At 34.3% G+C, this 57671-nt stretch carries 58 protein-coding genes and 2 pseudogenes (1 of these 60 running past the window's edge); 10 read left to right on the top strand and 50 right to left on the bottom strand.

The features are described 5' to 3' along the window. From BUB90_RS18965 to BUB90_RS18925, 9 genes are all read right to left on the bottom strand, one after another. Window positions 1-307, bottom strand: the 5' end (the start) of a protein-coding gene (locus BUB90_RS18965; RefSeq protein WP_073290355.1) for a class I SAM-dependent methyltransferase. It extends 530 nt beyond the left edge of the window; 307 of the gene's 837 nt are visible here — the first part of the coding sequence; it begins with the start codon at window positions 305-307; its stop codon lies off the left edge, out of view. Window positions 308-639: 332 nt separating this feature from the next. Continuing rightward, window positions 640-1389 (bottom strand): ABC transporter permease, encoded by a 750-nt coding sequence (locus BUB90_RS18960; RefSeq protein ID WP_084139378.1) that lies wholly within the window; start codon window positions 1387-1389, stop codon window positions 640-642. Continuing rightward, complete coding sequence (locus BUB90_RS18955) at window positions 1382-2161, bottom strand: ABC transporter ATP-binding protein (protein WP_073290353.1); 780 nt, start codon at window positions 2159-2161, stop codon at window positions 1382-1384. The genes BUB90_RS18960 and BUB90_RS18955 overlap by 8 nt, the downstream gene beginning before the upstream one ends. A 163-nt stretch (window positions 2162-2324) precedes the next feature. Beyond that, window positions 2325-3308: an ABC transporter substrate-binding protein gene (locus BUB90_RS18950; protein WP_073290351.1), complete on the bottom strand. Its 984-nt coding sequence runs from the start codon at window positions 3306-3308 to the stop codon at window positions 2325-2327. A 1-nt stretch (window position 3309) separates the two neighbouring features. Then, window positions 3310-3897, bottom strand: coding sequence for a UbiX family flavin prenyltransferase (locus BUB90_RS18945; protein ID WP_073290349.1), 588 nt, complete (start codon window positions 3895-3897; stop codon window positions 3310-3312). Between the two features lie 15 nt (window positions 3898-3912). Next, window positions 3913-4782, bottom strand: a complete 870-nt coding sequence (locus BUB90_RS18940; RefSeq protein WP_139241813.1) for a UbiA-like polyprenyltransferase — start codon at window positions 4780-4782, stop codon at window positions 3913-3915. Next, window positions 4760-6469 carry a menaquinone biosynthesis decarboxylase gene (locus BUB90_RS18935; RefSeq protein WP_073290345.1) on the bottom strand — a complete coding sequence of 570 codons (1710 nt, stop codon included), beginning with the start codon at window positions 6467-6469 and terminating at the stop codon, window positions 4760-4762. The genes BUB90_RS18940 and BUB90_RS18935 overlap by 23 nt, the downstream gene beginning before the upstream one ends. A 313-nt stretch (window positions 6470-6782) precedes the next feature. Continuing rightward, complete coding sequence (locus BUB90_RS18930; RefSeq protein ID WP_073290343.1) at window positions 6783-7559, bottom strand: class I SAM-dependent methyltransferase; 777 nt, start codon at window positions 7557-7559, stop codon at window positions 6783-6785. A gap of 135 nt (window positions 7560-7694) precedes the next feature. Continuing rightward, a complete protein-coding gene (locus BUB90_RS18925; protein ID WP_073290341.1) occupies window positions 7695-8159 on the bottom strand; it encodes an isopentenyl-diphosphate Delta-isomerase in 465 nt (154 codons plus the stop codon). A 186-nt stretch (window positions 8160-8345) separates the two neighbouring features. Here BUB90_RS18925 and BUB90_RS23630 point away from each other — a divergent pair, with 186 nt between their 5' ends. Then, window positions 8346-8507, top strand: a complete 162-nt coding sequence (locus BUB90_RS23630) for a hypothetical protein (RefSeq protein ID WP_170865535.1) — start codon at window positions 8346-8348, stop codon at window positions 8505-8507. On the opposite strand, the gene BUB90_RS18920 is transcribed toward BUB90_RS23630, so the two are convergent. From BUB90_RS18920 to BUB90_RS18850, 15 genes are all read right to left on the bottom strand, one after another. Continuing rightward, a complete protein-coding gene (locus BUB90_RS18920) occupies window positions 8489-10387 on the bottom strand; it encodes a helix-turn-helix domain-containing protein (RefSeq protein WP_073290339.1) in 1899 nt (632 codons plus the stop codon). The genes BUB90_RS23630 and BUB90_RS18920 overlap by 19 nt on opposite strands. Window positions 10388-10592: 205 nt before the next feature. Next, the gene (locus BUB90_RS18915) at window positions 10593-11927 is read right to left on the bottom strand and encodes a cytochrome P450 (protein ID WP_073290337.1); all 1335 of its coding nucleotides are present in this window, start codon (window positions 11925-11927) and stop codon (window positions 10593-10595) included. Between the two features lie 167 nt (window positions 11928-12094). After that, window positions 12095-12568, bottom strand: a complete 474-nt coding sequence (locus BUB90_RS18910; RefSeq protein ID WP_073290481.1) for a MarR family winged helix-turn-helix transcriptional regulator — start codon at window positions 12566-12568, stop codon at window positions 12095-12097. 103 nt (window positions 12569-12671) lie between these two features. Next, a complete protein-coding gene (locus BUB90_RS18905; RefSeq protein WP_073290335.1) occupies window positions 12672-14045 on the bottom strand; it encodes an MATE family efflux transporter in 1374 nt (457 codons plus the stop codon). A 205-nt stretch (window positions 14046-14250) separates the two neighbouring features. After that, entirely contained in the window at window positions 14251-15177 is a 927-nt protein-coding gene (locus BUB90_RS18900) for a diacylglycerol/lipid kinase family protein (protein WP_073290333.1), read from the bottom strand. 142 nt (window positions 15178-15319) lie between these two features. Next, window positions 15320-16483 carry an alanyl-tRNA editing protein gene (locus BUB90_RS18895; protein ID WP_073290331.1) on the bottom strand — a complete coding sequence of 388 codons (1164 nt, stop codon included), beginning with the start codon at window positions 16481-16483 and terminating at the stop codon, window positions 15320-15322. Between the two features lie 96 nt (window positions 16484-16579). Next, window positions 16580-17185 (bottom strand): FMN-dependent NADH-azoreductase, encoded by a 606-nt coding sequence (locus BUB90_RS18890; RefSeq protein ID WP_073290329.1) that lies wholly within the window; start codon window positions 17183-17185, stop codon window positions 16580-16582. A gap of 552 nt (window positions 17186-17737) precedes the next feature. Continuing rightward, the gene (locus BUB90_RS18885; protein ID WP_073290327.1) at window positions 17738-18877 is read right to left on the bottom strand and encodes a glycoside hydrolase family 18 protein; all 1140 of its coding nucleotides are present in this window, start codon (window positions 18875-18877) and stop codon (window positions 17738-17740) included. Window positions 18878-18889: 12 nt separating this feature from the next. After that, the gene (locus BUB90_RS18880; RefSeq protein ID WP_073290325.1) at window positions 18890-20572 is read right to left on the bottom strand and encodes a polysaccharide deacetylase family protein; all 1683 of its coding nucleotides are present in this window, start codon (window positions 20570-20572) and stop codon (window positions 18890-18892) included. Between the two features lie 5 nt (window positions 20573-20577). Continuing rightward, window positions 20578-22374 carry a glycosyltransferase family 2 protein gene (locus tag BUB90_RS18875; RefSeq protein ID WP_073290323.1) on the bottom strand — a complete coding sequence of 599 codons (1797 nt, stop codon included), beginning with the start codon at window positions 22372-22374 and terminating at the stop codon, window positions 20578-20580. After that, window positions 22371-25727, bottom strand: a complete 3357-nt coding sequence (locus tag BUB90_RS18870; RefSeq protein WP_084139376.1) for a polysaccharide deacetylase family protein — start codon at window positions 25725-25727, stop codon at window positions 22371-22373. The genes BUB90_RS18875 and BUB90_RS18870 overlap by 4 nt, the downstream gene beginning before the upstream one ends. 9 nt (window positions 25728-25736) lie before the next feature. Beyond that, window positions 25737-27056: a nucleotide sugar dehydrogenase gene (locus BUB90_RS18865; protein ID WP_073290317.1), complete on the bottom strand. Its 1320-nt coding sequence runs from the start codon at window positions 27054-27056 to the stop codon at window positions 25737-25739. A 304-nt stretch (window positions 27057-27360) separates the two neighbouring features. After that, window positions 27361-28206, bottom strand: a complete 846-nt coding sequence (locus BUB90_RS18860; protein ID WP_073290315.1) for a hypothetical protein — start codon at window positions 28204-28206, stop codon at window positions 27361-27363. A 145-nt stretch (window positions 28207-28351) separates the two neighbouring features. After that, window positions 28352-28543 (bottom strand): helix-turn-helix domain-containing protein, encoded by a 192-nt coding sequence (locus tag BUB90_RS18855; RefSeq protein WP_073290313.1) that lies wholly within the window; start codon window positions 28541-28543, stop codon window positions 28352-28354. A gap of 47 nt (window positions 28544-28590) precedes the next feature. Beyond that, a complete protein-coding gene (locus tag BUB90_RS18850; protein ID WP_073290311.1) occupies window positions 28591-29952 on the bottom strand; it encodes an MATE family efflux transporter in 1362 nt (453 codons plus the stop codon). A gap of 232 nt (window positions 29953-30184) precedes the next feature. Here BUB90_RS18850 and BUB90_RS18845 point away from each other — a divergent pair. After that, window positions 30185-31654 (top strand): annotated as a pseudogene (locus tag BUB90_RS18845) (SPFH domain-containing protein); the annotation flags it as partial. A gap of 435 nt (window positions 31655-32089) precedes the next feature. Here the strand turns inward: BUB90_RS18845 and BUB90_RS24470 are convergent. Both BUB90_RS24470 and BUB90_RS18840 read right to left on the bottom strand, forming a co-directional pair. Further along, window positions 32090-32209 (bottom strand): pentapeptide repeat-containing protein, encoded by a 120-nt coding sequence (locus BUB90_RS24470; RefSeq protein ID WP_408605963.1) that lies wholly within the window; start codon window positions 32207-32209, stop codon window positions 32090-32092. 86 nt (window positions 32210-32295) lie between these two features. Then, entirely contained in the window at window positions 32296-33138 is an 843-nt protein-coding gene (locus BUB90_RS18840) for a formate/nitrite transporter family protein (protein WP_073290309.1), read from the bottom strand. Between the two features lie 341 nt (window positions 33139-33479). On the opposite strand from BUB90_RS18840, the gene BUB90_RS18835 reads away from it, so the two are divergent. Both BUB90_RS18835 and BUB90_RS18830 read left to right on the top strand, forming a co-directional pair. Next, window positions 33480-34313 (top strand): MerR family transcriptional regulator, encoded by an 834-nt coding sequence (locus BUB90_RS18835; protein ID WP_073290307.1) that lies wholly within the window; start codon window positions 33480-33482, stop codon window positions 34311-34313. An 84-nt stretch (window positions 34314-34397) separates the two neighbouring features. Further along, window positions 34398-35396 (top strand): serine hydrolase domain-containing protein, encoded by a 999-nt coding sequence (locus BUB90_RS18830; protein WP_073290304.1) that lies wholly within the window; start codon window positions 34398-34400, stop codon window positions 35394-35396. A gap of 158 nt (window positions 35397-35554) precedes the next feature. Here BUB90_RS18830 and BUB90_RS18825 read toward each other — a convergent pair whose 3' ends face one another. From BUB90_RS18825 to BUB90_RS18770, 12 genes are all read right to left on the bottom strand, one after another. Beyond that, window positions 35555-36547, bottom strand: coding sequence for a MerR family transcriptional regulator (locus BUB90_RS18825; RefSeq protein ID WP_073290302.1), 993 nt, complete (start codon window positions 36545-36547; stop codon window positions 35555-35557). 63 nt (window positions 36548-36610) lie between these two features. Next, a complete protein-coding gene (locus BUB90_RS18820; RefSeq protein ID WP_073290300.1) occupies window positions 36611-36796 on the bottom strand; it encodes a hypothetical protein in 186 nt (61 codons plus the stop codon). 202 nt (window positions 36797-36998) lie between these two features. Then, a complete protein-coding gene (locus BUB90_RS18815; protein ID WP_073290298.1) occupies window positions 36999-37295 on the bottom strand; it encodes a YciI family protein in 297 nt (98 codons plus the stop codon). A gap of 273 nt (window positions 37296-37568) precedes the next feature. Next, window positions 37569-38318, bottom strand: coding sequence for an amino acid ABC transporter ATP-binding protein (locus BUB90_RS18810; RefSeq protein ID WP_073290296.1), 750 nt, complete (start codon window positions 38316-38318; stop codon window positions 37569-37571). Continuing rightward, window positions 38305-38994, bottom strand: coding sequence for an amino acid ABC transporter permease (locus BUB90_RS18805; RefSeq protein WP_073290294.1), 690 nt, complete (start codon window positions 38992-38994; stop codon window positions 38305-38307). Before BUB90_RS18805 ends, BUB90_RS18810 begins: the two co-directional genes overlap by 14 nt. A gap of 122 nt (window positions 38995-39116) precedes the next feature. Continuing rightward, window positions 39117-39848 (bottom strand): basic amino acid ABC transporter substrate-binding protein, encoded by a 732-nt coding sequence (locus tag BUB90_RS18800; protein ID WP_073290292.1) that lies wholly within the window; start codon window positions 39846-39848, stop codon window positions 39117-39119. Between the two features lie 555 nt (window positions 39849-40403). Beyond that, window positions 40404-40739 (bottom strand): rubredoxin-like domain-containing protein, encoded by a 336-nt coding sequence (locus BUB90_RS18795; protein WP_073290290.1) that lies wholly within the window; start codon window positions 40737-40739, stop codon window positions 40404-40406. Between the two features lie 77 nt (window positions 40740-40816). Next, window positions 40817-41413, bottom strand: coding sequence for an FMN-dependent NADH-azoreductase (locus tag BUB90_RS18790; protein WP_073290288.1), 597 nt, complete (start codon window positions 41411-41413; stop codon window positions 40817-40819). 45 nt (window positions 41414-41458) lie between these two features. Continuing rightward, a complete protein-coding gene (locus BUB90_RS18785) occupies window positions 41459-42340 on the bottom strand; it encodes a pirin family protein (protein WP_073290285.1) in 882 nt (293 codons plus the stop codon). Window positions 42341-42453: 113 nt separating this feature from the next. Continuing rightward, complete coding sequence (locus BUB90_RS18780; RefSeq protein ID WP_073290283.1) at window positions 42454-42897, bottom strand: MarR family winged helix-turn-helix transcriptional regulator; 444 nt, start codon at window positions 42895-42897, stop codon at window positions 42454-42456. Window positions 42898-42969: 72 nt separating this feature from the next. Continuing rightward, a complete protein-coding gene (locus BUB90_RS18775) occupies window positions 42970-43617 on the bottom strand; it encodes a YoaK family protein (RefSeq protein WP_084139381.1) in 648 nt (215 codons plus the stop codon). A gap of 101 nt (window positions 43618-43718) precedes the next feature. Next, on the bottom strand, window positions 43719-44612 hold the full coding sequence (locus BUB90_RS18770) for a LysR family transcriptional regulator (RefSeq protein WP_073290278.1): 894 nt from the start codon (window positions 44610-44612) through the stop codon (window positions 43719-43721). Between the two features lie 237 nt (window positions 44613-44849). Here BUB90_RS18770 and BUB90_RS24340 point away from each other — a divergent pair. Then, window positions 44850-45002 (top strand): annotated as a pseudogene (locus tag BUB90_RS24340) (4Fe-4S binding protein); the annotation flags it as partial. A 30-nt stretch (window positions 45003-45032) separates the two neighbouring features. Further along, window positions 45033-45677, top strand: coding sequence for a nitroreductase family protein (locus BUB90_RS18765; RefSeq protein ID WP_330393810.1), 645 nt, complete (start codon window positions 45033-45035; stop codon window positions 45675-45677). A gap of 70 nt (window positions 45678-45747) precedes the next feature. Here BUB90_RS18765 and BUB90_RS18760 read toward each other — a convergent pair whose 3' ends face one another. The 7 genes from BUB90_RS18760 to BUB90_RS18730 all read right to left on the bottom strand — a co-directional run bounded on the left by BUB90_RS18760 (window position 45748) and on the right by BUB90_RS18730 (window position 52541). After that, the gene (locus BUB90_RS18760) at window positions 45748-47238 is read right to left on the bottom strand and encodes an aldehyde dehydrogenase family protein (protein WP_073290274.1); all 1491 of its coding nucleotides are present in this window, start codon (window positions 47236-47238) and stop codon (window positions 45748-45750) included. A gap of 277 nt (window positions 47239-47515) precedes the next feature. Continuing rightward, on the bottom strand, window positions 47516-47890 hold the full coding sequence (locus BUB90_RS18755) for a desulfoferrodoxin family protein (protein WP_073290272.1): 375 nt from the start codon (window positions 47888-47890) through the stop codon (window positions 47516-47518). A gap of 98 nt (window positions 47891-47988) precedes the next feature. Next, on the bottom strand, window positions 47989-49083 hold the full coding sequence (locus tag BUB90_RS18750; RefSeq protein WP_073290270.1) for a sensor histidine kinase: 1095 nt from the start codon (window positions 49081-49083) through the stop codon (window positions 47989-47991). Beyond that, window positions 49080-49754: a response regulator transcription factor gene (locus BUB90_RS18745; protein WP_073290479.1), complete on the bottom strand. Its 675-nt coding sequence runs from the start codon at window positions 49752-49754 to the stop codon at window positions 49080-49082. The genes BUB90_RS18750 and BUB90_RS18745 overlap by 4 nt, the downstream gene beginning before the upstream one ends. 234 nt (window positions 49755-49988) lie before the next feature. Beyond that, window positions 49989-50681 carry an ABC transporter ATP-binding protein gene (locus BUB90_RS18740; RefSeq protein ID WP_073290268.1) on the bottom strand — a complete coding sequence of 231 codons (693 nt, stop codon included), beginning with the start codon at window positions 50679-50681 and terminating at the stop codon, window positions 49989-49991. Continuing rightward, window positions 50681-51766, bottom strand: coding sequence for an ABC transporter permease (locus tag BUB90_RS18735; RefSeq protein WP_073290266.1), 1086 nt, complete (start codon window positions 51764-51766; stop codon window positions 50681-50683). Before BUB90_RS18735 ends, BUB90_RS18740 begins: the two co-directional genes overlap by 1 nt. Window positions 51767-51851: 85 nt before the next feature. Then, window positions 51852-52541, bottom strand: a complete 690-nt coding sequence (locus BUB90_RS18730; RefSeq protein ID WP_073290263.1) for a helix-turn-helix domain-containing protein — start codon at window positions 52539-52541, stop codon at window positions 51852-51854. Window positions 52542-52723: 182 nt separating this feature from the next. Between BUB90_RS18730 and BUB90_RS18725 the strand changes: the two genes are divergently transcribed. Continuing rightward, entirely contained in the window at window positions 52724-53431 is a 708-nt protein-coding gene (locus tag BUB90_RS18725; RefSeq protein WP_073290261.1) for a YjjG family noncanonical pyrimidine nucleotidase, read from the top strand. 419 nt (window positions 53432-53850) lie between these two features. Here the strand turns inward: BUB90_RS18725 and BUB90_RS18720 are convergent, their stop codons facing one another. From BUB90_RS18720 to BUB90_RS18705, 4 genes are all read right to left on the bottom strand, one after another. Then, window positions 53851-54333: a GNAT family N-acetyltransferase gene (locus tag BUB90_RS18720; protein WP_073290259.1), complete on the bottom strand. Its 483-nt coding sequence runs from the start codon at window positions 54331-54333 to the stop codon at window positions 53851-53853. A gap of 28 nt (window positions 54334-54361) precedes the next feature. After that, window positions 54362-54802 (bottom strand): hypothetical protein, encoded by a 441-nt coding sequence (locus tag BUB90_RS18715; protein ID WP_073290256.1) that lies wholly within the window; start codon window positions 54800-54802, stop codon window positions 54362-54364. Between the two features lie 275 nt (window positions 54803-55077). After that, the gene (locus tag BUB90_RS18710; protein ID WP_073290253.1) at window positions 55078-55524 is read right to left on the bottom strand and encodes a cupin domain-containing protein; all 447 of its coding nucleotides are present in this window, start codon (window positions 55522-55524) and stop codon (window positions 55078-55080) included. Between the two features lie 212 nt (window positions 55525-55736). Next, on the bottom strand, window positions 55737-56240 hold the full coding sequence (locus BUB90_RS18705) for an Rrf2 family transcriptional regulator (RefSeq protein ID WP_073290251.1): 504 nt from the start codon (window positions 56238-56240) through the stop codon (window positions 55737-55739). 185 nt (window positions 56241-56425) lie between these two features. Here BUB90_RS18705 and BUB90_RS18700 point away from each other — a divergent pair, with 185 nt between their 5' ends. Next, the gene (locus tag BUB90_RS18700) at window positions 56426-56797 is read left to right on the top strand and encodes a pyridoxamine 5'-phosphate oxidase family protein (protein ID WP_073290248.1); all 372 of its coding nucleotides are present in this window, start codon (window positions 56426-56428) and stop codon (window positions 56795-56797) included. 12 nt (window positions 56798-56809) lie between these two features. Further along, the gene (locus tag BUB90_RS24335; RefSeq protein ID WP_073290245.1) at window positions 56810-56986 is read left to right on the top strand and encodes an ATP-binding protein; all 177 of its coding nucleotides are present in this window, start codon (window positions 56810-56812) and stop codon (window positions 56984-56986) included. 131 nt (window positions 56987-57117) lie between these two features. Here BUB90_RS24335 and BUB90_RS18690 read toward each other — a convergent pair whose 3' ends face one another. Next, window positions 57118-57324 carry a DUF3955 domain-containing protein gene (locus BUB90_RS18690; RefSeq protein ID WP_073290243.1) on the bottom strand — a complete coding sequence of 69 codons (207 nt, stop codon included), beginning with the start codon at window positions 57322-57324 and terminating at the stop codon, window positions 57118-57120. 228 nt (window positions 57325-57552) lie between these two features. On the opposite strand from BUB90_RS18690, the gene BUB90_RS24330 reads away from it, so the two are divergent. After that, window positions 57553-57671: helix-turn-helix domain-containing protein (locus tag BUB90_RS24330; RefSeq protein ID WP_073290240.1), on the top strand; the 119-nt coding region annotated here is incomplete at its 3' end.

Raw genomic sequence — 57671 nt, 5'->3', positions numbered from 1 at the left:
TATTCTCTGAGAAATCTATTCCTGTAATACTATGTCCAAGTTGAAACAATCTTTCTGCATATAACCCTGGTCCACATCCTAAATCAAGTATGGTGCTATTCTTTTTTATTGCCTTGTTGATAAAATCTACTGTTTTCTCAATTGCCTCTATATTTCTCGATGCTCCGTCTGATGTTTTATCTAGGTGAGCTTTGAGCATCTGCTTTGCAATATACTCTTCTGTCCAGATATTTCCCGTCCCTCTTTCAAAAACATATGGCTTATTACTAAGTGCTACAATCTGTTTCATAACATTGTTTGTTATCATACTGCCATCTCCTTATTAATTCTGTAATCCAGTTATAAATATCAAAAAAAGCTGTAGATTTTACTCTACAGCTTCATCATAAAATGATAATATATCACCGAATAGTAAAATAAAATTACATATTAATAAACCGGTAACCAAACTAAACTATTAATAAAAATAGTCTTTACCAAGTATATTAATTTATTAATTCTATTCTACCTCTCCGTACTACTTATGTCTTTGAATAACCAACACTAAGTGAGCCGAATACACTACCACCTTTCATAATCTAGATTATATTACTACTATAGCATATTTAACCGGTGTTGTAAATAATTCCTTAATTTGTCCTATAAACTGCTCCATCTACAAATCTTATCCGCAATTATATCAATAGAAACAAAAAGAATAAACCCAACAATTGAGATTACTATAATTCCAAGATACATATCAATATAATTAATTCTTGACCAAGCATCTAGAATATAATAACCCATTCCATGCTTTGTACCATATGCCTCAATGAAAAACAAAATAGATACTGCTGTTCCAAGAGACACTCTAATATTAGTAAGTAACTCTGGTAGAATCGCCGGTAATGTGACATGACGAATAATCTGTCTCTTATTAGCACCTGCACTCCTAGTCACTTGATACATGGTTCTGTCTATATGTGATACACTGTCTCTAACGGAGACAATAACCTGAAAAACAATAATCAAAAAGATGATTGCTATCTTAGACCCATCACGCATGCCCCATAATAACATAGTAACTGGCAACAGCGCAGTCTTTGGAATTGGATAACTAAAATAAATCAATGGATATAATATTTTATTTGCAATCTTTGAATACCCCATTAGTATTCCAATTGGTACACCGACCAAAAGTGAAAGAAGCAGACCTAAACCAATCCTTTTTAAACTTGCACCAATATGAATATAAATATTATCTTCAAAGATAGTAGGAAACTGCTTATAGACTAGAATCGGATTCGGAATAACATTTATATCTAATACTGTGGATGCCAACCACCACAATAGATTGATTAATAAAAAACCTTGTACAAAAATTATACCGTGTTTAATAAGTCTATTCACTTGTCTGTTCCCCCACTTCTGTCTTAATCAATTGCTTTCGTAGTAGTTGTTTTGCAGCAAGGTACTCTAAACTTTGTGGACTCAGCTGTCCAAAGTAAGGATTATCCATCTGGTGTTTGATATTCCCCTTATCTGTTCCCATAACAATTATTCTATTCCCTAGATAAAGAGCTTCTTCAATACTATGTGTAACTAATACTGTAGTAGGTTTATGCTGATTCCATATCTTTAAAAATAACTCTCTCGCTTCTTCACGAGTAATCTCATCTAATGCAGAAAACGGTTCGTCCATCAACAATAGATCTGGACGCATAATAAAGGCTCTTGCAATTGCAGCTCTTTGCGCCTGTCCCCCACTTAATTCTTTGGGATATTTGTGAAGTAACTTTTCAATATCTAAAGATTTATAGATGTTTGTTATTTCTTTAATTCGGCTCTCACTCACCTGTTCCTTACGAATTCTTAATGGTAATAAGCAATTCTCTTTTACCGTCTTCCAAGGAAGCAATCCGCAGTTTTGTGGAATAATTCCAATCTTATGAATCTTTGGATTCAAGGGTTTACTTTGTTGTTCTTTCACATAAACTATGTCTCCACTTGTAGAAGTTATGGTTCCAGCAAGGGTATTGACTAGGGTTGATTTACCGCAACCGGAAGTCCCCAGTATCACTACCGATTCTCCCTGTTCTATCTGCAAAGAGAAGTTATTAATCACGTTTATTGTTTCTTTTTTCCTCTTATAGTTTATGGATACATTTTTCAATAGAAGCATATTATTCACCGCTTAATCTAAGATTTTATATTACTATCTCAAACTTCGCACTTGGACCTTTCGACAAGTAGGTAACTGCTATATTCTAGTATAGCAATTACCTACTCCAAGTAAAGTGTTTTGTGTGCAAAGTTTGAGTTACTATTCTAAACTGCAAACTATATTATTTAGATACATCATAAACTACTTGATCATAAGTAAGTGAAGAACTACATAATCCTTTTTCGCTTGCCCAAGTAATTGCTGCTTCTACCCCTTCTTTTGATGGAAGTTCATTTGTTCTGAATTTTCCTAATTGGATTTTTCCACTCATTTCTTCTGGATATCCTGCTGCTTCAATTACAGCTTCTTCGTATTCTGCAATATCCGTGTTATTCATATACTCAACAGCTTCGTTGTAAGCCTTATAAAAATCACGTATTGCATCTGCTTTTTCATCTATAGCAGTTTGTGTGAAAGCACTAATTGCAGGATATAGACCATATTCACTAGCGCTACCTAAATTAATGGCACCACTTTCAAGTGCTAATGAAGCAAATGGTTCTGGCATTAAACCAAGATCGATTTTATCATTACGTAAAAGTTCAAATCTGTCTGGAATTCTATCTACGACTTCTTTTTTCACATCATCACTCTGAAAATTGTTATTCTCTAAGATTTTATCTAAAGTATAATCTATTAATGTATTCTCTGAGATAGCGATACTTTTACCTTTAATCTGGCTTATATCCGTAACACCTGAATTCTTACCTGCAAGAAGAACAAAATCACCATCCGTACTTCCAGTAATCTTAACATCTAAATTAGCATTTTGATACATGCATACTGCAATAAGATCTGCTAAGAACCCGTCTAATTCTCCTGCTTGCAATGCCGCATCTCTATCTTTTGCTGATTTGAAAACTTCAAACTGTATGTCAAGCTTATATTTATCAGCTAATCCATTTTTGTCAATCAATACAAAAGGAATCGCATCAGTTGAAGATATCATTCCAATGCGTAACACAGTCTGTGTATCCTCAGTTGTTTCTGTTCTCTCTACATTATCCTTTTGATTGGTATTATTCGTCTCATTTTTCTTTGCACATCCAGTAATTAAGAAAACCATTACTAATAACAATGCAATTACTTTACTATTTCTTTTCATTCTAGTTCTTACCTTTCCATCTCTTATAATTATTATTATCTATTCCTATACAATCCAGAGTTTTTCCAACTATATGATTAATGATATCCTCTAATGTTTTAGGATGATTGTAAAACCCTGGCATCGCTGGCAAAATTGTTACTCCAACCTTAGAGAGTTCATACATGTTTTTTAGATGAATGGTTGAGAGAGGTGTTTCTCTCGGTACAATCACTAATTTTCTTTGTTCTTTCATCATCACATCTGCTGCACGAGTTAACAGAGATTTCGTTATCCCATTCGCTATCTCAGCCATAGTAGACATAGAACAAGGAATAATAATCATACCATCGCAGCGGTATGATCCGCTAGCAACTGCCGAGAACATATTATTATTATCTTCTAAGGTAATCGAAGTATCAGGAGATTTTTCATTCCAAATCTTAATTTGCTCTTCTAAGCCAACTCCTGTTTCATATTTAAGTACCTGACTACCATTTTCCGAAGCGATAACATGTATTTCTATTTGATATTCCAGTAATACTTCAATTAGGCGAAGGAAATAGGCACTACCACTTGCTCCGGTAAGCCCTATTATTATTTTTTTCATACTATACCTCGTATTTTATATAAACGCATCTGCAAGTCCAAATACTAGTAAAACGATACTAACAATTTGGTTGATACTGTAGGATGCTATATTAACGTTTGTTAGGTTTGTAGGGGATACTATTTTATATTCTGCAATAAATAATCCGGCAATACTGAATAAGCCTAGGTAGTAAATGATTCCGAATTGTGGAACCAATATTCCTATCACTAATAGGCATAATAAAGTGACGATATGAAAAAGTTTAGCAATCAACAAAGCACCTGCCACACCAAATTTTGCAGGAATGGAATGTAGCCCATTCTCTCTATCAAAATCGTAATCCTGTGAACCATATATGATATCAAACCCAGCAACCCAAAGAGTATTAGCAGCTCCCATAAATAATGGAACTAAGCTCAATTCCCCTGTAATCGCTAGCCAAGCACCAACTGGTGCACAAGCACAAGTAACCCCCAGTACTAAATGGCATAAAAATGTGAATCGTTTACAATACGAGTAGATAATCATTAAGAATAGGGCGATTGGAGACAGTAATAAACAAATCCAGTTCAACTTGTATGCACCAAATAGCATAACTAAAAAACAAACCGCAGTGAATATAATTACTTCTGTTTTTTTCATCTCTCCTTTTGGTAATTGGCGTCCAGCAGTCCTTGGATTTCGTGCATCAATCTCCGCATCAATCACTCGATTAATGGCATTGGCACCTGTTCTGGCCCCCATAAAGCATACTAAAATCCATATCAAGGTTGAAATCTCTGGTAACCCCTTTGCTGCTATTACCATTGAAACAAGTGCAAAACTTAAAGAAAATATTGTATGTGAAAACATAACAAGTTTACCATACTCTTTTAATTTATTAATTATTTTCACCAATACCATAACTATCCCATCTTTCATCTACCATTTTTTTTATCTCATCACTCATCTTAATATCATTTGGCCAATCTCTTGTTAGTCCTTCTTCTCGCCATTTTTTCGTAGCATCAATGCCAATCTTGTTATCAATGACCGTAATATCTCTTTTGGCATCTATATTATTAAATACTTTCCACATAACAGTAGATAAGTCATTCTTATCAACATCATCATCGACTACTATCACAAATTTATCAGAATTATGATTTAAAAACTCTACAGCGGTATCTATTCCCTTATAAGGCCTGTCTTTGTTTATGGTAAGTATCTGATACGTGTTGGTTACCTTGTTGTCCTTTACCTTATTCGTCACAGTACAATCAACGCCAAGTCTACTACCATACAATGCCTTATCAGAAGAATGGTCTAATGCATCTAGTGGTCCTTCTGATAGTATTAAACTCTCTCTACCTTGCACATTACTTAGTACTGCATCACGAACTTCCTTCAAATTCTGTACATCAATTGTTTCATCAACCACAACAATTAATTTCGTATACATCATCTGGCCCATTCCCCAGATGCTACTCATTACTTTACGCGCGCATCCTGGATACTTATTACGTATGGATACGATAGCACAGTTATGAAATACACCTTCTAATGGTAAATTAAGATCGACTAATTCTGGCATTTGCATACGAAGAACTGGTAAAAAGAGACGTTCTGTCGCCTTAGCCATATAGCAATCCTCCATCGGTGGTTTTCCAACGATTGTAGCTGGGTAAATTGCATTCTTTCTATGAGTAATGCAAGTAACATGGAACTTAGGATAATAATCTGCCAACGAATAATATCCCGTATGGTCACCAAAAGGGCCCTCTAATACAAGATCTTCTGATGGGTCCACATACCCCTCTAAAACTATTTCTGCACTACTTGGAACATAGATATCATTGGTAATACACTTCACCATTTTTACATTTGATTTTCTTAGCCAACCTGCTAGCATCATCTCATCAATCATCTTTGGCATCGGTGCTGTCGCTGCATAAGTAATAGCTGGATCACATCCTAATGCAACGGATACTGGCATTCTTGTATTATCTGCAGCATAGCCCTTAAAAATCTCTGAGCCATCTTTATGCTTGTGCCAATGCATGCCTGTAGTTGTTTGATCAAGAATCTGCATACGATACATTCCTACATTTTGTTGTTTGGAATAACGATCCTTTGTAAAAATCAAAGGAAGGGTAATAAATCTCCCTGCATCTTCTGGCCAACACTTTAATACAGGAAGTGTATCAAGATTCACGTCCCTTTCAATCACTTGTTGGCATGAACCTCTAAACTTACTCTTTATAGGGAAAACATGAAGAAGGCGAAACATACGTGGAATACTTTTTATAAGTTTCTTGATGGATAAATAATTGCTTAAATCTAGATAATTAGCAATCTCGGCACCGATATCATCCAGTTGTTTTGCTCCAAGTCCCATACTCATTCTCTTATAGCTTCCCATTGCATTAATTAAAACTGGGTATTTAGAGTTTTTTACATTTTTGAATAGTAACGCATTCCCGTGTGCTTTTGAAACACGATCAGCAATCTCCGTAATTTCTAGTTCCGATGAAACTTCTTCATGAATCACGTCTAGCTCTCCCGTTTCCTCTAACGCTTTTATAAAATGATGTAAATCTTTATATGCCATCTCTCTCTTCCTTCATTGTTTCATAACTATGTTAATAAGTTCATATTCACATTATCTACATAAAAAGACGCAGATACATTTAATTCTACAACAATATTTTTATATTTGCAATGGGATATTTTGAGGGCTATACCATGGAGAAATCGGAGGATGTTACTTTGTTGTGATAAAGAAACTGCTTTACACTGTGTATTTTCGTAGCTGGTGGTGCAGAAAAAACATCACGAATACAACTGAATACGGAAAACAAGTAAAAAGTACTGCTACACAAACGAGTAAATAATCGTTCGTGTAGCAGTACTTTTCAATTTCCCTATTCCTTGCGTAAGATATCTAAGGTATGTGAACTCGCTCCTAATAACTCTGGTCTCTCACATGTAGATAGATGATACTTAATGAATAGTTCAAAAGTCTCTTCATCCATTTCATTCAAAACAGGTCTCATATAATTCGCTGGACCATCGGCTGCAATTAACTTCATTCTCTGTAAGCCAACTTCTTCATCTAACTTGTTGATATCTTCGATTCTTACATAATCATATAAATCTTCTGGCTTTGAAATTACGTGAAAATCTTCCGTTAGCTTTCCATTCTCTATACATTCTTTGATATTGTTTTCTCTGAAACCATGTATAATTACACTATATTCATTCATAATATAGGCGACCAAAATCACTCCACCAACTTTAGTAACTCGCTTTGCCTCTTTCAGTGCCTTTAGCTTGTCCTCATATTGATATAGGTGATACATTGGACCAAAGACTAACGTCATATCAAAGGTATTATCTGCAAACCTTGACAAATCGAGAGCCGTACCTTGCATTGCCTTCACGCTACTTTTTTTTGACTTTAATATACCAAGATTGTATTTCACTAGTTCGATAGCCGTAACATCATATCCCTCATTAGCCAGTTGTACGGAATATCTTCCTGTCCCTGCTCCAACATCTAAGATTTTAGCACTTGGCATGTCTTCTAGGTACTCGTGAATATATTTCATAGAGGTGATATATTCCACTTGTCCATGTCGTCTTGTTAATCTCTTATCTTCACAAAATTTATTATAATGTTTTTCTAATTCTATTGTCATCTCACTACATTTCTTTCTTTTATAATTTTTTTCTTGTTACAGTTAACTTTATAGTCCATAATAGTATACACTGCCTTTTATTAAGATACAATCTGAAATTATAGTGAGCCTGTCTTGGAGGTTAAATATCCTCCCTTACATAAAAAGACCTAATATTCTATTTTTTTGTTTCCTTGATACTTTATCAAGTACATTTCTATAGGTGTATCGGAACCAGTACATATACTTATCAGGATTGTTTCTAAGTTCATCCAATATCTCAAAAACATTCATCCACTTCCAAGACATAATCTCTTCATTGTTTGGTTCAGGTACTCCATAGTAAAATCCTATATATACATGGTGATACTCGTGTTCATATAAAACATCACCAGGTTCCATTCTATAATAAAATTCAGATAGTTTGTCTAATTTACAATCAAACCCAAATTCTTCTTCTAAGCTTCTATGAACTGCTTCTTCAATAGTTTCATTTTCTTGAGGATAACCGCTACAAGTATTGGTCCAAAGCCCATCTGAGTTATACGTATTAACCGCCCTTTTTTGCATTAATAATTTAACATTCGAGTCAAATATAAAAACTGAAAATGAATCCTTCATTCCTTCACACCTTTCTAATTTCTTTATTATTTGCGTAAATATTTCTTTTTCCAACATCAATTATATAATTAATGACGAAAAAAAGACCATGACGTAGAATAAACAAATATGTTCACCAAACGTCATGGTTTATATCGTTAAATTATAGTAATATAAAAACATAAAATAATTGAGGAGGTATTCATTATGTTAAAAAAATTAAAAAATTCACTTGTTGTACTTTTTTTATTAGGGGCTATTGTATTACCTCTTAGCAATTCCAAAAACTTTAACAACACTACCAATAAGCAAAATACAAACACAGCTATACAGCTTTGTGTACCATCGGATCAACATGATATAAAGTAATATTCATTCTCTATATCCTGTTCGAAAATCTCATAATACAGTATTTTTATCCATTCATGTATATCTTTCTTTTTAAGTAACTTTGCTAGCAAGAAAGATTGTAATAATATTTTTTTACAATCTTTCTTGCTTTCTCTTATGTTAACTAAACATTCAGCTTTAACTGCTAATAAACCAGTTAATGAAAAACCCTCACCTGCTGACAGACAATAACGAATTCCATCCTCGCTTGTTTTCAAGGATTCCATATAGTCTCCAATACGGCCTTGTTCATTTGCTAGATTATAACACGTAAGAAGATATCCTTTCAGATTATTATATAAGCCTACGGTATCCTTCTCATAATTCTCCTTAACAATAGACAATATTCTGATTTTCTCTTGACTTTCTCCAAGTTTTCCCTTCGCATTGCCAATATTGTTCCATATTACTGTCTCCGTTTGGGTTAAGGGCCACCCTTCTAAGCAATTAATCAATTCTTCTTCCGTTAACTGAGATCTTCGTTCTTTGCTTATTCGATGGGGAGTTTCGTTAATGGGAGCAGTTATTCTAAGAGCTTCTAATAATCTCTCTATTAACGCTTCTTGCGTTATCTCTCCCTTACATGCCTCTAGTAAGGACCTACTTCTTAATATGAATTGCTTATTAATAGCTTCTGGTTGATTGAGTTTTCTCTCTAACAATAGAAGTACTTTCCCAGCCCCCTCAAAATCATAGCTTTCCATATGCCTTCCAAAATCCCTCCTTAGCACATGAAGTTCATAATCATTAGATTTTATGAAAGGGTAGTACCGAATTCCTTCCCTCCCCATTGAAGTCATCAACTCTTCATAATGTCTATCTGTTGGCTTTCTTCCTCCTTCAATCCTGGAAACAGTTAACGGATCGCATATATCGCTCAGATCTTCTTGTGTGATTCCAAGGATTTTACGAAGTGCTCGAATCTGACTACCAATAACATGCCCATGAGATATGGGTGCTGGTATTAAGATCTTCTCAGCCCCACTTTTTTCAATATTCCCTATAAGTTCCTCTAAAACTTGTATGACAGAATAATAGAACTTCTTATTCCTAGTATAATCATTATCTTCCCCATTAAGGGCATAATTTAGTTGTATATTTAATAATTCCGCTAAATATGTAATCCTACTCTCTTTGATAAGGATATTAATTGCTCTATCACAGATATATAATTCTGCAAATCTGTTTTCATCCACTAGTTTTTCAGCTAATAATAAAGCAATTTTAGGATATAGACGTACTAATTCTTCATCATCTAATACATTCTTCTCGATATACTCAATCAGATTGAATAAGATGTTAATTGATTCACTTCTTTTTCCTTGGGCATACAAACTCTCCGCTAACAATATAATAAGCATTATCTCCTCATCATGCAAAAGATAATCTAACATATCATCTACTTTAAATTGAGTAAATGTTTTTCGAAGCCCCTTATGTATCAAGTCAATAACATCTTCCGAACTTACATCTTGTGTAATTGCATAAACAATCTTCACCACACAACAAAATTGCTCTAGAAGTACATTTTTGCTTGTATTTCCTATTACTTTTTCATACTGCCCTAATAAATCTAAGGTTTTGTCATACTCTTCTAATAACAACGATTCAAGTATATTCCTACGCAAAAATACAACTTTATATTCAGCCATGGTATAGGATATACCAAATTTATTAATAGAGAAACCCAATCGTTGAAATAGTGCATCGACTAATAATTTTTGTGGTGTACACCTGCCACTTTCTATTCGAACTAGTACTGCCCTATCACATAGTCCTCTGCATAACTTGCTTTGACTGATTCCCTTTGATTCCCGTAAACCTTTAATTAAATTTCCAATATAATTTTTATCTTCCATTTTAAATGCCCCTTATAAGTGATCAGCTATGGTTACAATAATTCTAAATATCAGAACGCAAAAAAAGTATATATTTACAATATTATAATATTAATTCCCTACATTGTCCATTTATATCTGCCAAATTAACCTTAATATAACGAAGCATAAATAAAGGTAATAAAAATCACTTGCACCTCTTGATAAGTGCAAGTGACTCGTTAACTTATATTTTTGTTCTTATATTCTTCTTTTCTACATTCTTCTTTTTTGCATTCTTCTTTATTATATTCTTCTTTTTAACTTTCTTCATTTTAACATTCTTCATAATAAATCCACTTCTTGGCAATGTTGGTATCTGGTTCAACGGAATACTTAAATCTTGATTCGGTACCGTATACTCTATATTATTCACCAAGTAGTCAGTAAAGGCCATCATCACCTTCAATGTTATTATATCACCAGCACATCGGTGCCCCGTATGAATATTCCCACCACCTTGTGGCATCAAATCATATAAGCACTTTTCACGCTTTTTAAACCTCTCTGGATTAAATGTATATGGTTGCTTCCAAAGCTTTTCATCATGCATCATGCCATATAAATCAAGCATCACCAAAGTGTTCTTTTTGAATACGCAATGATTCCATCTAAAACTCTTTATTACTTTTGCTCCAATGAATGGACTAAACGGATAATACCGTCTTACCTCTTGACAAAACATCTCTAGATATATGGGGTCTTTCTTCTTTAATTTCTCTTTACATTCTGGATTTTCATATAGTGCTACCGCAACAAAAGTGATGTAGGTGGCAATAGCAATAATAGGGCGAAGTAGATTAATCAACTCTCTTGCTGCAATCTTTATATCTACAAGTTCACCATTTATATCTTTGCACATACTCATCTGATATAAAGGTGTTTTTTTATCTACCTCAAACATTCCCAATCTAACATCTTCAATAAGTTGTTCTACCCAATGTTCTACACATTTTCTAGAACGTTTTCCCTTTCTATAAAACGAACCTATTCTGCCGAAAGAATAAATCATATATCCAAAATCCTCTAAGAACTCTTTCTCTTTTTCTTTTGGATAAGGAACAGCTGTCCATTCACATACACTTAAAAACAATACCTTTTTACTTTCATCAAACAATTTGATACTCTTCTTCTTTTCCCACTCATTCGCTTGACGATCTAAGTTCTTCACACATAACTCTATTAATTGTTTTTCATATTCAGGTGTTAATAAGGACATGAACAAGTTTTTTCGTTTCAGATGCTCTTTCCCGTCTAGTCCCTGAATAGCATGCTTACCAAATAGTGTTTTCTGAACACGCATAGGCGCTACACCATGTCGTTTGAAATATTTGTCGTTATAGAAGACCTTTGCTGCCTCTACTCCACTTAAGAAGATGACTTTCTTTCCTAATACACGTGAAATTACAATTGGTGACTGATACTTTTTAATGCGGTTTTGAATAAACGGATATCCCTCTCTGATAAGATCTACAGTATGGTCAATCCCTTTCTCTTTTGGAATTCCTTGATTCGTTGGCATACATAATTCCTTCTTTCTCTTATATTCACTATTCTAAGTAACATAAGTTACGCTAGATTCGCTGTATAATCTACATTGATTCTTATAGTATTCGATAAAGTTCTCTCTCATATTCAAAAAGAAAGACATGTCTGCCATTATTTCTGTTCATACTTGATTGTAGCAAGTTATGTTAAGCCATTATCCTTGCTACTTGGTTCTATCCACTGATTAAATATTGCTACTTTATTACAAAGATCAAATAACGTCTTACTCTCTTCCTCTGTAAGAGCACCTAATAGCTGGTCTTCCCAAGAAGTTACAATTGCTAATACCTCCTCGCGGATTTCCATCGCCTTTTCGGTAAGATATACTCGGTAGATCCTTTTATCCTCTGAATCCTGCTTTACATCAACATACCCATTGTCAGATAACTTACCAATGGCTCGTGTAGTTGTTGCCTTATCAACATGTACAACTTTTGTCAAATCATCATGTTTTAAACCATCTTGTAGATATAGCTTTACAAGAAATTGAATTTGCCCATATCCTATATCATATTTTGCAAATTCATGGGATAAATTAGTTACTCCATTACGATAAAACAAACTTATAAAATTTCCTACCGAAGTAATATCATTTACGTTATGCTTTTGATCCATAATAATAACCTCGCCTTTCTCGAGGCCTGCAACCTTTGCTGCAGGCACAAATTTACGTGTGAAAAATCTTGATTTTTCTCACTTTGTTCCTTTATACGTACTTTTAAACCTCGTGATCAGGTATTGATTTGTTGTCTAATAATTTGAACTCATGAATGATTACACCTAATGATAAACAAGCAGCCAGACTATCACAGATAGGTCCCGCAATCCAAACACCTTTTATCCCCCATAAACGTGAGAAAATAATAAATGCAGGGATTAAAAAGATTACTTGCCTTGTTAATCCAATTATCATTGCCTTCATAGGTTTACCTACTGCTTGAAAATAGTTGGACGTTGCCATTTGAACACCGATTATAGGTAGTGCAATTAGATATACTCGAATACCATTCAATGCAATTTCCGTTAACTCAGGATCATTGTTAAACATTTTGATTAATGTTTCTGGAATAAATTGAATCACAAGTGTACTTATTACTAATATAATGGTACACCAAAATAGTCCTACCAAATACGTTTTCTTAGCTCTATTGTATCTTCCTGATCCATAATTATACCCGATAATTGGTTGCGCTCCCTGGTTTAAACCGAATATAGGGATAATAAAAATACTACAGATTGAAGTAATTACTGCCATTGCCCCAATAGCCATATCTCCACCACTAGCAAACAGTGCTTTATTCGAAACAACTTGTACCAAACTTCCCGCTAATTGCATACAGAATGGCGCAAGGCCTATCATTAAGATTCCTCTGGTCGTCTGATTATGAAGATGAAGTTCCGATCGTTTGATTTTGATAGATGATTTCTTACCTTTCGTAAAGTAGAAAAGTACCCAACAAGCTGCTACGAATTGAGATGCCACCGTTGCAACTGCTGCACCTTGAATTCCCATATCAAGACCAAAGATTAAGATTGGATCAAGTATAATGTTAACTGTTGCTCCTATAATCATAGTAAACATACCAACTCTTGGACTACCATCTGAACTAATGGAATGATTCAAACCGAATGCACACAGGTTGCAGATCGTACCAATTAATAACGGTCTTAGGTAAAGTAGTGCAAACGGGGTTGTACGATCACTTCCACCAAAAAGATGTACTATAGAGGGCGCTAATAAAGTACCTAATGTTGCTACTAATAAACTTGCAATTACAATTAATAAAAAGCCATTGTTTAAAGTTTTTTCGGCTTTTCTCTTATCCCCTTTTCCAAGTGCCAATGAAATACTAGCAGAGGTACCAATTCCAACTAACATACCGATACCTGTAATAATATTCGTTATAGGCATTGTAATTCCTACTCCTGTAATGGCCAATCCTCCGACATTAGGAATTTGCCCAATGTAAATACGGTCTACTACATTATACAACATATTTACTAACATACCAATAATTGCAGGCACAGAATATTTAACTAATAGTTTTCCTATTGGCGCTGTACCTAGGATATTCTCATTACTTTGCTTCATGTCTTCTCTCTCCTTTTTAATTAGGATCTTGGTGCAAGGTCACACAGATCCAATTAGTTGTGTGCGCAACTAATATGGTATCATATTTTAGTTGCGTGCGCAACTATAAGAGAAAACTTGATCAGAAAACGCACCCATCTTATATTATCTGAGTGCGTTTTTGATTTCCTTCTTCAATTCTTCAATTCTTAATTCACACTATACTCTATCCGATAATAAATCGAATCGTATCTGGTGAGGTTTCAAATCTCACTTCCGTAAACATCGTCTTCTCTTCTGTTTCGCCATCGATATGTACGAATTGTTTTCGTCTCATCTGGAATACTGCTTTCTTACAACGATATATATGGATACCAGAACAGGTTACATGTTTGCCCTTCTTAGCACTTGGTAATATACTTAGGACTCTACTTCTAGTAATATTCTCTGCCACACATAGATCGATATATCCATCTGTAGCATCTGCTTCTGGGCAAAACATAAATCCACCACCCTCGTACTTTTGTACATGCACCGATGAAAAGAAGATTTTATCAAAGGTCTTGACTTTCTTGTCATCTATGATTATCTTACCTTTAATATACGGAATACCTGCTAACTGTTTTATTGCTACAAGCCCATACGTAAGCTTACCTATTCTTAAGCGATTCATTATCTTTTTAAGTGGAGAATGATTTACCTCGTGGCATACTGCCGCATCAAATCCGATTCCTGAACTAACAAGGAAACGCTTACTCTTACCTCCATATGTAGCAACTCCATAATCCAGTCGCATAAATCTCTTAGGATACATAATCTTATGCAATTCTTTAAGATAATCTTTTGATATATCCATACCTCGTGCAAAATCATTGCTAGAACCAATAGGAATATATCCTAATGTTACTCCATCAAGGTATCGTAAACCGTTTAATACTTCATTCAACGTTCCATCCCCACCTAATACAACAATGGTTGGAGCGTCTTCCATGTTACTAGTAATCTGATTCGCAACCCTAGCTGCATGTCCAGCTTCTCTAGTAAAGTACTTCTTATACTCAAACTTTTGCTCCCTTAGATATCTTTCAATATCGTTCCATATTCGATGTCCCAATCTAGACTTCGCGTGGGAGTTAATTATAAAATGATACATTGCGTACACCTCATCTATAGATTCTATAGTAAATCATTGCACTACCTTGCTGTCTACGAACTCTTCACTATACCTTTCTTTTCTAACATAGTTTCTTATAATTATTGTAATCTCTATTATATTCATTTTCTTACATAACAATCTATGAGATTAAAGCTAAAATCATCTCTTTCTTCGCAATAACAGATCCCTGTACCATGGCAGCACTTCCACCGCCCTTTGCACCTAGTTTTTCCCTTAATATCGTAGCAATCGAACGGGCATCTTCTGTTCTACTACCAATATTAAAACGGTAGCCCTCTTCGTCATCTCCTGTGAAGATTCCACAGATTCCAGAATGCTCTGTTACTAATTGATTTACAGCGTTACGCATAACTTGAGCATCTAGATTATCTTCAAACAAATATACATTTACTTGATCCTTTGGAACTGCTTCTAATTTCGCCTCCATAAGCTCCTGTTTAGCAACAGCTACTTCAGTCTTTAACGATTGATTCACATTCTTTAATTTAGTAACTGCTTCTACCAATGAATCTTGGTTTGCTGATAAGGAAGATGTAAGCTCTGATAAGATTACCGTTTTCTGACGATATTCTTCTAATGCACGGAACCCACATAGAATACTAATTCGGACTCCGCCCTTGTAATTTTGCATATTCAGAATCTTTAACATCATAATCTCACCAGTTCTTCTCACATGAGGTGCACAACAAGCACACACATCCACACCTGCTATGGTGACAATACGTACTTGTCCATCTATTTCAATCTTGCTACGATAGTTCAAATCAGATAACTCCTCTTTTGAAGGAAATGTCACTTGTACTGGGATATTTTTAAGAATCATTTCATTTGCAGCGTATTCAATATCTGCCGCTTCCTCTGCAGTTAGTACTCCATTAAAATCCATCGTTACAATCTGATCACTTAGGTGAAATCCTACGTTATCGTACCCAAACTTCTTATTCACTAGTCCAGAAAAGATATGCTCTCCTGAATGTTGTTGCATATTGCTAAAACGATGTTTCCAATCAATACAGCCATGTACTTTTTCGCCCACTTGTAATGGTGCTTCTAATGTATGCACAATAACATCATCTTGGATTTGAACATTGATAACAGGTATATCCTGAATTGTCCCCTTATCTGGACTTTGTCCCCCCTCTTCTGGGAAGAAGAGGGTTTGATCTAAGATAACTTGGTAAATCACCTGTTGATCTAACTGGACTTCTTCACAGGATAGTACCGCCGCGTCGAACTCTATAGCATATGCATCCAAATCATACAATTTCTTTGTTTGCTTCATCTCTATTAATCTCCTTTGTTTCTGGTCTCATTCACATTGATAAAGACATTTTATCGCAAACAAAGAAATAATACCAGTGTAAATACTGGTGAGTAATCAAAACTCTTTTGCTACATTCATAGCCCTTATTATTGCCTGATTAAGAATTGCCTCTACATCTTCTGATTTATCATCTAGTTTGTCCGCTGCTATTGTTGTAAAATCAGTAATTCCAAAGAATGCAAAAATAGTTCTTAAATACCGATCACCCATCTCATATTCTTTTGCTGGACCTTCTGAATAATTCCCCCCTCGAGAGACAATATGAACTGCTTTTTTCCCTTTACAAAGACCTACTGGTCCGTTTTCTGTATATTTAAAGGTAATTCCGCTAGCACATACATAATCCATGTATGCTTTTAATATAGCAGGAATACTTAGATTCCACATGGGAGCTGCAATAATGTACTTGTCTGCATCAACAAATTGATACACATATTTTAGTATAGAATTCTTCCTAGCTTCATCGTCTTTTTTTCCTAATAATTTCTCTAAATCCTCTGGTCTTAAAAATCCAATTCTTTCTTTGTACAAATCTAAAACAATTACCTCATCATCAGGATTATTTTTCTTATACTCTTCTACAAAACGATCTGATATCTTAAAAGTTCTTGAATCCCCATATTTTTTAATATTTGCTTTAATGTATAATATTTTTTTCATCTTGGTCTCCTTCTAGTATATCTTATGGACAGGATTCAGATGATAAAAGGTCATAAACAATGTTGTAATGAATACTATGAAATATTTATTCATTCACAAATTAAGCTGTACTTGTGTATCATCAATATAGATAAGCAAAACTCTTAGTCGCTATGAGTTGCTTCTTTGCTGACGTACTATGACTAAAAAACGATAGCGAAACATCTATAGTACTTCTTAGTGTGTACTTGATAACATAGCAAGGCGAGGCATGGACGCCGAGCCAGCCTGAGCTTCGGCAGGATGCCGAATCGAAGGTGGTTCCGTCTAATTCCGATACCTTACCTTACACACTTAGAAGTACTTAGGTGTGTAGCGTGTTTTATGTTATAGTACGCCAGTAAAGAAGCTATGCAAATGTATAAGGATTTTGTATAAAAATTTGAAAACACAAGTACATCAACCAGCTTCAGTTGAATAAATATTTCTAACCTTTTGACACTCGAACCACATATAATCCCATCATAAAATATAGAATACATAATTCATCTAAAAATATACTATGAAAGATACTTATTTGAGAATGGTTCCACCTAATCGCCAGATTGAGATATTGCGTTCTCCTTCTTCTTTTAATACTTTCGTCCAATACCTAAGTGTATCTCCATCTGCGTACCATACCTCATGGGCCATGTTCTGTTTTGTATAGGTAAAAACTATACACTGACTCTGTTCATCACGGTGAATATTATCTCCCTCAGTCGATTGTACAGCCATTGCCTCAACCAAGGTTACTGCTGCAGTAGTACCATCAGAGGAAAAATCAAATCCTCCCGTTGCAAGCGCATACCCTCGGCGATTCGAAACCTTCTTCATCTTATCTGCTAATTCAATTAGAAAGTCTCTATTCGCCTTAGGTCCTGGTTTGGTCCCGTAACCATACAGGTTGTAACACATCATTATATATTCAATTCCTTCTGGAAACTGAATATCATCGACTGGAGTGGAAGGTTCTAACAACACACGCAGAGAAAGATTATACTCCTTTGTTAACTTCGTAAGTAAATGAAGAAAGGTTAGATACTTCTCCCATAAGACCATATCATCACGAATCGCCTCATAGTCGATTTCTATTCCATCATATCCACCATCTAAAGTAACTTGAAGAATATCGTTACTATGTTTCCTCATGGTTTCTTCTGATTCGAATAAGGAATATAATAAGTCGGTACTCTTTAGCGTTGACGTTCCATCCTCTAATTCTTGATCATTTACTATCGTTAGATATGTCGGAAATTCTCTATCTTCAAAAAGTCTACTTATAGATTCCCTAGTTTCTTCTGTAGATTTTGGTACAAACAGACTTCTATCTTCCTTAAAGTAAGCCGCAAAATAGTTTATCTGTTTGATGTATGGTTTCCACACTTGTAACTCCTCTAGTAACCCAGACGTATCCCAATAGGTAACCCAAACACTCACTTTATTCTCATCCTCTATATCCACAACCGATGATTCAGATTCTTGCACGTTCGCATTCTCAGTTCCAGTATTCTCAGTTCCTGCCTTCTGTTTTTCCTTCATCTTAGTGCAGCTAGTTGTACCAACCATACATAATACAATTGCAACTAGATATAACCATTTTACCTTTATCCTATATTCCTTTATCCTATATTTCTTTTTCATGCATTTCTTCTTCATGCACTTCTTTTCCATATATTCCTCCATTTATAGATTCTCTACAAACCAGTTTACAATATTACTCCACGTTTTCTCTATCCTATTCTGTACTTTTTCTAAGCCATGAAGTTGATTATCGTATAAGATCTTTTTCGAATCACTAGAGGAGACAACGAGTTGTTCAAAGACACCATCATAAACATCGTCATACAGATTTCTTTGACTATATGCCTCCTCATTACACATGGATTCCAATAACAATGAACCTGTTTTTACTTGATGTAAGGTTTCAGCAGGACTAAAGTCTTTCCCATTAACTACGACGGTAATGGAATTGCCGTTAAGTTGAATCATAAGTTGCCGTTTTGCTGTACTGAATAGTTGGATATTAGAAGTATCGATATCCTCTAAACATTCTAGGTCTACGCTCTTCACAATAGACTCCATTCCCTCTACACATTCAATAATTCTTAATTCGTTATTGATACTCTGTACCTTAACATAATTCTGTAAGGCTTCATCTGCTCGAAGATATATTCCCTGTCCTCCTAAAACATTCCCACCAATGGTTACATTTAATTGCACATCTTGATAACTTTCACTATTTTTTAATCGAATTAATCCAGCATCACTAGGAAGTGATGTGATGATTATCGATTCCTCCGCAAATTGTGTAGCACCCTTTATTGTTTCAAATTGTTTACTCTCTTTCTTATCTCCTATTTCAAAGTTAACATCTTGTTTGGTATCATCCCATATTCGCATTAATAGATGATTTGGTGACCAATATGCCTGTGGTTGCATTCTTGTCAAATCAAAGAGATTGCATTCCAAATTATTGATACTGAAGCCTTCACGATTAAAATTCATAGCAAACATCTCTTTAATCTTCTCTTCATTAACATCACTTACCCTTTGGTTGTTTCCATACCTTTCTGTATTCGCATGCATCAACACGTGTAATTTAGGTACATAATTAATTCCTTCTTCATAACTTTTCTCTAGTAACTGATAGTCTGTTATAATACGATTCTTCATCTGCTGATAGGTCTCTTTTGGAACCCCATACTCATCTCGTATATAATCCATTAGATACTGATTGTATTTTCGATTCAATTCTTTTCTAACCTTTATGAAATCATAGGAAGATAACTCCCCAAGATACGTATCCTCTTTATCAAATACGTTAATATACGATAACCGATATCCATTGGTTCCTATTTCCCAGTAAGTCTCCTTTTCTAATTGTTTAAGGTCTTTTGGGGTCAGGAATTTGGGGTCTTTTATAGCTAACTTATCACCATATGTAAGCATTGTAGCTTTCAAATTGTATTTCTCCATCACTTTGCCTGCGAAAATTGCAGTTCCTGCATATCCATCTTCAAACATGAGGAACAGTGACTTTTCAGGGAGTTTTTTGCCCTTAAGATAGTAATCTAATATATCTTGTTGAGTTATCGTTACATAACCATTTTCTTTGAGGGCTTTAATATGCTCTTCAAATCGTTTCGTTGTTATCGTTACATCGTCACCAATTCTACTAACTCCAAAGTAAGATAAAGCCACAAACCCAGAATCTTTTGTTTGCATATTGGTATCCTCATATGGAGTATATACATTCGTAGATAAAAATGCACGTAGCAACAGAAAAACTAGTAGAAGTACTATAATTCCTTGAAAAGTTCCACGAACTATTTTCCTAATATCTTTCTTTTTAATTTTTTTTTTCACACCATTTACTTCCTACTTTCTCTTTTTTCTTGCACCATGATATCATTTGGTGTCATACGTGTTCCCCACGTTGACTTCCAAAAAGTTACCCATGCTATTGGCATCTGCCATAATAATACCCCTTCATAAAACAAACAAAATACCAATCCAAAGATCCAAGTGGTACTTTTTCGTAATAAAAGCTGTACCACACTCATCATCATAGCCATCATAAGCATACCAATTAAAAATGTGGTAGGAAAGATTCCAAACCTTAGAGGTGCGATAATTAAATTATAGACTACTACGATTGGTGCTACGACTGGAACGAGTAACCCCATATAAAAACTAACCGCAGCAAAGGGTTCCTTTTTCCACATGAATTTTGAAGCCATTAAAGACTCCCTAAGCCAAGAACGCTTCCATCTCATCTGTTGCTTAAGAAAGACCTTATATTTATTCGGTACAACGGTAGAACATACCGCAGTATCTTGATATCCCGTTCGATACCCCCTAAGTATGAAATTCGTCATAGCGCGGTCATCACCAAAGGTAGCTTTTTGCCCCAAAAAACTTTGACGTAACCAAGCATCAATATTGCTCTTTACAAGTTCTTTACGGTAACATGCAAGTGGACCCGATAGACAAGTTACTGCATCAAAATACCCTTCTGCTGCTTTCATAATTCGAAATGCGATATAATAACGAACAGACTGCATCTTAGTCAGTACATTCGTGTACGTATTGGCTACATCGGTACGACCAGCAACCCCTCCCATCTTGGGATCTTTGAATGGTTGCACTAGATTTCGAATTGCGTCAGGGTCTAGAAAACTATCGGAATCAACGAATACTACAAGATCATGTTTTGCTTCTAAAGTCCCTCTTGCAAGGGCCTCTCTTTTTCCTGCATTTTGTTTCTGTAATAGATATCGTAATCGATTTGGAATTGCATATTCTTCTCCCTCGAGGTAAAGACGTTCCGTGATTTCCTTAATCTTCTCCACCGAACGGTCATTCGAGTGATCATCCACAACAATTACTTCTAATTTATCCATCGGATAATTCTGATTCATGCAACTAAGTATCGTTTGCTGAATCCATACCTCTTCATTAAAACACGGAATAATAATGGTTACGGAAGGTGTATATTCAGAATCTACTTTCACAGGACGATAAAAGGAACCAAACAAATATCTCGTTAATAAGAATACAGCGGTAATAATACTATACAGATACAACCACTTATTAAACTTGAAATATAGGATACTTTCCGCTCTCATTAACATAATAAACAGCGTGATAAATGTTAGAAGGATACACGACGATGCTAAGGCATAATTTCCTCTTTTTTCTTTTGCCTTCTGTTTTAAATCTTTTTTAAACTTCATAGCGATGAGCATCTCATCTTCTTGTTCCACCTTACGGACAAAGTCTGCCTTTATCCGCATGTTCATCTCATAACCTTCTGGCATTGTTCCTGGTTTAACATGGAAGCGCAATTTCGCGCTCCCAGAATCCTCTAATATCTTAATATCTTCCTTATGTTCCACTTGGATTAGAATGCCACTGGTTGAAATATCAACTGCATTTCCACTAATTTTTTTCTTATCAAATCCTTGCAGATGACAAGTAATCGTAACCGGATACTGTACTAAGTACCTCGTGCTACTAATAGGATCCAAGCGTTCTACACTACTACCTCTTCTCTCTTGCCCCGATCGCATCTTCTTAGCATCAGGGACATTAGGTAATAACCTTCTGTCCTTTTTATGTTCCAGTAGGATATCTTGCACTTTATTCTTTCTTCTTATCTTAATCATCTTTGCTCCTTACTAGAAATCAACTCTCCATTGCCTAAATAGTCGCTTATTCGTGCAAAATGATACCCCTGCGATAAGTAATATGGAATTACTATATCAAGCGCCTCTGCTGTATATTTTGCATTATCTGACATATGCATAACTATAATACTTCCATTTTGAATCAAACTTTTCTTATCTTTACTCTCTACAATTCCATTCTTCATTGTTTCGACTACTTCAGAAACACTCTTCGCTTCATAATCATGGGTAGAAAAATCACCTGATATAACTAGGGAAGCACCTGCATCAAATATCGCCTCAAGGCCCTTCTTACTAACCGCAAGCGTTGGTGGACGCATAAAAGTTTGTAATGATGGTCTATTATCAATTTGAAGGTCACCAATTATACTTTGTAAGATATCGTAGGATTTAATGAAATCATCCTGTAGTTCCTCTGCCTGTTTGTCATCAAGATTACTATAAACTCCTGGCTGATCCGTAGAATTTGCTAATACCATATGAGAATTCGTATGACTTGCAATATCATGTCCATTTAGGGCAATTGCACGTAATAGGTTTGGATTCTCTAAAACATAATTGGTACGGATAAAGAAAGTGGCTTTCACATTATATTTGTTCAGTACATACAATAATTTCGTAATGGCAGCATCGCTACCCCAATCATCAAAACTTAAAAATAGTACCTTGTCGGAAGTAAACCTTCCCGTTTTATCAATCTTCTCAATCTCTTCCTCTGTAAATCCTGGTAACGCTGCAATCGTTTTAATTGAATTATTTCCTACATAACGTTTGGCTATATACTCAAATATGTTTTCAGAAGCCAATCTACCTTTACCTATCTTGCCTTTTGTTGCATCTAATATAGTGGATTTTGTAAGTGGATACTGATAAACTCCTTTACCAGATACAATCTCACTCAAGGTTTCAAATTGATATCCATTCTTCTTGATTCCCTCATCAAGGTAACCAATGGTGTCCACTTTTTCTTCTTTTATCATCTCTAAAACCTTCGCAATTACCGTGGGATTTTCATAATAATCCATTCGAAAATGAGCTATATATCCTCTTGTTGCTACCAAATGACCTTGATGAGAGATGACTTCCAGAATTTCATCTTCCGAAGCATCTTTCTCTACCTTTGAAATTGCAACAGAAACACTCTGCCCAATTACTTGACAATTGGTAGCTGAGATTGCCTCCAACACTTCTTTCTCATAATCAACGTCATACGCATATCTTACTAGATTCGCATTCTGTTGATAGGTCTCATCAATAAAATCTTTTATTTTCAGAATTGTGGTTGCCACTTCTGTGTATGTCCTTCCATTAGAATCAAGTAGAAGAATCTGTAATTCGTGCCCTTCCTTCACTATCTTATCAATGGTTTTTTTAGAATTTTGGATATCTTTCATAGAAACAAAAAAAGTCGCATGTATATTTAATCCCTTTAATTTTGCTAACACTTTATCTACAACATCTCCACGGCTAACGCCAGAGAAACTGTATCCAACTACTAAATCCGTGGTATGAACCAAACGATTGACTTTAGATACTTGACCTTTATTCAGTTTTCTCAGCTTATTCGCTTCTTTTACTATTGCTTCTTCTTCCTTTTGCTTTTTCTCCTTCTCTTTTTCCTTCTCTTTTTCCTTCTCTTTTTCTACCTTTTCTTTCTCCCTTTCCTCTTTTTCTTTTTTCTTATCTACAACCGTTATCGTGGAATCTTTCACAGGTTTTTTGGTTTGATTTTTACTTGTAGCGATAGTCGTCGTTACTGTTTGTTCTTCCGTCTGTAATACAATATTTTGTAACAAGATACTTACGGTATCCACTGCACGATTGCCTTCCTCTACTTTCTTAGCCAAAGTACTAAGAATCTCTTTGAACTGCATACTAACACCGAACGGAATATAGATAATATCCCCTGACTTAAGTGGTGAATTAAAATACTCATCTACTTGCTCTACACTCACTTCTTTGCTAGCAATCGGATATTTGTTATAAGTAACTATGGTGTATTTTAGTAGCCCCGCAACCTGTTCGGTTGTTTTATTGTATTTACCATAGCCAGGCATAAAGATTTTTACCGTATCACCTAGCTGCTCCTTTAATAACTCATCACACTTCATAATCTCAAAGTATGCTTCCTGAGGATTCATCGTAGTTACGTCCTTACCAGTCATGCCCCCATTGCCTATTTCATGTCCACTAGCAACTATTTCTGTAATTCTCTCTGGATACTGAATTACCTCATCCCCTGTTACAAAGAAAGTTGCTCGGTAATCTTGTTCCTTTAAAAACGTTAGTGCAGTTTTTAACTCGCCTTCATCGCTAATTCCTCGGAATACAAAACCTACTTTCCCTGGCTTATTCGGTATGGATTGATATGCTTTTGCTGGCACTCCTACCTTTTGTAATACATTACTATAGTCTTTTTCCAAAGATGCATCATAATAAGCAGACAAGTCTTTGCATAATACATTCTCTATTCTTTCTTCTTGTATTGCCCGCAATATCCATTCCGTAATCTTAACAAGCTTCTCTTCTTTCGTACCTTCTAGTACTTCTGATTCTTCTATTCCTGCTTGCATATCCTTAGCTGGATCTTCTTCGGTAACGGAAGGTTGATACTCTATCCCTTCTAATTCTCCCTCTAGTTTTACAGTAAGTATTGCACCTCTTGGAAGCTTATGTATGTAACCCTTTACTTGTTCGTAGGAAGTGAAACTCCCGTAATTAACCACATAGTTACTCTTTACTACTTGCTCATTCCCACTAGCATATGCTGCTTGCAGTACCTGATCTGTATACTCCGTGGCAGAACAGTACAGGAGTATAGATTCCTTTTGATCTATATAGGTATTAATAATTCCATTGGTACGGACAAAGGAATTCACCAATTCCTTTGACGGAAGTTTCTCCATATAGGCATCTCCATTTAAGCCATTGCTACCCATATCGTGTCCTTCCTTATCTAGCCTCTGTAATAAATCAGAATCTTCCGCAGCCACAATTCCAGAGATAAAGAAAGTTGCCTTACTATCATAGGATGACAATAAGTCAACGATTTCATTATTGGTCTTACTATCAGAAAGCCCAACAAAATTCAAAGACATTACATAATCTAGTGTCTTCACGTCAGTTAAAATACTTGCACGATCACAATTGTTTTCCAGTTCACTTAATGCTAACTCATAAGCTTTTTCAACATCATATTTTACATACTGTTGTACCTTACTAATCGTCGGTGTATCTTTCTTATTCTTACTGTACAGTACTAAAACTACACTTAATGCTACCAGTAGAATTACTCCTGCTACTACAAACCATCTTCTTTTTCTCTTCATCATATCTTTCCCCTATAAACTCCAATAAGAATATCCTCTTGATTCCATTATGCTTTTGTTCATAATGCTCTTTACATCAATCAATACATTCTTCTCTTCGTTATCTTTCTTGAACAAGCACTCATATTCATTCACTCCCATGTCTCTAAAGCACTCATGTGCAACTGCAACAATAACGCAGTCAACCTCTCTTACTGTATCTAATGAAACAAGTTCCACACCATACTCATTCCTTAATTCCTCAACATTCGCTACAGGATCTACTACAAGGATATGAGCACCAAATTCCTGAAGCCTTGTAATAATATCCATCACCCTAGTATTTCGAACATCTGGACAATTTTCTTTGAAGGTAATACCTAAGATACAAACCTTAGAATCTTTAATACGTTTATTTGCCTGAATCATATGTTTAATCGTAATATCTGCAATAAAAGTCCCCATATCATTATTAATCTTACGTCCTGCAGATATAATCGGTGAATGGTAATTCTTTTTAGATGCTTCGTATATGAAGTAATAGGGATCTACACCGATACAATGTCCTCCCACTAGCCCAGGTGCAAAACCTAGGGCATTCCATTTTGTATTCATCGCCTCAACTACTTCATTCGTACAGATTCCCATACGCTCAAAAACAACTGCTAACTCGTTCATGAATGCTATGTTGATATCACGTTGTGCATTCTCTACGAGCTTCGCCGCCTCTGCAACTTTAATAGAAGGTGCCCTGTGTACTCCTACCTTGACCACTAATTCATAAACCTTTGCGATTTCTTCTAAGACCTCATCATTCATTCCTGATACTATCTTTATTATATTATGTACTCTATGTATTGGATCCCCTGGATTAATTCTTTCTGGCGAATACCCAATCCCAAAATCTTTGCCACAAGTAAGCCCTGATATTTGTTCCAAAATCGGTACACAGATATCTTCTGTAACTCCAGGGTATACGGTCGATTCAAAAACTATGATACTTTCTGGCTGTAAATGGCGTCCAATCACTTCACAAGCACCTTGCACCGGTGCTAATTCCGGTGTCTTATCAGCCTTAATAGGTGTTGGTACTGCAACAATAAAAAATCTAGCTTCGTTAAGTCGCTCTTCGTCATTGGTAAAATCAACACTAGTAGACTGAATCTTCTCATCTCCTATCTCTCTAGTTTCATCAATCCCTTGTTGATACCTCTTTATTTTTCTTTGATTTAAATCAAACCCTATAACCTCTAATGATTCAGCAAAGGCTACTGCTAAAGGCATACCTACATATCCTAACCCTACTATTGCTAGTTTGTCTTTCTTGTTGATTAAATTCTCATAGATCATCATGTTGTTCCTCTCTATACAATAAATATCCCCATTCCATTTGTAATCTGAACTTTATTAGAAGTACATTATATGCACTTCCTATCGTTTTGAATCAAATGTTTGTATCCTTTGTATATGACAGGGCGGTCCTCAATATATTATCAAACCCTCATAAGTCATATGGCATTTTACCCATCATTAAGTATTCTATTCATACCCTTATTGTTTTATAACTTTTTTTTACATTTTGCTTTATAAACGTTATAATTCTACGCAAAAAAAAGATGTACCAGTAACGTGTACATCTTTTAATAACTTTGTTATATTATTTTTTCACTCCATAAACTATATTTGTATAGAACGAATATGATTTTTTATTAAAGGTAAGAGTTAAGCAATGTTTTTTAGAATTATAACTTAGTTTAAAACTCTGAAAATGTCTTCCTTCCTTCATCGTACGCCAATTCTTTGGCAACTTAGAAGCATCGGATAACTCTGTAATTGTCTTAACTACATTCGTTTTCTTATTGTAACTCAAACCACAAAAACTTGTTATAAAAGTTTCTTTGTCCTTGTATACACGATATAACAAAATTGAACCGCCCTCTAGTTTAAGCTTATACGTTGCAGACACATTGATTCCGTTATTGGAATACCATGTTCTATAAGAATCCTGACTCCAATTACCAGAAAACATTTTCTTAAAATCAAATCTCTTACCAACCTTTGAAAATACAATTGATTTATCATTGTACGTAATACGCACTTGATTTTCGTTATAGAAGTGATATCTAAGCTCATCCGTTAACTGTAGCTCTGGCCAAGGTGAGTCAAAATCTACGGAATCACATTCTACTGAAACTGTATCTTCATCGACTACCGTCATCATTCCTGAAATCCCTGGATTTCCTGCTTCTTGATCATATATTGAAAAACTTCCATCTGCTTTTACTCGCATGACCAAATATGCGGTATACTCCGACTTACCAAGCGCATAACCGGAAGCTTCCCAACTTCCTTCAAAATTCCCAATCGTTACTTTGGAAGTATTCGTTGCTGCCTGTGCTACTTTCAAGGTACTTACTTGTGATGGAAGAAGTAATGTTACCAGCAACAACATACATAGCAATCTTTTTATTAGCAGATTTTTTTCCTTATTTAAATTATACATACAGTCACCCTCTCTGTCATGATTTTCGATTATTTACACCAAGTATAATTTAATTACTTCGGTTCATATGTTATATCTCCAGTATGGCAAAATTGAGGCAATGAAGTTTAGACATATATCTTTTATGCAAAAAACTATATCTCTTCTATCCAAAGAAAAATGCTTGTGGATCAACAATATGAAAGATCTCCATTAACTTAGTCATCTCCGGATATGTCCAGTCCATATTCCCTGTAACTTTTTTCGTTAACGTCTGCTTACTTATCCCCAAAGCCTCTGCTAGTTCTCCAAATGATATCTTATATTCTTCTAATAATTTCGTTATCTTTTCCTGCAAATCATACACTCCTATCTAAAGCACTATCCACCTAGTTTGACGTCCTCCTAATTTATTGAGTAAGCCCTTCTTTCATACTTACGTAAGAAGAAAACAAACCAAGTTACTAATAGAATACCTTTCATAATGCTAGTAATACTAATACTCCACCATATACCACTTAGTCCAAGTACTGTCGTAGACAATAACATTGCCAATGGTATTCTGGCTACTGAACCTGTAATACTGATAATAGATGGTGGTATTGTTCTACCCATTCCTCCAAAAGCACCTTGTGTTGCAATCTCCATACACATTAATAGCTGCGATATTCCAAGAATCTGAAGATAATTGATTCCCATAGGTAGTACTTCTTTTTCTTGTATGAATATTCTAAAGATTGGCCCTGGTAAGAATACTAATAATACCGTACATAAGATTCCCCATGCAATAACCACAAACATTGAAACTTTATAGCCTTTTTTCACACGAGAATGATTTCCTGCTCCGTAGTTTTGTGCTACGAAAGAATTAACCGCTGCTGAAAATCCCTCCGCCGTCATCCAACTAATGGATTCTATCTGACTTCCTACTTTTTGTACCGCAACCGCCTGATCTCCAAATCCAGCAACTAATCTTGAGATAATCATGGATATTCCCGTGAACATCATACTTTGTATAGAAACTGGTAATCCAATCTTAGTGATTTGTCTCATATCCTTTGTATTCGGTTTACAAAGAATTTTAATTTGATTAAATAGTACTTGATCCTTTTTACAAGCTACGATAAACAAAGCCATTACCACTGCCTGCGCCATAACCGTTGCAATTGCCGCACCAGCGACACCTAATGCTGGAATTGGACCAACACCAAAGATTAAAACTGGATCAAACACAATATTGATTACTAACCCCACAGCGGTGGCACGGAATGCAATACTACTATTGCCCATCGCTGTAAATATTCCCGTTAATACTTGGTTAATAAAGGTAAACACAATACCTATACTGACAATTTGAAGATACACAATTCCATCGGCTATTACATCGGCTCCATTCAGACCTAGAAAGCGAATGAAGGGATTGGCCATTATCAGAATGATTAGTGATATAACAATTCCATAGATAAGTGCTAGTTGTATTGCACTGGTGGCATATTCCCCTGCCTCCTTTTTATTACCTGCTCCTAGAGCTTGGCCAACTTTGATTTGGCCTCCCATCTTTGATAAAGTAGACACGCCATTAGCTAGCCACATGTACATACCTGCTGCACCTATTGCCGCAACTGCACCGCTACCAAGTCTCCCAATCCAGATCATATCGATCATATTATATGCCATCTGCACCATCGATGTAGCCATAATCGGAACCGCAAGTTTTGTTAACCCTTTAAAAATCGGTCCATCTAATAAATTAACGTTTTTTTCCATTTGTTTCTTCCTTTGTTTCTTAGCATTTTCCTAACCTAGAATATCATATAGTCATATCTCGTGTAAATCAAGTTCTTTTTGGTTATTTCTAACTTCGCACATAAAAAACATCACTTAGAGTAGGTAATTGCTACCTTTTTAATTCTATCCCAAGAAATAGTAGAATATATTAGATTGATTCAGACGTGCTATATCATATTGGATTCTGTTTTTTTATGAAGGGAGCGTATTTATGAGTACTTATGTCCTTGTTCTATTAGTTGTGGGTGGGGTTTTCCTCTTATATCTGCTGATTTTTCAGATTCTAGGATTACGCATCATCAAGTCAAACGAAGTTGCTGTAGTGGAGAAATGGTGGAGCATACATGGTTCACTAAAAGATTCTATCATTGCTTTGCATGGGGAAGCAGGTTATTCACCTGATCTTCTTCGTGGTGGTATCCATTTTCGTTCTACATTAATGTATCGCATTCATCGTTATCCATTGATAACCATCCCCCAAGGACAGATTGCTTATATCTTTTCCAAGGATGGTGTTCCACTAACACCAAATCAAACACTTGGTAAAATTGTACCAGAGGCTAACAATTTTCAAGATGTGAGAGGTTTCTTACAACATGGTGGCCAGAGAGGTCCGCAGCGTGGAATTCTACGAGAAGGAACTTATGCAATAAACTTAGCACAGTTTGTAGTAATTACCCAGAAAGAAATTAAAGCAATCTATACTGGTAATAAACAAGAAAGACTAGAACTAGAAAGTATGCAAGGGACTTTGACACTACGAGATGCCTTTGTTCCTGTAGTTATTATGGGAAAAGGAAATGATATCAGCGATCTAATGGGAATTGTGACCGTTCACGACAGTTCTCCTCTACAACAAGGAGAAATCATAGCTCCAGAAGTAGGGGAAGGCCATGCAAGCTACCAAGATCCCGAGCAATTTATTACCCTTGGTGGTCGCCGGGGAAAACAGATCGAGGTGCTAACAGATGGTACCTACTATATCAATCGTCTGTTCGCTACTGTAGAATTTCGTCCAAAGACCGTAGTCCCAATTGGTTATGTAGGAGTCGTTGTCTCATTCTTTGGAATACAAGGCGTTGATACCACCGGTTCCGATTATCGTCACGGCGAACTGGTTGAAAACGGATGCAAAGGTGTATTACAAAAACCGCTCATGCCAGGTAAATACGCCTTCAATACCGATGCTGGTAAAGTAATTCTAGTTCCTACTACGAATATCATCTTAAAATGGAATCGTGGTGAAGTTGGTGAACATAAGTATGACCAAAACCTATCCGAAGTTGATATTATAACCAAAGATGCATTTGAGCCATCTCTTCCACTTTCGGTTGTTATGCACATTGATTACAAACAGGCTCCTTGGGTTATTCAACGTTTCGGTGACATTAGTATGCTTGTAAATCAATCCCTTGACCCGTTAGTAAGTGCTTATTTTAAAGATGTTGCTCAAACTAAAACCTTAATTGAACTGATTCAGGAGCGAAGTTCCATTAGGGAGCGCGCTGTTATTGAGATGAAGAATAAATTCGAAAAATATAACCTCCAACTAGAAGAAGTTTTAATCGGAACTCCAAAATCCTCCAAGGGTGATATACAGATTGAGAATATCCTTACCCAGTTAAGAGAACGACAAATTGCAGAAGAAAAGAAAATTACATATCAAAAGCAACAGTCTGCGGCAGAAAGTGAAAAATCTCTTCGTGAAGCACAAGCAGTTGCTGAACAACAAAGTTTCTTAACTAAATCTAAGATTCAAATTGAAATCGAAGGCAATAGTGGTGCTGCTCTTGCCAGCAAAGCAGAGCAAGAAGCCAATCAAATTATTGCACTCGCCAAAGCCAATGCTTCCAAGGTTCGATTAGAGGGAGAAGCCGATGCCTCCAAAGAGACGAATGTTGGTATTGCCAAAGCACAAGCAATTGATGCTCAAGTAAAAGCCTACGGTGGTGCACAGTACCGAATCATACAAGAAATTACTGAAAAATTAGCTGATGCCATTAAGAATACTTCTGTGGATATAGTTCCAAAAACAATGGTATCACTTGGTGGAAACTCTGAGAATAACAACTCCACTTCACCAATGATTCTAGACACACTCCTTCGGTTAATTACCCTAGATAAACTTGGAATCTCCATACCAGAAGGCAATGCCACAATTTCTGAGTCTAGCGTTCCTGAGTCTAATATTCCTGAGACTAGCGTTCCTGAGATTAACGTTCCTAACACCTATCACTAAAATCAAAAGGGCCAAATTACTTCAATCGTAATTTGGCTCTTTGATTCATATAATAAACTTTTATCTTACTTTATCCTGTAATCTTATTTTAATTTTTTTGATCTATGACATAAGAACATAATTCCACCAATTATAACTCCACCACCTATGATATTACCAATCGTAACTGGAATCAAATTGTTAAGGAATGCATTAGATACCGTTAGTGAATTAATTTGTTCCTCTGTTATATGATACACTTCTTTTGCTATTTCCACATATTCATTATTTCTTGCAGCAAACAAACCAGCTGGTAAATAATACGCATTGGCAATACAGTGTTCAAAACCAGAAATTACGAATACAAAAATAGGGAAGAATACTCCAAATATTTTACCCGCTACGTCTTTTGCACTAGCGGCAGTTAGTATTGCTGCACATACAACGATATTACAAAGAATTCCTGATAGGAATCCTTGGAAGGGATCTACGTTAGCTTTTGCAACTGCATTTTTAATTGTATAGGCACCTAAAGCCCCATGATTAAAATCAAATTGTCCTGAGAAATAACACATAGCTGCAACAAATAATGCTCCAATTAGGTTTGTTAACCAAATGATCACAAGATTTTTTGCAATTTTAGCCCAAGATATCTTCTTATCCCAGCCAGCTATAAACAATAAGCAATTACCTGTGAATAATTGTCCACCAATTAATACAATTAACATTAAACCAACAGGGAATACCACACCTGCTACTGTCTTTGCAACACCTGGATCGGCTATATTATGAATAGCTAATAAACTTCCTTGCGCACCAATGGCAATAAATAAACCAGCAATCAGACCATATAGTGCCATTTTAACTACTGAATAGTTTGCTTTGTGCGTATAATCATTGATGGTATTCTCAATGATTTCGCTTTGCGTAAAATAATTTTTTTCCATACTTAACCTCTTTTTGATCATTTTGATTTGCTATGTATTATTATACTTTATTTTTATTAATAACACATCATTCAACATTATAATAAGCTATTCAACATTTAGCAAATGCAAATCGCTGTAAATGATAGGATTTCTTGTACTTTTTTTAGAACATAAGATGTTTTATTGCTTTCTAAGCAATTTTTTAGCGAAAAAAGGCTTTCTCTATCCTTCTGTATGATTATCAAGCCTTAATCTTGAATAGATTTCCATAATGTAGACTTTATTACATTGACTTTACCCTTAGGGTAAGGTGTAAGATAAACGTAAGCATATAGGATACGCTTAGAGGAGGAGAATCTATGTTATCGATTGGAGAGTTTTCAAATATATGTAAAGTGTCTACAAAGACGCTTCGTTATTATGCTGAAATAGGCCTACTTCTGCCCGATGAAATCATCCCTGAAAATGGTTATCGATATTATTCTATCGAGCAATTAGAAACAATGTTATTTATCAACCGATTAAAATCATACAATTTTTCTTTAGAGGAAATAAAAAACATACTTGAAGCAGAAGAATTACAGGACGAAAAACTTTACTTAGAACTTACCAGAAAGAAGAAAGAGATTGAGAAACAAGTACAAGAATTCGAAAAAACCTTAGACCAACTAAATACTGATCTAACAAACTTGAAACAGGGCAAATCAATTATGTCTTATATGGAAAGCATTGATACTCAACTTGTTGAAGTACCAATGATGTATCTTCTATCTATTCGAAAAATGGTCCATGAACACGAAGTTGCTGAAGAATATGGCAACTGCTTTCGTAAATTATTTAGGAAAACTCAAGTCGACAAATTAACTGTACTTGCTCCACCAATGGTACTTTTTCACAGCGAAGAATTTAGTCCATTTGGTTTAGATATTGAATTTGCTATTCCGGTAAAAGAGTATGTTACAGGTACAAGAGATTTCTATCCAGGACTATGCTTAAAAACTGTTTTGAATGGTTCTTATTCTAACCTATCTTCTGTATACACGAAACAGCGTGAATGGGCAGAAAAGGAAGGCTATGAATCTAGCAATGCTCTATATGAAGTATATGTAACTGACCCTTCTGGAGTTTCACAAGAAAGTGATCTTATAACTGAGATTTATTATCCTGTTAAAAAGAAATCTACAAATATTTAGACCAAGAAACCAAGACTACGTTACATTCCCTGTGTAACCAACCATTAAGTAAGAAAGAGAATAAAAGATAAAGGAGAGAATTATATGAATACATCCTACGGATTAGAAAAAGTGACAGCGCTTGAGAAGAAAATAAACGATGATTATCGTAATATTGCAGGTATGGTTGTATTAAAAGACGGTAAAACACTATATGAAAATTACTTTAATGAATGCACTGCTACTAGCCGAATCCATGTTTATTCAGTAACCAAAAGTATTATATCTATACTAATTGGGATTGCCATTGACAAAGGGTATATCAAAAGTATCGACCAAAAAGTACTGGATTTCTTCCCAGATTACACGGTTAAAAGTAGAGAAAAAACACTACAGAATGTTACACTTAAGAATTTGCTGACAATGACAGCCCCGTATAAATATAAATTTGCTCCCTATATAAAGTATTTCACCAGTGATGACGGGGTAAAATTTACGCTCGATTTATTAGGTGGTAAGGGGCAGATTGGGGAATTTAGATATACTCCCCTCATAGGACCAGATATTTTGTCGGGCATTCTTATAAAAGCAACTGGCCAATCTGTACTAGATTTTGCAACGGATAATTTATTCTCACCACTGGGAATTAGTGCCCTGAGTAATGTGACCTTTCATAGTAAAGAAGAACAACTCGCATTTAATAAAGCTAACAATATCAGCGGTTGGGTTGCCGACGGGGCTGGAACTAATACAGCCGGATGGGGGTTAACTCTGTCTCCTACGGATATGGCAAAAATCGGTCAATTGCTCTTAGATAATGGAATATGGAATGGCGAACAAATTGTATCTGCAAGATGGGTAGATGAGAGTACAAAGGTACATAGTAGGTGGGAAAAACAAAATTTAGCCTATGGATATCTTTGGTGGATTCTTGATGATAAAGAACATGCTTTTGCAGCTATGGGAGATGGAGGAAATGTGATTTACGTCAATGCCAAGAAAAAGATAGTGATTTCTATTGCTTCACTATTTGAACAAAAGGTCAAGGATAGACTGGAATTTATTAAAGGGTATATTGAACCCATATTTGAGAATTACGAATAGTGATTTACAGATTTTACTTATTCGTATAACCTGTTTCAGCCGATACTGGTCATAGCACAAGTACTATTAGGATATTCCGTCTATTCGAAGTATATTCTGAAGCATAAAATGTCGGTAAAGCCCATAAATACAGGTTATACCGACATTTTCAACTTATGCTACTTAGCTGTCAACAATTTAACAGGTAATAGTAAATCTAACTGTCCATCGATACCGTTTTCTGGCCAGCCCATGTGTGCTGAATAGATCCAATTAAGATGTTCTTCAAGACATCCTCCCATGATTTCTTCACCGAGTTCGCTGTAATTAACTTCATACTTATCACTATTTTGAACCCATTCTGCTAAATCCGCCCATTCATTAAAATTAGGAAATGTAATGGTATGGGCAGCATATAAACCACCATTAAACCGCTTCTTGGTGAGAGGTGCTGGAACTTCCATATCCTCAGGAATCGTTATCAAATCCTCATATCCATAAAACTCTCTATCTTCGGATGGATTCGGATGGTTAAATCCAAACATTCTCGCATCCGGTTTTCTTTCATAAATCTTACTCTCTTGAACAAATTTACTCATCTGATTCCCGACTACTTCTTCTGGGTTTTCACCCACATAATGAAAGGAAGCCACTGTACAAGGTGGCAGCAACACCATTCTTACCTCCAGGTTTTTATTCAATGTTTCATTTGCTTTATTAAGTTCATTCATTGACCGTTCCTCCTTTAGATTTAATTTTGAAAGGCAAAGAGTATCTACGACTTTTATTAGTTCTCTATCCTCCAACAGATCCAATCTTATATCGTTTTGTAAGCTTATACTAAGCCTGGACACAAAAACATTTAAGATATCTCGTATGGTACTAAGGGCATTAATTTCATCTTCAATTTCATTAATATTCTCTTGAAATATATTGAGTGTATCAACTTGTTCTTTGTCTTCGAATATTAATGCGATTTGCTTCAGAGGAATATGTAACTTACGGAGTACGATGATTTGTTGCAGACGCCTTACAGCAATTTCATCATACATTCGATATGCATAGTCCTCCTTACGGTGACTAGCTAAGAGTCCCATTTTCTCATAATAGCGAAGCATTCTTGTAGATACATCAAACCTTTTTGATAGTTGGCTAATTGTCATCGTTTCCATGCACTCATCTCCTTTCTGGATTCATTTTAAAGTACGACACAGTGTCAGAGTCAAGAGGGTTTTCTAATTAATTATAGTTCTTGGATTACTTGCATGTTGTTCACTCATTTTTTCGTAATAACACCAACACTCTTTAATAGGATATTTAATTGGTTCACCAGTTACGGTATCGATCCGACTTAATACTTTATTCGCACTTACAATAATCTCGTCTATCTCAGAACGTTCTTTTCTTCTAACGAATAACATTCTCTTCATCCCCTCTGAACTTCATATTCTTTTACCATTATATAACATTCGCAGTATATATACATTATAAATATGTTGTGAAATCGATATGAAACATGACTACTTATAATCTGCTTATAAAAAAAGAACCAACTCAACTTGGCAGTTGAATTGATTCTTTTTAGAACTATAGTTTCCTATGAGTAAATACTATTCTATGACCTTATTTCATATCAAACCAATCACTTGGTGATTGATTAATATAATGAGGCATATACTCTATTACTCTGTACTCTTGTATCCCTGCTACTTTAAAGGGCTCAGCAGATAAATACTCCTCTACTTGAGCAATAGAATCTGCTTTCATAATGAATAGACCACCACTCATATCCGACTTAAGCCCAGACATTACTATTAACCCTGCGTCCATTGCTTTTTGAGAATACGCTTTATGTTCATTCATTGTATTTTCTTCAACTTGTTCCATCTTTAATGTTCCTTCTACGATAAAACATTTCATTGTATCATTCTTCCTTTCTTCGTATAGTTATAGATATATAATTTATTCGGCAAACTAAACTTATTAATGGTATCTCCCTTATTCCCCTACAAATAGTATAGCACATTTATACATATTTATAATATTATAATATTTAATAACAATCTCTTCTGTACGATATAATAGGTATTTTCTTTAACCAAAAAAAGATGAATCAATTTGAAGGTTTCTCAAATGTTTGTCAAACAAACTTACATCTGGGAATCTTTCAAACTTGATTCATCTTTTAATACTCTATAATACTTTACTTAAAAAGTTTTGTAAACGTTCACTCTTTGGATGTGCAAACAATTCTTCAGGAGTATCCTCCTCAACGATTTGTCCTTGGTCCATAAAAATCACTCTACTTGCGACTTCCCTTGCAAATCCCATTTCATGAGTAACAACCACCATGGTCATATTATCTTCTGCAAGCTCTCTCATAACACCAAGAACTTCACCAACCATCTCCGGATCGAGAGCAGAAGTTGGTTCGTCAAATAGCATCACCTCTGGTTTCATACATAAAGAACGTACAATTGCAATACGCTGTTTTTGTCCACCGGATAATTGGGCTGGATACGCATCAGCACGATCCTCTAATCCTACACGCTTAAGTAAACGCATAGCTTCCTTCTCAGCATCTGCCTTACTCACTCCTTGTAATTTCATTGGAGCAAGGGTAAGGTTTTGTAAGATAGTCTTATGAGGAAACAGATTGAAATGTTGGAATACCATCCCCATCTTCTGGCGTAAAGCATTCACATTTACACCTTTTTTTGTCAACTCATTCCCTTCGAAAAAGATCTGGCCGGATGTCGGCGTCTCCAGTAGATTCAAACATCTTAGAAAGGTACTTTTTCCAGAGCCAGAAGGTCCAATAATAAATACTACTTCACCTTTATTAATATCACAATTTACATCATTTAAGGCAAATTTTTCACCAAACTGTTTCTTTATGTTTTTTACTTGAATGAGAGAATCTCCGATATTAGTGTGCTCCATTGTTCAATCTCCTCTCTAATCGTCCTACTAAGAAAGTAAAAATCATAACAAGTACAAGATAGATAGCTGCTACCCCGAACAACGGGAAGAATGCCGAATATGTCTGACTTCTTATAATATCTCCTGCTTTTGTTAAATCAGCAAGTGCAATATAACCTGCTACTGACGTTTCTTTTAATAATACGATGAATTCATTACCAAGCGCTGGCAATACATTCTTGATTGCTTGTGGCATAATAATATATCGCATCGTTTGCATATAATTAAACCCTAAACTTCTACCTGCTTCGAACTGACCTTCGTCAATGGACATAATTCCACTTCGAATAATTTCAGCTACATAAGCACCAGAATTTATACCAAATGCAATAACCGCCACAAATACTTTGTCAATTCGAACACTACCAAATACAACGAAATAAATAATTAATAACTGTATTACAACTGGTGTTCCACGAAAAACCGTAAGGTATATCTTACATAAAACATTTAATATCTTACATTTTCCTGTCTTGTCATGGGTAGATCGTATCATCCCAACTATAAAACCAATGCAGATACCTATTAATACTGCCAAAAATGTAATCGTCAACGTAACTTTAAGACCATCTACGATATACATCCAACGATCTTTCTCTATAAAATTCTGCGTAAATTGATCGATGATTTTCTCCATTTATATATCCATGCCTATCACAACCTATCTTGTGATACTGCTAAACCAATTAAGTTGGCATACTACAACGGCATGGCTCCTTTCATATAATTCAAACTACTATAGGTCCTATATGCAGTTAATTAGTCTTCATTGATATATTTATCAATAATTTTTTGAAGTTCACCAGATTCTTTTAGCTTCTCTAAAGATTTATTGATTTGTTTTTGAAGTTCTTCATTACCTTTTTTGATTGCTATTGCATACTCTTCAACTGCAAATTCTTCTTTTACGATTTCGATATCTTCGCTTTGACTAACGAATACTTTAGCTGGCTCATTATCAATGATTACTGCATCAATCTTTCCTTGACTTAATGCTTGCACTGCTTCAAATCCTTTATTGTAACGTTCTACTGTAGCATCTTTTACATCATCTGCATATATATCGCCAGTTGTTCCTAATTGTACGCCAAGTGTTTTACCTTCTAAATCACTTGCTGTAGTTATCGTACTACCCTTTTTCACTATAATAACCTGTGTTGCTGTTGTATAAGAATCACTGAAATCAACATTCTCTAAACGATCTGGCATAGCTGTCATTCCCGCTAAACCAATATCAGCTTTGCCTGATTGTACCGCTGTAATAATTGAATCAAACGCCATATCTTCAATAACTAATTCTTTTCCTAAATCATCTGCTATCGCTTGTGCAATTTCAATGTCGATACCTTTGAAATCACTACCATCAAGATATTCATATGGTGGAAACTCTGCATTCGTTGCCATTACTAATGTATCTTTCTTTGAGCCGCATGCCATCGTAGAGATTGCCATTGCTACTAATAATCCTGTTAATACTAATTTTTTCTTCATTTTATTTTCCCCTTTTCTTTTCCTTTTCCTTATTATTTCAGATAATTTGAAATTCATAGTAGACTATAAAATAGTTATCATACATTAGAATAATTCCAATAATGAGAACAAATTTTTGTCATTCACTTAGTATATTCTAATTATAACGTATATTCATTAAAAATCAAGTATAAAAATACATAATCATGCATATTTTTATACTTTTGTGTATATTTATGTATTTAGCAACATATATATTTATTTTTATGCATATTTTATATAGTTCATGCATTTTTATTCTAGTTTTATACAGTTTTTATTCATTGTAATAACACTACTAACGGACTTTTCCGACTTAGAAAGGTACAAGTAGCACTACGATCTGGCTTCTCAAGTCCATCAGCATTTATCAGAATGTTTAAGCTTATAAAACCTGTACCCCCACACAATTCAGACAAATGTACACATCATAACAGTGAAAAAGGTAGAGACTTTTTATTTGGTCTCTACCTTTTGAGTATATTTTTTTACTTTTCTTACTATATCAAACTCTCTTTGACTTGATAATATTGCATTCTACCACTTACCGTTAGCCATGTGTCCTGCAAGTTCTGCTTTACATCTTTGTTTGATAACCCAAGCTTCATTTTTCGCTTTTTCGAATGCAGAAACACATTTTGGATCTAGGTTTTCTTCTATCCCCTCTTTTGAAAGCTCAGCAATTCTATCTGCTAATACAATGATTTCAGCGTGGATGTTGTTCGTTCTATCAGAAGCATAGATTTTTTTTGCATCTTCTTCACTAAGTTCAACAAACTTTTCTTTGCCTAAACCACATTTTGGACAAACCTCTGGTGCTTCAATCCCTTCAGCGATATAGCCACAAATAGAACATTTAAATATTTTTTCCATAGTCTTTTCCTCCGTATTATATATTATATTATTATTGTCTATCATTACAATACGTTATGCACGTATAGTAACCTAACTTAAAATCTTTCTAAAAATGCTTTAGCTTTTTCAATTGCTTCGTCAACTTTCCCTTGAACATCTGCTCCTATAACGTCAACATTGTCTATAGCTATTGTTTCCATATCTGTAATACCAAAGAATCCGAATATAGTTTTCAAATATCTATCTCCCATTTCATATGGAGAGTCAGCATATTCACCACCTCTAGCCACAATATTAACAGCCTTTTTATTTGTTAAAAGTCCAACTGGACCTTCTGCAGTATATTTGAATGCTATTCCTGTAACACTTACATAATCGATGTAAGCCTTTAAAATTGCAGGAATACTTAAATTCCACATTGGAGCTGCAACGATATATTTGTCTGCCTCTGCAAACTGATATGCGTATTTTAAGATTGGATTCTTCTTACTTTCTTCATCTTTAGGTCCGAAGATTTTTCCTAAATCCTCTGGTCTTAGGAAATCTATATTTTCCTTATATAAATCCAACTCGATTACTTCATCTCCTGGATTTTTTTTCTTATATTCTTCCACAAAGGCATCAGAAACCTTGAATGTTCTTGATTCTCCATCATTTTTAATATTTGCTTTAATATATAATACTTTACTCATCTTTTTTTCCTCCGATATATTTCGTGTAATTTAATTTATTTTAAACTAAAAGTCTTGTGTTCCAAATTTATTATTCTCAAAATCTTCATAAGCTTGATATATTTCATCTGTCGTGTTCATAACAAACGGTCCATAAGAAGCAATTGGTTCATCAATTGGTTCTCCACTTAATACCACAAATAGATTCTCTTTTGCTACTGACTCAACTAAAATCTCGCCAGATATATTATCAAATAAGATAAAATCTTTTTCTTTCACTACTGTATCTTTATTTAATTTAACTTCTCCTTTTAATACAAGCATTCCTGTATTAAAGTTACTAGGTTCGTTTAGGGTAACATTTCCACCATTAATTAAATTTACATTATAGATATTCATCTTAGTAAATGTACTAGCTGGGCCTTGTACTCCCTTTACTTCTCCTGCAATAATACTAATCTCTCCTTGATTATCATCAAGTTTGATCTTTCCCATATCTTCTTTTAATAAGGTTTGATATTTGGGTTCTGACATCTTCTTATCCTTTGGTAGATTAACCCAAAGTTGTATCATATGAAGCGTTCCACCATTTTTACTAAATTCTTTCTCATGGTACTCTTTATGCAAGATTCCTGAAGCGGCTGTCATCCATTGGACGTCGCCAGGTCCGATAATTCCATGATTACCTTTATTATCATGATGTTCTACTTTGCCTTCATATGCAATCGTTACTGTCTCGAAACCACGGTGTGGATGTGCTCCAACTCCACGAGCATTAGCCGATGGTTCGTAATAATGTGGTTCGTGATAGTCTAATAAAAACATTGGAGACAGGCGTTTCATATCACTTAATCCTGCCGGTAGATATTGAGATACCCTAAATCCATCTCCGACCATATGAGGCTCTGGTCCTCTGAATATATTTTCTATAGTTCTGAAATGTTCCATTATATTCCTCCTTTCACTGCTATAATTTCGAATTTATTACTAATTAGTGATATTTATCTAAATTTTTATTCTTAATGAGTCTTAAACTTTTCAAATAAAGTTTTATTTAGTTATTATAGAGTCTTAAACTTTTTAAGTATAGTTTTTAGAATTAATTTTTCTTCATCACTCAAAACCTTAAAGATATCTCTGATATTACTAACGTGTTTAGGTAAAATCCCTTCTATACATTGACTTCCTTTGTCCGTTATTGATATTATGCAGGACCGTTTATCTCTTGGATCCACTTTCCTGTGTATAAACCCTTCCTTTTCCAGATTTTTCACTACCACTGTTATATTGCCAGATGTCGTTAATATTTTCTCTATCAACTCATTAATCTTTAAATCACCTTTGCTATATAGCGCTTCTAAAACTCCAAATTGTGTTGGTGTAAGTCCACTATCTTTGATGGTCTGATACTCTTTCTTATGAATAGCGTGTTCTGCTTTTGTGAAGACAACCAAAGTAGATAAATCTAGTTCACTTTCTTTCATCAGATCTTTTAATGTTTTCATGAACTTAATATATCACTAATTAGTGATATTGTCAAATTATATTTTCAGACTATTTTTAACCAATTAATTATATTACTGATTATTAATAAGCATAAGCAGAAAAACAATACTCAAAACTATACAGGAGAGTATAATTGCTTTAACCCCAAGAATAATGGATGCGATTGCTCCTATTGCAGCACCTATAATAAAAACAATAATAATTGCTAAATATTGAAAACTTCTATGTAATTCACTTCTATCTTTATTATCCAAATAGTTATAAAAGTATTCTGTAGCACTTCGTAGATTTCCCGTACACATCGTTGTTGCCATTGCATTCCCATTAAATTTACGGAAACTTTGCACCTGTAGAGAACATACGAATGACACTAAAACATTGGCTATCATATCATACCAGCCTCCATTCGGTATGAATGTAATCCCTAAAAGTACGAAAAGTTCAACTACAATGATAATCTGTCTCCAATGAATTCTTACACTGTTTTTGTATCTTTTTCTAACGATCTCCGCAATTAAAATTCCCAGTACGAATGCTATAATTGGTATAAGATATTTCAGACTTCCAATTAAATTTCCCTCTGCAATCCTAATGCCCAACAAAACAAGGTTTCCTGTTTGTGCATTAGCAAATACACCACCCCTGCAAATATACGTATATGCATCAAGAAAGCCACCAACGCAGGCAAGCATCATTCCTAATATAATTGTTTCTGACATTTGTTTATTTTTGTTCCTTGTATTCCTTATATTCATTGTATTCGCTTCTTTCCTTATCTTTCATTTTCTTTCGTTTAAACTTACTTCCCCACCAAACGGGATTAAGAATTTTGCATTTGTTTATCTAGATGAATGGCATAAGCTTTAAACTCTTCCGCTTTAGTCGGAAGGTCAATTTTCTTATTCCAACCCATATAGATATTCTTATATCCAATATCATCCTTGATTTTAAGTATTGATATCTTGTTGGTATTAATCATAGGGGTATTCAGCACGATTGCAATACCCGCACCCGCCGCAACCAATCCGGAAAGCATACTTTCTTCACTGGGTTCTACTGATATCTTAGGTGTATAGCCAAGTAACTCAGCATAGGATACTTTTTGGTTAGGATTTTTACCGTTATACGCGATAAAATATTCCTCTTTCAGATCTTTTAAGTAAACCTCTTCCTTCTTTGCTAAATAATGATTCCTTGAAACTATTAAAACATACTCTTCCTTCTTAACTAATACCGATTCTATCTCAGGATATTTATCAATATCTTCTATCTTATCGAAGAAAGCCATATGAATCCTTTCATATCGTAGATCTTTAAAAAGCTCTTCTGTATCCCGAATATTAAAATTGAATTTGGTATGACCATGTTGGTTCAAGAATTCACTAATCAGAAAAGGAATAAAGGTTATTCCGATACAGTTGGTGGCTGCTACTGAAATGACCTGGTCATTCCCATACTTCATCTCTTCCATTTTTTTAATGCCTCGATCAATATCATCAAGTGCTGATTCGGCATATTTTAAAAACACTTCACCATATTTCGTTATCTTAATATTCCTTCCATCTCTTTCAAATAATTGAACATCTAATTCTTCTTCCAGTTTTGATATTGCCTTGCTCAATGCTGGTTGACTAATTGATAATTGATTAGACGCAGATGTAATCTTTTTCGTTTCTGCTATTACTTTAAAGTACTCTAATTGTTGCAAATTCATATTTTCACTACCTCGCACAGAGCATACTATGGAAACTCTTAACTTTTCGTTATATATTCATGATTTTTTTTAAATAGACTAACGTCTATCCATAATGATATAATCACATCTATCTATAAAACTATAACTTAGTGATATAACTGAATTATAATTTTTATGCATACTATTGTCAAATAAATTCATAAGAAACAGTAACAAAGTAACTTATACTAACTTAGGCAATTACGAAAAGGAGAGATTTACATATTTTCAGTAGACAAAGAAAAATGTATCGCTTGCGAACAATGTATCAAAGACTGCCCTACACACATAATTTCGCTAAAAGAAGGTAAAGCAGAAATCTACGGTGATACCTGTTTAAAATGTGGTCACTGTGTAGCCGTATGTCCAGTAGAAGCCGTATCAACCGATGATTATAATATGGATGAGGTAAAACCTTATGATAAAGATACTTTTTCCATTGATTCTGACACTCTGTTAAATTTCATTCAGTTTAGAAGAAGTATTCGTAGATTTAAGGATAACGATATTGAGCAAGAAAAAATCCAAAAGATTATTGAAGCAGGTCGATATACGCAAACCGGAACTAACAACCAAGATGTATCCTATGTAGTTGTAAGAGAAAAACTAAATGAACTAAAAAACCTTACTTATAAAAGCCTAAAGCAAAAAGGCGAGTATATACTAGCAAATTTAACTCCTGAAACAGAGCACTTAAAAGGCTATGCAAACATGTGGGTGAATATGTACAATAAGTATCAAGAAGACCCTGCAAAGAACGATAACTTGTTTTTCAATGCTCCACTTGCAATTTTTGTTACCTCTCCTTCCCCACTTAATGGAGGCTTGTCTTCTTCCAATATGGAACTTATGACTGACGCTCTAGGCCTTGGAACTTTCTTTAGCGGCTTCACAATTGCTGCCTCCAAAGATAATAAAGAGATCTTAGATTTACTTGGTGTAAAGGATGGGAATCAATTAATATCCTGTCTAGTAATTGGCTATCCTGATGTGAGATATCAAAGAACTGTTCCACGAAAAGAAGCAAACATAAACTGGATTTAATATTAACATAAAATCAGGGAAGAATTTTTCAAGTAAATTCTTCCCTGACTTTGTGTTATATTACTCCTAATTATTGTTCTTGCTTCACATACATTCCACCTGGTTTATCAGAAAGATTAATTATAATATTCTTCATTTGGCTATAATGATCAAGAATTACCTTGTGTGTTTCTCTACCAATACCAGAGTCTTTGTAACCTCCAAAGGATGCTCCTGCTGGGAAAGTATTGTACGTATTGACCCAGACACGTCCAGTTCTAATACCTCTTGCAACTCTAATTGCCTTATTAATATCTTTGGTAAACACTCCACCAGCTAAGCCAAAATCACTATCATTAGCCATGTCAATTACTTCATCAATTGTCTTAAACTTAATAACAACTCCTACTGGTCCAAAGATTTCCTCTCTTGCAACTCTCATAGTATTTGTTACATCTACTAATAGAGTAGGTTTCATAAAGTAACCCTTCGAAGCGTCACCTTCTACCAATCTTTCGCCACCAGTAGCAACTTTAGCACCTTCATTCTTACCGATTTCAATATAGCTTAAAATCTTCTTTAATTGTTGTTCACTTACTTGAGCACCCATCTGTGTTGATGGATCTAGTGGATTTCCTACTTTAACTTTTTCAAAAGCTGCAACCGCTTTTCCAATAAATTCGTCATAGAAATCTTCTTGAACAAAGATTCTTGATCCAGCGGAACAAACTTGCCCTTGATTAAACAAGATACCTAATTGAATACCTTCTAAGGCAATATCCATATCTGCATCACTAAAGAATACGTTTGCTGATTTACCACCAAGTTCTAGTGTAGAAGGTATCAAATTCTTCGCAGCGGAGATACCAACCTCTCTACCTACTTCTGTTGAACCTGTAAAGGCTAACTTATCAAGCCCTTTATGATGTTGTAAATACTCACCACTCTTAGAACCCTTACCAGTGATAATATTAATTACACCTTTTGGTACTACATCTCCAATTAATTTCATCAATTCTAATACACTAAGTGAAGTAGTACTAGATGGTTTAAATACACTCACATCACCTGCTGCAAGTACTGGAGCTAACTTCCAAGCAGCCATTAGGAATGGGAAGTTCCATGGTACAATCTGACCAACCACACCGATTGGCTCTCTAAGAATTAAGTTTAGGGTATTCTCATCTATCATAGTAGACGTTCCCTCTTCTGCCCGAATAACCCCTGCAAAATATCTAAAATGATCTGCTGCTAATGGAATATCTGCACCAGTTGTTTCTCTAATTGGTTTACCATTGTCCATAGTTTCTACCGTTGCTAAAAACTCAGCATTTTCGTCAATGATATCTGCTATCTTATTAAGCACCGCTGCTCTTTCGCCAGGAGTTGTTTTACCCCAAGTTTTAAAAGCTTCTCTTGCAGAAGCAATTGCTTCATCCACATCACTGTTTGTAGCATCTGCTATTTCAGCTAATAAATCACCATTGGATGGATTGTAGGTTTTTATAGTTGCACCATCGGATGCATCTCTCCATTCTCCGTTTATATATAGTTTATATTTATCTTGTAATTGTAAGTTCATACTTTACCTCCATGTTTTATAATAATTATATATCAACTATTACGTTCTTTAATTGTGTGATAATTCTTAGTAACTGTTGTTATTGTATCACACTTGATTTAATAATGCAATTTTGATATTAAATTAACTATGTAATTGTTAAATTTCAGATATTTTTCAATTTTTATACAAAAATGGCTTATATAAATGCAAGAAACATTTATATAAGCCTGATGTGTGTTTTTTATATTCAAAATACTTGATAATACCTTATCAAACCTTACACAATCTTCTTTTCTTAATCTATATCAGCTTTCCATAATCCATGTAGGTTACAATAAGCATATGCAGCAATAGCCTTGTCCCCGTCAGCAACCTGGAATTTAACGACTGGTTGTACATCATGTGACAAGATTTGATATTGTCCACCTTTTTGTGTCTCTAATATTACCGTAGTAATAGAATGTTCTTCCGTCATGGGATGTGTAACACTTCCAACGTTTACAGTTACCGTATTCCCGCTACAAGTGATGACAGGAAGATGTTTTTCAGTAGCTGCCTCTACACTATTAGGTGTGATTTCATTGGCGTCTGAAAGTGATGTAGCGTCTGTATAACAATTACAAATTGGAATTACAAGTCCATTATTACTACATTTAAAAAATTTAATCATAGGATAAGTCCACCTTTCATTTTACATCGTATGTTACATACATAGTGTGGCTTATCTCATCAAATCTATTCTACTTGAGATCTTAATTACCTATACCTCTAAATATTCAAGTGCGAAGTTTGAATTGGTAGCTTAATAACAAATGTAGTTCCTACCCCTACATGACTTTCTATATCAATTTGTCCCTTGCTTATCTCTACTATTCTCTTTACAATCGCTAATCCCAAACCATTCCCGACCTTAGAATGGGCGGCTTCTCCTTGATAAAACTTTTCAAAAATTCTCTTTTTATTATCTTCTGGTATTCCAATACCTGTATCTGTAATTTTTACCACTACCTCGTCATTAAAGCTTTTTAATTGTATGGAAATTTCCCCACCGTACTCAGTGAACTTAATTGCATTCTCTATTAAGTTTATCCATATTTGTTGAATTAAATCTTCATCCCCTTTGAATTTAACTTTATCTAAATTAATATTTAACTCTATATTCTTTGGGGCCCATTTGTCTTCTAACAATACTATGATTTTTCTTATTTGCTCATCCAAAGAGAATTCTGTTATTTTGTTTGGAATACTTTGATTATCTAATCTCGATATTCGTAACATATTAGAAGATAATTTGCTTAGTCTCTCTGTTTCTTCAATAATTATATCTATATATGCATCTCTTTTCTCTTCTGGTAAATCCTTATTCTTTAACATCTCTACAAATCCCTGAATAGAGGCGATGGGTGTCTTAAATTCATGGGATACATTACTTATAAAATCCTTGCGTAGATACTCCATATTTTTCAATTCGTTTATCATTAAGTTAAAATTTTTTGCTAATGTTCCAATTTCATCTTCGCTTTCATAATCTATATAGATATCAAAATTACCCTTTGATACTTCCTTCGTGATATTACTAATATATTTTATAGGCTTTGATATGGCTTTTGTTGCCGTAAACATTAATATGGATCCGATAATTACACAGATTGTTAATGTTACAATAATTAATATTGATCTTTGATGTATCATATAAACTTGTTCATTGGTGTAATTTGTACTGTTCGAAGATATAATAGCCTTCACAAAATCAATTTGCGAGATATGCATCAATCCAAATGATGCAATACAAGCAAAACAAAGAATTCCAATAAACGTTAACGCAAATTTCGCATGAATAGATTTTTTAAACTTATTTCTCATAGATACCTCTCCACTTTATAGCCTAATCCCCTAATCGTTACGATTTTAAATTCTTCTCTGTCGCTAAATTTTTTACGAAGCTTTTTAATGTGAGAATCTACCGTCCTTTCGTCTACATCTACATCCATCCCCCATATATCATCTAATAATTGTTGACGAGTAAATATCTTTTTCGGATAGCTTAATAACTTATATAATAGATAGAATTCTTTTTTCGGAAGTTCATACACCTCTTCCCCTGTATCTACTGTCAATGTGTTATAATTTAATACCATATCACCAATTTGCAGGATGTTTTCATTGATTATTTGAGCACGTCTTAATAAGGCGGAAACTCGTAATACCATTTCGTTTATGTTGATTGGTTTTACCATATAATCATCTGTACCTAATCGAAATCCCATCTCTTTGTCTTCAAAGTTATCCTTCGCTGTTACCATTAATATAGGCATTGTATATCCTGATTCTCTTACTATCTCTATTAACTGATAACCATCCATGATTGGCATCATAATATCCGTTATTAATACGTCTATTTTATTATTCTCTAATATTTCAAGTGCTTTTTCCCCATTTTGTGCTTGAAATATCTCATATCCCTCCATTTCTAAACGGTCAGACATCAACATTCTTAGATTATTATTATCCTCTACTACTAGTATTGATACCATCTTACTACTACTCAATTAATTTCCCTTCTTTCTATTTTATAACTGGTTCGAGTGTCAAAAGCTAATTTTAGTTTCGATTTCGTCAATCTGCACTGTTTAGTTTATAATCTCTAGTATGTACTAATTCCTTGTTAATTGCAAAAAGGGTTGCTACACAATTAATTATCGTTATGTAACAACCTTATTTTCACTTTTCGTAATAGTTTTTACGTATTATTATTTACGTACTATTTTTTACATATTACTTTTTACATCATGGATTTTACCATTCTCTATTCTATAAATCACATCTACCAAATCCAATATTCTTTCATCATGAGTTACCATGATAGCAGCCCTGTTTTGTTTCTTAACCACTTTCCTAATCATCTCCACAACTTGTCTTCCTCTAGGGCCATCTAAACTTGCTGTTGGCTCATCTGCTAGAATAACATCTGGTTTATTCATAAATGCTCTTGCAATCGCAACACGTTGTTTTTCTCCACCTGATAATTTATTCGGATATTTCGTTTTACTATCTAATAATCCCAAATCATTTAGTAGCTCATCTGCATATGCTTCAAATTCCTTTTTGTCTTTATTCTTAGAGATTTTAGCGATTAGATTCAACTGATCTCCTATATTCAAATAAGGAATTAATTGATGAGACTGAAAAATAAATCCAATTTTCTCTTTTCTCACACGGATCCAATTTTTCTTATTGTTATCAAGTGATGTATCCCCTATGATTACTTCCCCTTCTGTGCTTGAAAGTAATGCACCTGCAATTGATAACATTGTGCTTTTACCAGAACCCGATGGTCCTACGATTGCTACAAATTCCCCTGGTTTTACTTTTAATGATACCTTATCTAAGACAGTATTCTCATTATCTCCGTCTTGATACACTTTTGAAATATTGTTTAATTGTAATGCATAACTTGTCATTATTCATGTCCTCCAATTGCCATTAACGGATCGATCTTTGCAACTTTCCTTAAAGAAACTAAACTAACTACTATAGAAATAATTACAAACGCTAGTGATATAATCCCAGCAGGGCCACACTGTAAAGAAAATGGCATACTACTTGGTAATATACTTGATATAGCAAATGTTAGGACATTCCCCACAAGCATGCTACCTCCTGCTAATATAAGTACTTGCGTAATAATCGTTGCTGATAGAGTTTTCATCTCCATTCCTAGTGCCTTCATGACACCAAATTCCGTTAATTTTTGTGTGGTGATAATATAGAAGAATACTCCCAAAATAGCTGCAGAAACTATTACAAGAACCCACAAAATCATATTAATGGACATCTGTTCTTGCGAATGTCCTGGTATATTATTAATAACGTCGTCTTTTGATATAACTTCTGCATTCGTTAACTCGATATTATCTATATCTTGTCCCTTGATAGCAATGGCATTATATTTTACTTCATCATTCTTATTGATTTTTGTCCTTATGTCTTTCAATGTATTTAAAGATATAATACCTACCGCAGAATGTCCATACATTTGGTCTTTCACAAATCCTGTGACTTTCATTTCAATACCAGAAGCGGAGTCCACTACCGTATCCCCTATTGAGATTTCCTCCTCTAAGAAAGATCTATTTAATAGAATAGAATTTTCATCACCTGAAAACTCACTTCCATCAATTATCGGTGGCATCATGAAGCTTTCCGCATCAACTGCTAGATACGTAACATCTAACTTCTCTTGCTTATCTTTCTCGTACATACTCATTCTCATTAGATTAATTGGTGTTACCTCGCTACTTGTCATTCCTTTAACTTCTTGAAACTGCTCTTTCGTTACTGTAGATCTCGTAATAATAGAATCTGCATCATCACTTATTATGTAATGATTTGCCCTTGCATTCTTAATTGATGCACTAGTTGCTAATGATAATCCATTTGCTAATCCTGATAAGAACAAAACCATAAAGGTTAATAAGATTAACATGGATACGATTAACGAATATCTTGCCTTGTTGTACTTTAAATCTTTTATTGCTAAAAACATGTTTTTTCTCCTTACTGATGTATTTTCTTTTGTTTAATAGAATATACATCAGCAATGTGTCCTCAGTATGACCAAACAAAATTTATTAAAGTGGATTTATAAAAAGATTCTTAGATAATTCTCTAAGCCTCTTATTATCCAATATATTTATTCTTTTATCCTCACATTTAATAATAGATTTCGCTTCCATTTCTTTAAATGTTCTATTTAAGTGCCTATACGTTGTTCCTAAGAACTCAGCGATTTCTAAATAGGATGAAGTTAATATTATATACTCCTCATCTGTTGTATGCTCCACTAGGTAGCTAGCCAATCTATTAATAAGTGGATAGACAAAATTATATGAGCTATTATTAATCGTTGCACTGAGTTTTACGCTTAGAGAATCTACTAGATGTCGTAAAAACTTTGGATTATCAAAATACTTTTTTCTAAGGATATCTGAAGATAACACTATCATATACGTATCCTCTACTGCATCTATGTTACAGATTATGGGATCATCTTTTAAAAGTTCCATATCTCCTATCGTAACAAAATCATTGTAGAATTTTAAATTCGAATACTTCCCATTTTCTAAGATATAATAAATTTTAATTTTTCCTCCTACAAGTAAATAATAATATTCAAGTTTATTCGCTGCTTCTAAGATATACTCTCCTTTTTCGAAAAAATAAAGTTGCGCATATTTTAACATGTCCTCATCAAATATTTGATCTATATTATGTTTTTTAATGTAATGCTCCAAAAGACTGTTGTCTACTATTTTTCTCATAAATACTCCTAGCATGACCTATGTCATATTTTAATTCTTGTAAATATAGTATCTTATTTATTAGTAGCTGTAAAGGATAGGTGTTTTTAAATCATGCTTTACTTATCAGCAATATAACAGTATATTAATCATAAAACTACCTCGAAACGAGGTCGTATACAACTATATGGAGGAAATACATTATGAACTATGAAGTAATACTATTCGATGCGGATGAAACTTTATTTGACTTTGAGAAGTCCGAAAGAGAAGCTTTTAAAAATGCTATGCTAGAATTTGGAATACAATATGACGAAAATTATCACTTGAAGATCTATCAGGTTATAAATACAGCAATATGGAAAGAATTCGAAGAAGGCCTTATAACCCAAGAAAAACTAAAGGTAGAGCGATTCGAAAGATTGTCTACTAAATTAAATCTGGAGTTTGATGCCTCACAATTTGCGAAGTCATATATGAAACACTTGGCTGACGCCTCCTTTTTGTTTGAGAATAGTTTAGAGCTTGTAGAGACTCTACATAAGGATTACACCCTCTCTATAGTCACTAATGGCCTTACCTCCGTTCAAGAGAAAAGAATCAGAAAATCTGTTATAGCACCATACTTTAAGGATATCGTAATTTCCGAAGAGATCGGAGTATCTAAACCTAATAAAGAAATCTTTGCGCATGCTTTAAAAGGCATAAACCAAGTAGACAAGAGCAAGGTAATCATGATAGGGGATAGTTTGACTTCTGATATTCAAGGTGGCATTAACTTTGAAATCGATACTTGTTGGTACAACCCTAACAAACTTGTTAATGAAACGGGAATAAAACCGACTTATGAGATTAATGACCTTAAAGATCTTCCTGATTTACTAGCTAATCCACAGAAGTATAACTATTAAATATTCCCCTGAACTTGAGAGTTGTTGTAAATAGGCAGGCTCCGCGAAATGATTTTGATTCCATAAAAACTGAAAACTATATAAAAAGACTATTCTGAAATTACAGGATAGTCTTTTTGCTTGTGCCAACAAAATTGCACAGATAATTTTGTGAAATTATTCTTGTAACCAAATTAATGTCTTTTTTTTCTTGTCGCTAACAACATTGCAACCATACATATAAAAATTATAATTGCTGTACTAAGGTCTTTACCACTTACTATAGTAATTATGAGATTAATAAAGGAGATTACTACAGCCAACATTGGTAGAATTTTAATAAATCTTATTTCCTTACCATTCATCTAACCAACCATCTCTTCTTTCATTATTTACTTTATCACTTCACTTCAATGAACTTCATTGTAATACTATTACTATTAAAAAGTCAAGCGCATATCATACCAAACTGCTCCACCATGGGTTGATTGTGATATTCCTTCATTTTTAAATCCGAATTTCTCATAATAATGCAGCAGTTTTTCTTTACAGGTAAGCACTAAACCCTTACGCCCTTGTGCCCTGGCATCATAAATCACTCTATTGATTATAGCTTCTGCACAACCTTGTCTACGATACTCTGGAATCGTGTTTACTCCGAAAATCATTTGCCACTGACCATTTTCGTCATGCATCTTAGCATCTTCAAACATCTTATCCTGTAGTATGGATTCATCTGTCACCAGTCCATTTACAAATGAAACAATCTTCCCCTTATCTTCCATAACCCAAAAGTAATTCGGATAAACTGTCAATCTCTCTTTGAAATCTTTTTCTGTTGCAGCCTCCTCTATAGGAAAACATCTTAACTCAATAGCAGCAATTGCTTCTAAATCTTCCATAGTTGCCATTCTTATCTTCATATACGTTAACTCCTTCTAAACGGTCTTATTAGTAAAAAGGAATTTCGAACAAACGAAAATTCTCCAACTCATTATCTTGTAAAAATAGTGCAAAGGTTTGTTCATGAGAGCAAATAGAGCACATAACTCTGTCACCTTTATAAAAACAAGGGTCCTCCAAAAAATATATCTCATTAAATGAATTAAATCTTATTAAATCTCCCTTATTATATAAATATTCTATCATCATTTCATCCATTTTAAAATAATATACTTTATATAAGCCTCCAATGGTGCAATGAGAATTATAGGTAAATCGATTCCCTATATAATTTTCATTAGGTAATAGCACTTCATGTTTGACCTTCTTACTCTCCAATGTCAAATACTCTTTTTTCTTCCTATTAAAATTAAAATCGTTTACATAGTGTTGTAACTGTTTTTTTACTTCTTCTAATTCCACCAAATCATAACATTTCATTCGATCCAAATAATTAAATCATTCATAAATCGTAGTCTTCTATTTAAATCTTCCTTACTATACTCATCAGCAATGTCATTAAGTGAATTTATATATTCATCTGGAGTAAGTAAGTAATAATCCATAATAACTGAATAAGTTATTTTATTGCCCAAAGAACTTAAAAATCCAATTAATTTATAATTGATTGATGGTGCAAATAGTTCTTGGGCCAATTAAAATAGGTACTAAAAAAAGCCACAACATTGGGCCAGTAACGGCTTTTTGAGTGGCTTTTTGAGTGGCTAGTGATAATTTCCTTCTCTATCAGAATCTGCTTTTGTAACATGAATTGTTCCATGTGGGTGATGCGGAGGAGCATACACCGAAAACAATTTAATTGGACAGCAACCCGTATTAACAAGGTTATGCCACGTATTTGCAGGAACAAAGATACCAGCACCAGGTATAACTTTACATTGGTAATCAAGATTATTCTTACATTCGCCCATCATCATAATACCGTTCCCTGATTCAATGTAGAAAAATTGGTCAGTATCAGGATGGATTTCTAATCCTATTTCAGAGTTACATGGGATTGCCATAAGGGTAAGCTGTAAATCCATTCCTGTCCAACGTGTTGTACGGAAATTATTGTTTTGAATCGTGTCTTGGCAAAGATCTGTAACAAATGGGTAAGGCCCTTGATCTATTTGGTTGTAGCAAGAATCGTAATCATTATAAAATCTCATATTTTTTCACCTCAAATTATTATATGTGGATGGTGACAATATGTGAAAACGTAGAGAAGCCAGTTAGATTCATCCATTATCTCCATACTCTTTCTCATCTAATAATTGTTGAAAAAATAAAAGCAAAGAAAAAACTTTCATTGCTTTTTTAAATATTTATTCATCTTTATAAAAATTTACTTTTTACACGAACTTTACACCCCGATTTTTCATTAACTCCTGGTATTCTTAAACCATTCTATCGTTGCTTCTTCCATTTCTTTTGGAAGTACATTACTATATACTTGATTATATAGCCATTCTAATGTTTTATTGTTTAAATATTTTTTCATTTCGTTTTCAGCTTCTAACATTACTACCTTTATTAAACAAGGACACTTCGTATGCGTATCTGGTAAATTATCCTTATCTAGTAATATATTATTCTGTCTAATCTCTGCACATTGAAAGAATGGTTCTCTTCCCTCTACCGCTTCTACAACGTCCCAAAATGTTATTTTATCTGCACTACGAGCTAAAGTATATCCACCCTTTACTCCTGGCACAGATTTTATTATTCCAGATTTACTTAATCTTGCATATACCTTGGACAGATAACTTTCTGATATACCTTGAAAAGTTGCCAAATCCCTAATCCCAATTGATTTACCTTCTTCTAAATTAACCATGTATAGCAAACAATGTAGTGCATATTCTACTCCCACTGAAAATTTCATTTCATTTACGCTCCTTAAAATGTACTATCTTTATCATACATTATTATTAAATTTGATTCAAGCCACCGTATTACATTGAGTTAAAATAACATTTTATTGTTGACATAATATGAAAATAATCATATTATAATTATAGACATTATTTATCGACGATATAAATTATCTATAATATGGAGGAATATAAAATGTTTACAGAAAAATTTTTAGAAGTTTTAGAAAATGAAGGAGTTGTTTCAATTGTTACTTGTGCAAATAATGAGGCACATGTATCAAATACTTGGAATAGCTATCTTGTTATAGTAGAAGAAAACAAAATATTAATTCCAGCTGCTGCAATGATAAACACAGAGAATAACATAAATATTAATCCTAATGTAAAATTGACACTGGGTAGCCGCAATGTAATGGGATATAGATATATGGGAACTGGATTTTTACTTGAAGGAACTGCTAGATTCTTAAAAGAGGGGGATCACTTCAAAATGATGAAAGATAAGTATCCTTTCTTAACTAGAGTATTAGAAGTTACCGTTAGCGCTTGTAAACAGACGTTATAACGAGGTTACAGTATGCCTAGAATAATTGATAAATCTATGTGTATAAGTTGTGGAACCTGTGAAAGAGTATGTATAGTTGGATGTATAACACACTTAGAGAATAAAAAGCGAATAATAAATCCATCCGCTTGTGTCGATTGTGGAGCATGCCAACTTGCTTGCCCTAAGAACTGCATAACCAAAAACTAGGAAAGAATATTGATAGCCTGCATTCCAAAAAGGTTGTTCAAAATAGACAACCTTTTTCTATTTATAACTTATCTTAGTTTTTTCAATAAGATGGATAACCACTACTAATATACTAACTTAATTTAGTTTATCTAGTTTATTTTTTTAATAAATAACGATACTACATTTACTATTAGCCAAACCAAACCAATTAATACAAATAAATATGCCATTGGAATTAAATAAAATGGTTCAGAAAGTGTTCCATCAGCAAGTACCTCTGAACCGATTACGTTATAGGAAAGAAAACATATCCCCGCAATAATAAATGGAATTACATTTAATAAATATTTTTTCATGATACTACCTCCGTTTTTAAGATTTTTATTTTTTATTTTTCCTCCTCAATTGTAAATCGAGATGCAACCTCTCTGATTTCAATTGAACTCTAATACTACTAAAAATTATATATATGCCAGGAGGTTGCATCCTGGCTTACAAAAGATTGGTTTATGACCAGTCTTTTTGTTTGCACATTTATTTAGTTCCATATATCCTATGATAGTTGGCGGCAGACAGGAGGATATATGTCTAAATTTTTTACATATGAAGAAAGACTAGATCTACAAAAGTTTCTGAAAGATAGTCTTTCGTTTAAAGAAATAAGCCGCAGATTGGATAAGAATCCAACAACCATATCACGTGA

This window comes from Anaerosporobacter mobilis DSM 15930 (assembly GCF_900142955.1).
GTDB classification, from domain to species: Bacteria; Bacillota; Clostridia; order Lachnospirales; family Lachnospiraceae; genus Anaerosporobacter; species Anaerosporobacter mobilis.
The sequence above is the reverse complement of the archived record's forward strand: the minus strand, read 5'-3'. Positions and strand labels throughout refer to the sequence as shown.

Excerpts from the sequence above, each read along its gene's own strand:
- BUB90_RS18725 (WP_073290261.1), top strand. The coding sequence starts at position 52,724 with ATGAACTATGAAGTAATACTATTCGATGCGGATGAAACTTTATTTGAC.
- BUB90_RS18955 (WP_073290353.1), bottom strand. The coding sequence starts at position 2,161 with ATGCTTCTATTGAAAAATGTATCCATAAACTATAAGAGGAAAAAAGAA.
- BUB90_RS23630 (WP_170865535.1), top strand. The coding sequence starts at position 8,346 with ATGTTAAAAAAATTAAAAAATTCACTTGTTGTACTTTTTTTATTAGGG.
- BUB90_RS18910 (WP_073290481.1), bottom strand. The coding sequence starts at position 12,568 with ATGGATCAAAAGCATAACGTAAATGATATTACTTCGGTAGGAAATTTT.
- BUB90_RS18740 (WP_073290268.1), bottom strand. The coding sequence starts at position 50,681 with ATGACAAGTTATGCATTACAATTAAACAATATTTCAAAAGTGTATCAA.
- BUB90_RS18785 (WP_073290285.1), bottom strand. The coding sequence starts at position 42,340 with ATGGAACATTTCAGAACTATAGAAAATATATTCAGAGGACCAGAGCCT.
- BUB90_RS18950 (WP_073290351.1), bottom strand. The coding sequence starts at position 3,308 with ATGAAAAGAAATAGTAAAGTAATTGCATTGTTATTAGTAATGGTTTTC.
- BUB90_RS18760 (WP_073290274.1), bottom strand. The coding sequence starts at position 47,238 with ATGAACTTACAATTACAAGATAAATATAAACTATATATAAACGGAGAA.
- BUB90_RS18900 (WP_073290333.1), bottom strand. The coding sequence starts at position 15,177 with ATGTATCATTTTATAATTAACTCCCACGCGAAGTCTAGATTGGGACAT.
- BUB90_RS18810 (WP_073290296.1), bottom strand. The coding sequence starts at position 38,318 with ATGGAGCACACTAATATCGGAGATTCTCTCATTCAAGTAAAAAACATA.
- BUB90_RS18770 (WP_073290278.1), bottom strand. The coding sequence starts at position 44,612 with ATGAATTTGCAACAATTAGAGTACTTTAAAGTAATAGCAGAAACGAAA.
- BUB90_RS18800 (WP_073290292.1), bottom strand. The coding sequence starts at position 39,848 with ATGAAGAAAAAATTAGTATTAACAGGATTATTAGTAGCAATGGCAATC.
- BUB90_RS18925 (WP_073290341.1), bottom strand. The coding sequence starts at position 8,159 with ATGAAGGATTCATTTTCAGTTTTTATATTTGACTCGAATGTTAAATTA.
- BUB90_RS18745 (WP_073290479.1), bottom strand. The coding sequence starts at position 49,754 with ATGGTATCAATACTAGTAGTAGAGGATAATAATAATCTAAGAATGTTG.
- BUB90_RS18915 (WP_073290337.1), bottom strand. The coding sequence starts at position 11,927 with ATGCCAACGAATCAAGGAATTCCAAAAGAGAAAGGGATTGACCATACT.
- BUB90_RS18850 (WP_073290311.1), bottom strand. The coding sequence starts at position 29,952 with ATGGAAAAAAACGTTAATTTATTAGATGGACCGATTTTTAAAGGGTTA.
- BUB90_RS18875 (WP_073290323.1), bottom strand. The coding sequence starts at position 22,374 with ATGATTAAGATAAGAAGAAAGAATAAAGTGCAAGATATCCTACTGGAA.
- BUB90_RS18830 (WP_073290304.1), top strand. The coding sequence starts at position 34,398 with ATGAATACATCCTACGGATTAGAAAAAGTGACAGCGCTTGAGAAGAAA.
- BUB90_RS18700 (WP_073290248.1), top strand. The coding sequence starts at position 56,426 with ATGTTTACAGAAAAATTTTTAGAAGTTTTAGAAAATGAAGGAGTTGTT.
- BUB90_RS18765 (WP_330393810.1), top strand. The coding sequence starts at position 45,033 with ATGGATGAGGTAAAACCTTATGATAAAGATACTTTTTCCATTGATTCT.
- BUB90_RS18825 (WP_073290302.1), bottom strand. The coding sequence starts at position 36,547 with ATGGAAACGATGACAATTAGCCAACTATCAAAAAGGTTTGATGTATCT.
- BUB90_RS18735 (WP_073290266.1), bottom strand. The coding sequence starts at position 51,766 with ATGTTTTTAGCAATAAAAGATTTAAAGTACAACAAGGCAAGATATTCG.
- BUB90_RS18885 (WP_073290327.1), bottom strand. The coding sequence starts at position 18,877 with ATGGAAAAGAAGTGCATGAAGAAGAAATGCATGAAAAAGAAATATAGG.
- BUB90_RS18755 (WP_073290272.1), bottom strand. The coding sequence starts at position 47,890 with ATGATTAAATTTTTTAAATGTAGTAATAATGGACTTGTAATTCCAATT.
- BUB90_RS18750 (WP_073290270.1), bottom strand. The coding sequence starts at position 49,083 with ATGAGAAATAAGTTTAAAAAATCTATTCATGCGAAATTTGCGTTAACG.
- BUB90_RS18920 (WP_073290339.1), bottom strand. The coding sequence starts at position 10,387 with ATGGAAGATAAAAATTATATTGGAAATTTAATTAAAGGTTTACGGGAA.
- BUB90_RS18945 (WP_073290349.1), bottom strand. The coding sequence starts at position 3,897 with ATGAAAAAAATAATAATAGGGCTTACCGGAGCAAGTGGTAGTGCCTAT.
- BUB90_RS18860 (WP_073290315.1), bottom strand. The coding sequence starts at position 28,206 with ATGTATAATTTAAATAAGGAAAAAAATCTGCTAATAAAAAGATTGCTA.
- BUB90_RS18710 (WP_073290253.1), bottom strand. The coding sequence starts at position 55,524 with ATGAGATTTTATAATGATTACGATTCTTGCTACAACCAAATAGATCAA.
- BUB90_RS24335 (WP_073290245.1), top strand. The coding sequence starts at position 56,810 with ATGCCTAGAATAATTGATAAATCTATGTGTATAAGTTGTGGAACCTGT.
- BUB90_RS18730 (WP_073290263.1), bottom strand. The coding sequence starts at position 52,541 with ATGAGAAAAATAGTAGACAACAGTCTTTTGGAGCATTACATTAAAAAA.
- BUB90_RS18720 (WP_073290259.1), bottom strand. The coding sequence starts at position 54,333 with ATGAAGATAAGAATGGCAACTATGGAAGATTTAGAAGCAATTGCTGCT.
- BUB90_RS18890 (WP_073290329.1), bottom strand. The coding sequence starts at position 17,185 with ATGAAAAAAATATTATACATTAAAGCAAATATTAAAAAATATGGGGAT.
- BUB90_RS18840 (WP_073290309.1), bottom strand. The coding sequence starts at position 33,138 with ATGGAAAAAAATTATTTTACGCAAAGCGAAATCATTGAGAATACCATC.
- BUB90_RS18795 (WP_073290290.1), bottom strand. The coding sequence starts at position 40,739 with ATGGAAAAAATATTTAAATGTTCTATTTGTGGCTATATCGCTGAAGGG.
- BUB90_RS18930 (WP_073290343.1), bottom strand. The coding sequence starts at position 7,559 with ATGACAATAGAATTAGAAAAACATTATAATAAATTTTGTGAAGATAAG.
- BUB90_RS18775 (WP_084139381.1), bottom strand. The coding sequence starts at position 43,617 with ATGTCAGAAACAATTATATTAGGAATGATGCTTGCCTGCGTTGGTGGC.
- BUB90_RS18780 (WP_073290283.1), bottom strand. The coding sequence starts at position 42,897 with ATGAAAACATTAAAAGATCTGATGAAAGAAAGTGAACTAGATTTATCT.
- BUB90_RS18835 (WP_073290307.1), top strand. The coding sequence starts at position 33,480 with ATGTTATCGATTGGAGAGTTTTCAAATATATGTAAAGTGTCTACAAAG.
- BUB90_RS18790 (WP_073290288.1), bottom strand. The coding sequence starts at position 41,413 with ATGAGTAAAGTATTATATATTAAAGCAAATATTAAAAATGATGGAGAA.
- BUB90_RS18690 (WP_073290243.1), bottom strand. The coding sequence starts at position 57,324 with ATGAAAAAATATTTATTAAATGTAATTCCATTTATTATTGCGGGGATA.
- BUB90_RS18805 (WP_073290294.1), bottom strand. The coding sequence starts at position 38,994 with ATGGAGAAAATCATCGATCAATTTACGCAGAATTTTATAGAGAAAGAT.
- BUB90_RS18940 (WP_139241813.1), bottom strand. The coding sequence starts at position 4,782 with ATGGTATTGGTGAAAATAATTAATAAATTAAAAGAGTATGGTAAACTT.
- BUB90_RS18870 (WP_084139376.1), bottom strand. The coding sequence starts at position 25,727 with ATGATGAAGAGAAAAAGAAGATGGTTTGTAGTAGCAGGAGTAATTCTA.
- BUB90_RS18935 (WP_073290345.1), bottom strand. The coding sequence starts at position 6,469 with ATGGCATATAAAGATTTACATCATTTTATAAAAGCGTTAGAGGAAACG.
- BUB90_RS18905 (WP_073290335.1), bottom strand. The coding sequence starts at position 14,045 with ATGAAGCAAAGTAATGAGAATATCCTAGGTACAGCGCCAATAGGAAAA.
- BUB90_RS18865 (WP_073290317.1), bottom strand. The coding sequence starts at position 27,056 with ATGATGATCTATGAGAATTTAATCAACAAGAAAGACAAACTAGCAATA.
- BUB90_RS18820 (WP_073290300.1), bottom strand. The coding sequence starts at position 36,796 with ATGTTATTCGTTAGAAGAAAAGAACGTTCTGAGATAGACGAGATTATT.
- BUB90_RS18705 (WP_073290251.1), bottom strand. The coding sequence starts at position 56,240 with ATGAAATTTTCAGTGGGAGTAGAATATGCACTACATTGTTTGCTATAC.
- BUB90_RS18815 (WP_073290298.1), bottom strand. The coding sequence starts at position 37,295 with ATGAAATGTTTTATCGTAGAAGGAACATTAAAGATGGAACAAGTTGAA.
- BUB90_RS18895 (WP_073290331.1), bottom strand. The coding sequence starts at position 16,483 with ATGAAGCAAACAAAGAAATTGTATGATTTGGATGCATATGCTATAGAG.